At 45.5% G+C, this 42332-nt stretch carries 34 protein-coding genes; 14 read left to right on the top strand and 20 right to left on the bottom strand.

Annotated features, from left to right (window positions below):
• Positions 1-21: 21 nt before the first annotated feature.
• The 6 genes from LSG37_RS18700 to queA form a co-directional block, all read right to left on the bottom strand.
• The gene (locus LSG37_RS18700; RefSeq protein ID WP_233081396.1) at positions 22-1263 is read right to left on the bottom strand and encodes a malic enzyme-like NAD(P)-binding protein; all 1242 of its coding nucleotides are present in this window, start codon (positions 1261-1263) and stop codon (positions 22-24) included.
• A 564-nt stretch (positions 1264-1827) separates the two neighbouring features.
• On the bottom strand, positions 1828-2769 hold the full coding sequence (gene secF, locus LSG37_RS18695) for a protein translocase subunit SecF (protein ID WP_233081395.1): 942 nt from the start codon (positions 2767-2769) through the stop codon (positions 1828-1830).
• A 9-nt stretch (positions 2770-2778) separates the two neighbouring features.
• On the bottom strand, positions 2779-4629 hold the full coding sequence (gene secD, locus LSG37_RS18690) for a protein translocase subunit SecD (RefSeq protein WP_233081394.1): 1851 nt from the start codon (positions 4627-4629) through the stop codon (positions 2779-2781).
• Positions 4630-4641: 12 nt separating this feature from the next.
• Positions 4642-4980, bottom strand: coding sequence for a preprotein translocase subunit YajC (gene yajC / locus LSG37_RS18685; protein ID WP_233081393.1), 339 nt, complete (start codon positions 4978-4980; stop codon positions 4642-4644).
• Between the two features lie 53 nt (positions 4981-5033).
• Positions 5034-6167 (bottom strand): tRNA guanosine(34) transglycosylase Tgt, encoded by a 1134-nt coding sequence (gene tgt, locus LSG37_RS18680; RefSeq protein ID WP_233081392.1) that lies wholly within the window; start codon positions 6165-6167, stop codon positions 5034-5036.
• Positions 6168-6428: 261 nt separating this feature from the next.
• Positions 6429-7463 carry a tRNA preQ1(34) S-adenosylmethionine ribosyltransferase-isomerase QueA gene (queA, locus tag LSG37_RS18675; protein WP_233081391.1) on the bottom strand — a complete coding sequence of 345 codons (1035 nt, stop codon included), beginning with the start codon at positions 7461-7463 and terminating at the stop codon, positions 6429-6431.
• 180 nt (positions 7464-7643) lie between these two features.
• Here queA and LSG37_RS18670 point away from each other — a divergent pair, with 180 nt between their 5' ends.
• Positions 7644-8396, top strand: coding sequence for a substrate-binding periplasmic protein (locus LSG37_RS18670; protein ID WP_233081389.1), 753 nt, complete (start codon positions 7644-7646; stop codon positions 8394-8396).
• A gap of 3 nt (positions 8397-8399) precedes the next feature.
• Here the strand turns inward: LSG37_RS18670 and LSG37_RS18665 are convergent, their stop codons facing one another.
• The 8 genes from LSG37_RS18665 to LSG37_RS18630 form a co-directional block, all read right to left on the bottom strand.
• Positions 8400-9311 (bottom strand): hydrogen peroxide-inducible genes activator, encoded by a 912-nt coding sequence (locus LSG37_RS18665; protein WP_233081387.1) that lies wholly within the window; start codon positions 9309-9311, stop codon positions 8400-8402.
• Between the two features lie 199 nt (positions 9312-9510).
• Positions 9511-10779, bottom strand: coding sequence for an inorganic phosphate transporter (locus LSG37_RS18660; protein ID WP_233081385.1), 1269 nt, complete (start codon positions 10777-10779; stop codon positions 9511-9513).
• 19 nt (positions 10780-10798) lie between these two features.
• A complete protein-coding gene (locus tag LSG37_RS18655) occupies positions 10799-11473 on the bottom strand; it encodes a TIGR00153 family protein (protein WP_233081383.1) in 675 nt (224 codons plus the stop codon).
• Between the two features lie 154 nt (positions 11474-11627).
• The gene (gene phoU / locus LSG37_RS18650; protein WP_233081381.1) at positions 11628-12338 is read right to left on the bottom strand and encodes a phosphate signaling complex protein PhoU; all 711 of its coding nucleotides are present in this window, start codon (positions 12336-12338) and stop codon (positions 11628-11630) included.
• Between the two features lie 27 nt (positions 12339-12365).
• Positions 12366-13178, bottom strand: coding sequence for a phosphate ABC transporter ATP-binding protein PstB (gene pstB / locus LSG37_RS18645; RefSeq protein WP_233081379.1), 813 nt, complete (start codon positions 13176-13178; stop codon positions 12366-12368).
• Between the two features lie 77 nt (positions 13179-13255).
• Positions 13256-14935, bottom strand: coding sequence for a phosphate ABC transporter permease PstA (pstA, locus tag LSG37_RS18640; RefSeq protein ID WP_233081377.1), 1680 nt, complete (start codon positions 14933-14935; stop codon positions 13256-13258).
• 15 nt (positions 14936-14950) lie between these two features.
• A complete protein-coding gene (locus tag LSG37_RS18635) occupies positions 14951-17239 on the bottom strand; it encodes an ABC transporter permease subunit (RefSeq protein ID WP_233081376.1) in 2289 nt (762 codons plus the stop codon).
• Positions 17240-17427: 188 nt separating this feature from the next.
• On the bottom strand, positions 17428-18408 hold the full coding sequence (locus tag LSG37_RS18630) for a PstS family phosphate ABC transporter substrate-binding protein (protein ID WP_233081374.1): 981 nt from the start codon (positions 18406-18408) through the stop codon (positions 17428-17430).
• 273 nt (positions 18409-18681) lie between these two features.
• Between LSG37_RS18630 and LSG37_RS18625 the strand changes: the two genes are divergently transcribed.
• The 8 genes from LSG37_RS18625 (at position 18682) to LSG37_RS18590 (ending at position 28268) form a co-directional block, all read left to right on the top strand.
• Positions 18682-19182 carry a glycine cleavage system transcriptional repressor gene (locus LSG37_RS18625; RefSeq protein ID WP_233081373.1) on the top strand — a complete coding sequence of 167 codons (501 nt, stop codon included), beginning with the start codon at positions 18682-18684 and terminating at the stop codon, positions 19180-19182.
• A 115-nt stretch (positions 19183-19297) separates the two neighbouring features.
• A complete protein-coding gene (ppk1, locus tag LSG37_RS18620) occupies positions 19298-21418 on the top strand; it encodes a polyphosphate kinase 1 (RefSeq protein ID WP_233081372.1) in 2121 nt (706 codons plus the stop codon).
• Positions 21415-22992, top strand: a complete 1578-nt coding sequence (locus tag LSG37_RS18615) for a Ppx/GppA phosphatase family protein (protein ID WP_233081371.1) — start codon at positions 21415-21417, stop codon at positions 22990-22992. The genes ppk1 and LSG37_RS18615 overlap by 4 nt, the downstream gene beginning before the upstream one ends.
• Before the next feature lie 44 nt (positions 22993-23036).
• Positions 23037-24149, top strand: coding sequence for an AI-2E family transporter (locus LSG37_RS18610; protein WP_233081370.1), 1113 nt, complete (start codon positions 23037-23039; stop codon positions 24147-24149).
• Between the two features lie 155 nt (positions 24150-24304).
• Positions 24305-24622 carry a DUF6488 family protein gene (locus tag LSG37_RS18605; RefSeq protein WP_233081369.1) on the top strand — a complete coding sequence of 106 codons (318 nt, stop codon included), beginning with the start codon at positions 24305-24307 and terminating at the stop codon, positions 24620-24622.
• Positions 24623-24648: 26 nt separating this feature from the next.
• Positions 24649-25971, top strand: a complete 1323-nt coding sequence (locus LSG37_RS18600) for a hemolysin family protein (RefSeq protein ID WP_269836665.1) — start codon at positions 24649-24651, stop codon at positions 25969-25971.
• Between the two features lie 98 nt (positions 25972-26069).
• Positions 26070-26870 (top strand): undecaprenyl-diphosphate phosphatase, encoded by an 801-nt coding sequence (locus tag LSG37_RS18595; protein WP_233081367.1) that lies wholly within the window; start codon positions 26070-26072, stop codon positions 26868-26870.
• 87 nt (positions 26871-26957) lie between these two features.
• Entirely contained in the window at positions 26958-28268 is a 1311-nt protein-coding gene (locus LSG37_RS18590; RefSeq protein WP_233081365.1) for an amidohydrolase, read from the top strand.
• Here LSG37_RS18590 and LSG37_RS18585 read toward each other — a convergent pair.
• Entirely contained in the window at positions 28237-29196 is a 960-nt protein-coding gene (locus LSG37_RS18585; protein ID WP_233081363.1) for a YeiH family protein, read from the bottom strand. The two genes, LSG37_RS18590 and LSG37_RS18585, sit on opposite strands and share 32 nt — an antisense overlap.
• A gap of 94 nt (positions 29197-29290) precedes the next feature.
• Between LSG37_RS18585 and LSG37_RS18580 the strand changes: the two genes are divergently transcribed.
• A complete protein-coding gene (locus tag LSG37_RS18580; RefSeq protein ID WP_233081361.1) occupies positions 29291-30163 on the top strand; it encodes a LysR family transcriptional regulator in 873 nt (290 codons plus the stop codon).
• Here LSG37_RS18580 and phoR read toward each other — a convergent pair.
• Both phoR and phoB read right to left on the bottom strand, forming a co-directional pair.
• Entirely contained in the window at positions 30150-31469 is a 1320-nt protein-coding gene (gene phoR / locus LSG37_RS18575) for a phosphate regulon sensor histidine kinase PhoR (protein WP_233081359.1), read from the bottom strand. The genes LSG37_RS18580 and phoR overlap by 14 nt on opposite strands.
• Positions 31470-31505: 36 nt before the next feature.
• The gene (phoB, locus tag LSG37_RS18570; protein WP_233081357.1) at positions 31506-32192 is read right to left on the bottom strand and encodes a phosphate regulon transcriptional regulator PhoB; all 687 of its coding nucleotides are present in this window, start codon (positions 32190-32192) and stop codon (positions 31506-31508) included.
• A 395-nt stretch (positions 32193-32587) separates the two neighbouring features.
• Between phoB and LSG37_RS18565 the strand changes: the two genes are divergently transcribed.
• Together LSG37_RS18565 and LSG37_RS18560 are read left to right on the top strand one after the other, a co-directional pair.
• Positions 32588-35272 carry a beta-helix domain-containing protein gene (locus LSG37_RS18565; RefSeq protein ID WP_233081355.1) on the top strand — a complete coding sequence of 895 codons (2685 nt, stop codon included), beginning with the start codon at positions 32588-32590 and terminating at the stop codon, positions 35270-35272.
• A gap of 112 nt (positions 35273-35384) precedes the next feature.
• Positions 35385-38021: a TonB-dependent receptor domain-containing protein gene (locus LSG37_RS18560; RefSeq protein ID WP_233081354.1), complete on the top strand. Its 2637-nt coding sequence runs from the start codon at positions 35385-35387 to the stop codon at positions 38019-38021.
• A 61-nt stretch (positions 38022-38082) separates the two neighbouring features.
• Here LSG37_RS18560 and LSG37_RS18555 read toward each other — a convergent pair whose 3' ends face one another.
• Positions 38083-39558, bottom strand: a complete 1476-nt coding sequence (locus LSG37_RS18555) for a SulP family inorganic anion transporter (protein ID WP_233081352.1) — start codon at positions 39556-39558, stop codon at positions 38083-38085.
• Between the two features lie 277 nt (positions 39559-39835).
• On the opposite strand from LSG37_RS18555, the gene LSG37_RS18550 reads away from it, so the two are divergent.
• Entirely contained in the window at positions 39836-40543 is a 708-nt protein-coding gene (locus LSG37_RS18550; RefSeq protein ID WP_233081350.1) for a glutathione S-transferase family protein, read from the top strand.
• On the opposite strand, the gene soxR is transcribed toward LSG37_RS18550, so the two are convergent.
• Positions 40504-40986 (bottom strand): redox-sensitive transcriptional activator SoxR, encoded by a 483-nt coding sequence (gene soxR / locus LSG37_RS18545; protein ID WP_233081349.1) that lies wholly within the window; start codon positions 40984-40986, stop codon positions 40504-40506. The two genes, LSG37_RS18550 and soxR, sit on opposite strands and share 40 nt — an antisense overlap.
• A gap of 70 nt (positions 40987-41056) precedes the next feature.
• Here soxR and LSG37_RS18540 point away from each other — a divergent pair, with 70 nt between their 5' ends.
• On the top strand, positions 41057-41467 hold the full coding sequence (locus LSG37_RS18540) for a DUF4440 domain-containing protein (RefSeq protein ID WP_233081347.1): 411 nt from the start codon (positions 41057-41059) through the stop codon (positions 41465-41467).
• On the opposite strand, the gene LSG37_RS18535 is transcribed toward LSG37_RS18540, so the two are convergent.
• Positions 41464-42201 carry a substrate-binding periplasmic protein gene (locus tag LSG37_RS18535; RefSeq protein WP_233081345.1) on the bottom strand — a complete coding sequence of 246 codons (738 nt, stop codon included), beginning with the start codon at positions 42199-42201 and terminating at the stop codon, positions 41464-41466. The two genes, LSG37_RS18540 and LSG37_RS18535, sit on opposite strands and share 4 nt — an antisense overlap.
• Positions 42202-42332 lie beyond the last annotated feature (131 nt).

Raw genomic sequence — 42332 nt, 5'->3', positions numbered from 1 at the left:
GATCTGACCCCATTTTTATATTTACTGCATATAGCTTTCTGGTAATGGCAAACGCGCCACTCCTGATGCCACAGCAGCTTCAGCCACAGCACGGGCGACACGGGACAATAAACGTGGGTCCATTGGCTTTGGAATAATATAGTCCGCACCAAACTCCAGTTTATCCACTTGAGCAGCTGTTAATACAGCCTGAGACACCGGCTCTTTGGCAATAGCACGGATCGCATGCACTGCTGCCAATTTCATTTCATCGTTAATGACCTTAGCGCGCACGTCCAAAGCACCACGGAAAATAAATGGGAAACACAAGACGTTGTTGACCTGGTTCGGGTAATCCGAACGACCTGTTGCCATGATTAAATCACTGCGCTGGGCATGTGCCAGTTCAGGCTTAATTTCCGGATCCGGGTTAGAGCAGGCAAAAATCACAGGTTTATCAGCCATTAACTTTAAAGCTTCGGCTGGCAAAGCATCAGGGCCTGATACGCCAACAAATACATCGGCGCCGTCCATTGCTTCTTCCAGTGTGCGTTTGTCGGTGTTATTGGCAAACAGCTCTTTGTATTTATTCAAATCGTTACGACGGGTGTGGATCACGCCTTTGGTATCGAGCATATAAATATGTTCACGTTTAGCGCCGCATTTGATCAGCAGCTCCATACAGGCAATAGCTGCTGCACCAGCCCCTAAACAAACAATTACCACTTTACTGATGTCTTTGCCCTGAATTTCCAGCGCATTCAGTAAACCTGCAGCTGTCACAATAGCAGTACCGTGCTGATCGTCATGAAACACCGGGATATTACAACGTCTGATCAGCTCTTTTTCAATTTCAAAACATTCAGGCGATTTAATATCTTCAAGGTTAATACCACCAAAGGTATCGGCTATATTGGCTACAGTATCGATAAACTCTTCAGTGGTACGGTGCGTCACTTCGATATCGATGGAATCAAGGCCAGCAAAACGCTTAAACAGCAAAGCTTTGCCTTCCATCACAGGTTTAGACGCCATAGGGCCTAAGTTTCCTAAACCTAAAATAGCAGTACCATTGCTGATCACAGCCACCAGATTGCCTTTGCCAGTGTACTTATAGACATCGTCGATATTGTTGGCGATTTCACGCACAGGCTCAGCCACACCAGGGCTGTATGCCAAAGCGAGATCTTTAACTGTTTCAGCAGGTTTACTGATTTCAATACTGATTTTGCCCGGTTTAGGCTCGGCGTGATACTTCAGCGCCTGTTCTCGAAAATCTGACATAGGTAAGAGGTTCCATGAGTAGGTAAGTATGATGCCCTGTGGGCTATATGTTTTATTTGCCATGAGCTGTGGTGCAACCCAAAAAGGTGGCTCATTCTAAAGAGCAACACGACCCTTTAGAACCACTAATTTTCAGATCGTACCAGTATAAAGCCACAGTACTGCAGAACTCATTCCGATGTTTTCATTGTTCCGTCAGGTATTTTTGTAGGGTATACCTGTCCGGCTCAGACTGCTGAAAACTTCCACAATAGAGCTCTACACGTCTGTTATAACAAGTTTTACGCGGTGCGCCAAGCGCTAAAATTAAACTGATCAGACCAGAAGGGAGTAAAATGATAAAGCATGCAGTTTTATGCCATTTTTAGCCGGATAGTTTTGATAAAAAACTGCTTAACCATGCATTTAAGGATAAAAGGCGTTAAATAAAGTGAATACTATCAAATAGATGATTAAAAAACCGAGCAAATAACAAGCAAATAGTTTATGCAGAATAAATTGTTTTTCTCTTTCAAAAACAAAAGGCCGGAAACCGGCCTTTTGTTAAAACTACCATTCAACCAATTAAAGCGAAGGCGTATTCTCACCTTCTTTTTCAATCACTTCTGGCAACAGATCTTCACGGCTTGCGCCTAGCAGCACAGCAATAGAACTTGCTACGTAAATTGAAGAATAAGTACCAATGGCAATACCAAATAACAAGGCCGCAGCAAACCCATGTAACAGCGGGCCGCCTAAGTAAAACAGCGCCACTAAGGACAAGGCCGTGGTACCTGAAGTAATAGTGGTACGGCTCAGTGTGGAAGTGATTGCATCATCGACAGTCTCTTCGACTGTGGCTTCACGCAGTTTACGAAACATCTCGCGGATACGGTCAAATACCACTATGGTGTCGTTGATTGAGTAACCCACCAGCGCCAGCAAGGCCGCCAAAACAGTTAAATCAAACTCCATACCGGTAATAGAAAACATACCTACAGTAATGATTACGTCGTGAATTAACGCAACCACAGCTCCTACTGAATAACGCCATTCAAAGCGAAACGCCACATACATCATGATGCCGATAAAAGAGGCTAATAAAGCCAGCATACCGTCATCTTTCAGCTCGTCACCTACTGAAGCACTCACCTGTTCAACGCGACGCTTAGTGACTTCGCCTTTTTCCACTTTTTGAATAGACTCAATAATCTGCTCACCCACCACAGCCTGTTCAACATCAGCGCGTGGCGCAATGCGGATCATCACTTCAGTCGAGGTGCCAAAATACTGTACTATCGCATCAGGAAAACCGTCAGCAGCTAAAGCAGTACGAATCTTCGACAAATCAGCCTGTTGTTCAAAACCAGCTTCGACCACTATACCGCCGGTAAAATCCAGACCAAAGTTAATGCCTTTGGTAAAAATGCTGAACAGAGACCCCAGTACCAGCAACAAAGAAAATATGATGGCTGGCGATTTGAAGCGCATAAAATTAAGCGGTTCTTTAAAATCAAGAAACTTCATCATAATTCCTTATATAGGTAATTTTTCAACTTTACGGCCACCCCAGATCAGATTGACAAACAATCTGGATACGGTCACGGCAGTAAAGATAGAGGTGATAATACCTATGGCTAAAGTCACGGCAAAACCTTTGACCGGACCAGAACCTAAACCAAACAGAATCAATGCCACTAAGAAAGTGGTGAAGTTGGAGTCGGTAATGGTAGCAAAAGCTCTGTTATAGCCTTCATGAATAGCTTGCTGTACAGAACGACCGTTGGCCAGTTCTTCGCGAATACGCTCGTTGATCAGTACGTTAGCATCAATAGCCATACCTATGGTTAACAAGATACCCGCCATGCCAGGCAAGGTCAAAGTAGCGCCAGGCACCATAGACAACACACCTATCAACAACACTACGTTGCTGGCCAAAGCCAGGTTGGCCACCATACCTACGCCTTTGTAGTAAACCGCCATAAAGATCACAGTCAGCAACATACCCCACATAATAGCGTTGGTACCCAGCTCAATGTTTTCCTGACCCAGGCTTGGGCCTATAGTGCGTTCTTCCACAATCTGAATAGGTGCAATTAAAGCACCGGCACGTAATAACAACGCCAGATTTTGTGCTTCAGCCGGACTATCTACCCCGGTAATACGGAAGCTGCGACCTAAACGCGCCTGAATAGTAGCCACGTTGATCACTTCTTCTTTTTTCTCAAGGATAGTGCGGCCTTGCGCATCTTTTTTGTCGGTAGGTTTGTACTCAATAAATACAGTGGCCATCGACTTACCAATAGCTTCTTTGGTGGCTTGTGAAAAGGTATTGCCACCTTTGGCATCCAGATCGATATTCACCTGAGGACGGCTGTATTCATCGAAGCTGCTGTTGGCACCAATAATATGGTTACCTGTCAGCATCACACGTTTTTGCAATAACACAGGGCGACCTTCACGGTCGTTATACAACTGCGCATTAGGTGGCACACGGCCTTCTATCGCGCTTTGTAAATCACCTGCTTCGTCTACCATACGGAATTCAAGAGTGGCCGTTGCACCTAAAATTTCTTTAGCGCGGGCCGTGTCCTGCACACCAGGCAATTGAACCACAATACGTTCAGCCCCCTGACGTTGTACCAAAGGTTCAGCCACACCAATAGCATTGACGCGGTTGCGAATGATAGTGATGTTTTGTGCTACAGCATCTTCACGCAACGCTTTAATTTTCTCTTCGCTAAAAGCGGCGGTCAGCGTCAACTCGTCAGTTTCAGTAAAGATCATTTCGCGGTCTTTACCGCTTAACAAGGTTTGAGCTGCGGCTAAATCTTCAGCGGTGCGGAAACTCAGATTCACCTTTAAATTAGGCACATCAGCAGTCACTGCACGGTAACGCACTTTGGCTTCACGCAGATCGCTGCGGTACACCAGTACTAAATCGTTGACGTTTTTTTCCATCGCAGTTTTCATGTCCACTTCCATCAGGAAATGCACACCACCACGTAAGTCCAGACCCAATTTCATTGGAGCCGCACCTATAGCATCCAGCCAGGCTGGTGTAGCAGGAGCCAGATTTAATGCAGTGACGAAGTTATCGCCCAAGGTATCGTTGGCAACTTCACGAGCTTTTAACTGATCTTCAGTGTTTAAAAAGCGAACCAGCACCTGGCCTTTTTCCAATACAGCTGACTTAGGTGTTAACCCTTGTTCAGTAAAAGCTTTTTGCAATTGATCCACGGTTTGCTGAGTCACATCAGCACCACGGCTTGCATTGATTTGTAAGGACGGATCATTGGGATACAAATTCGGCAGGGCGTACAGCATGCTGACGCCCATGACGATGATCACCAATAAGTACCGCCAGATGGAGTTCTGGTTTAACACATTAAAATCCTTTTACAGTGATTTCATCGTGCCTTTCGGCAGTACGGCAGCGATAGCAGATTTCTGCACTGTCACTTCAGTGGTATCGTTTAATGCGATAGCCACAAAGTCTTTATCGTCAGCAATCTTTGCAATGCGGCCTACTAAACCACCTTGAGTTAACACTTCATCGCCTTTGCCTAACGCAGACATCAGGTTTTTATGCTCTTTTACGCGCTTAGCTTGTGGACGGTAGATCAGGAAATAAAAGATCAAACCAAAAGCCACTAGCATAATCAATAAATCCCAGCCACCACCTGCAGGCGCAGCAGCTGGAGCGTTGGCGTATGCATTAGAAATAAATAAACTCATCATATGTCCCCTAAAGTTTTAAATTAAAAGTGTTAAAAATTAAAAATGAAATCTTATTGTTCTGTAAGGCTTGCTTCCAGCGGCGGCACATCCATACCACGTTTCTGGTAAAACTCGACCACAAATTCTTCCAGCTTTTGTTCAGCGATAGCTGCACGCAAACCTTGCATTAACTTCTGATAATGATGCAGGTTGTGGATGGTATTCAAGCGCGCACCCAAAATCTCATTGCATCTGTCCAGATGATGTAGATATGACCGAGAATAATTTTTACAAGTGTAGCAATCACATTCTGCATCTAAAGTGGATGGATCGTCTTTGTGTTTTGCATTGCGGATTTTAATTACACCAGTGCTGACAAACAAATGGCCATTACGGGCATTACGGGTTGGCATCACACAGTCAAACATATCAATACCACGGCGAACCGCTTCTACTATGTCTTCAGGTTTACCCACACCCATTAAATAACGCGGCTTGTGCTGTGGCATCTGACCTGTGGTGTGATTGAGGATTTTAATCATATCCTCTTTCGGTTCGCCCACGGACAAACCACCGATGGCATAACCATCAAAACCAATCTCTTCAAGGCCTTGCAAGGAGATATCGCGCAGCTGTGGGTACATACCGCCCTGGATAATACCAAAGAGCGCTGACGGATTATCGCCGTGTTCATCTTTACTGCGTTTGGCCCAGCGCAGAGACATTTCCATCGACTTTTTCGCTTGCTGCTCTGTCGCAGGATACGGCGTACATTCGTCAAAAATCATCACTATGTCTGAGCCTAAATCACGTTGCACCTGCATAGAACGCTCAGGAGTTAACATGATTTTTTCGCCATTGAGCGGCGAACGGAAAGTCACGCCTTCTTCTTTTATTTTGCGCAGTTCACCCAAACTGAACACCTGAAAACCACCAGAGTCGGTCAAAATAGGTTTGTGCCAATGCATAAAGTCATGCAAATCACCGTGTTTTTTGATGATTTCAGTGCCAGGACGCAGCATTAAATGGAAGGTATTGCCCAAGCAGATTTGTGCACCAGTGGCTTCCAGTTCTTCAGGTGTCATACCTTTGACTGTGCCATAAGTGCCCACTGGCATAAATGCAGGAGTTTCAACAATGCCGCGCTCAAATACAAGACGGCCACGACGAGCTTTACCGTCGGTTTTTAATAATTCAAATTTCACGTTCTACCTCAGTCTCTGCCAGAAAAACAGTCCGGCTTTTTTCGCGCCCGATTGTAGCAGAACAAAAGGCCAAACCCCACCTTTAAGCTTTGTACTTAAGGTGGTATCAAAGCGGGAGCGGTTAAACCGTGCGAGATTGAATTGCAATTTGAGGCAGGAGGGTTTGTCGGGGCCGCGGCTTGTCCAGGCCCGTCGATGGACATCGCGGTATCAATAAACGGGCGGGTACAAGACCCGCCTCTAGAGTTCATTGAGAAAGTTTTACAGAATCAACATCGCATCGCCATAAGAGTAAAAACGATACTCTTGTGCTATGGCAGTTTGATAGGCCTGCATCACATAGTCTTTTTGACTAAAAGCACTGACCAGCATAATCAATGTGGATTCTGGCAAATGGAAGTTGGTGACTAAGCCATCAATCACCTGAAAGCTGTAACCTGGGTAGATAAAAATTTTGGTGTCACCGCTGTACGGTTGTAAGTTTTTGCCTTGCTGCAAAGCAATTTGTGCGGCAGATTCCAGTGAACGCACAGACGTAGTCCCCACAGCCACCACTCTGTTACCGCGAGCTTTACAGGCGTGAATAGCATCAACGACCTGCTGGTCTACCTCGATGTATTCAGCATGCATCTGGTGATCCAGCACATTATCCACCCGCACCGGCTGAAAAGTACCAGCTCCTACGTGCAAAGTGACGTAAGCAAACTCAATACCTTTGGCTTTTAAGGCCGCCAATAAAGGCTCATCAAAATGCAAACCTGCCGTTGGTGCAGCAACAGCTCCGGGTTTCTGGTTATACACAGTCTGATAACGTTGCTTATCTTCGTCGCTGTCTGGTCTGTCTATGTAAGGGGGCAAAGGCATATGCCCCAGCCTGTCTAACATAGTCAATAAAGCTTCTTCGCCTAACAGCTCCAGCTCAAACAAGGTATCGTGGCGCTGCAGCATTTTCAGCTTTGTGTTGTCATCGACCAAAATAATACTTTCTGGTTTTGGCGCTTTACTGGCGCGAACATGAGCTAAAAAACGCTGGCTATCTAATACCCGTTCTACCAGTATTTCGACTTTTCCACCTGACTCTTTTTGACCAAATAAACGCGCTGGTATCACGCGGGTATTGTTAAATACCAATAAATCACCGCTGTTCAGTTCAGCCAATAAATCAGTGAACACCAGATGGGATAACTCACCAGTTTGGCGCTGCATTTTTAATAAACGACTGCTGGAACGTTCAGCTTTAGGAAAACGTGCGATCAGCTGCTCTGGCAGCTCGAAGGAAAAATCTTTTACTTGCATAGGTCTAGTCCGCTTTACCGACAAACTGTATCAAATCGGCATGAATGCCGACACCAAACGCGCATTTACAGCGCGGCGGCAGTCTACAAAGATGTTTTTTTCAATACAAGCTATTTTTCGCCACGACACTAGGGAGCAAAATTTCAGCTAAGCTTTGGAAAAGCTCAAGGACAAAACCGCATGATGTATCGCCTTACTGTGCTTCTGTTTTGCTTTTTCATAGTGCAATCCACTGTGGCTGAGCCAAAAGCACAATCACAACTACAGATCAGTGCGCCTGTCTGGCCGGGTTTTACTAATGCCGATGGCACTGGCGCTTATGCAGATTTATTTCAGCTGATTTATCCAACAGAGCAAGTGCAATTGGTGTGGCATTTCAGCAACTTTAGCCGCGCCATTCACCTGGTGCAGCAAGGTAAACACCATATGGTACCGGGTTTGTCCGCCTATGAGTCGGACAAAGAGCATCAAGCTTTACTGTTGTCTGCTCATCCTTTTGATTTTGATTTAATAGTTGCCATTTACGACCCTGCACATACAGCCCCGCCACAACTGGAACAACTAAAACAACACAAGCTGGCCTGGGACTTAGCTTACGATTTACATCTGGTATTAGGCTTGCCGGAAAAAGGCTATGAGGTACTTAATATCGAGCAAGGACTTGAGCTGGTAAAAAATCGCCGGGTTGATATTTATCTTGCAGAAAAAAGTGAATTGTATCAGTACTTAAAGGGTGAATCTGCAGTACAGCTGGAGCCTCTGCATTATAAAGAATTACTGCGGGACCCAATTTATCTGGCCTTTGCTGACACTGAAACCGGGCGTTCCTTTAAAGAAATGTGGGATCGCCGTTTTATCGATTTATATAAAACAGGTCAGTTGAAACAGTTTTATCGCAACTATCCACAACTGACCTTACCGACTCTGCCTTAGGTTTTAGTCACTGCATTTTTGCTGCAGAACTTCCGTAATTAACTGCGCCATCTGACGATAACTGCGTAACTTGCTGGACGTAGGACGCCATGCTACTCCAATATCACGATACGCCTGGCCAGAGCTTGGTTTCTGAGCCACCAGTTCAGTGCCACGCAACAAACCACTGTTAATCGCCATCTGCGGCATAAAAGTCACACCCAGCTTGTTATTCACCATCTGACTTAAGGTATGCAAACTGGTAGCAAAAAACGGATTTACTTTACGGTTATCATCCAGCTCACAAGCTTTGACGGCATGACCTGTCATGCAGTGCTCACGCTCTAACAGGAAGATACTTTCATCAGGCCACTGGCTGATATCTTGCTGAAAACCACGGTCCAGCCAATCTTTATGCAACACCAGTTTAAACGAATCTTGTGCCAGTACTTCGGTATGCAAAGTGCCAGTATCATAAGGCAGAGCTAACAAGACTAAATCCAGACGGCCTTCAATCAATGACTGCAAGGAATTCTCCGTCGTATCTTCTCGCAGTAATAACTGCAATTCAGGAAAGCGCTCACGGGCCAGTGCCATCACTTCACTTAAAACAAAAGGTGCAATGGTGGGAATACAGCCTAAACGCAGCGGCCCAGCCATCGGCTTGCCCTGACATTTAGCAAATTGTGTTAACTCTTCGCACTGCTCCACTATATAACGAGCCTGACGTACCACGTCTTCACCCAGCGGGGTAAAAATAAAAGTTTTATGATCACGCTCCAGCAACTGCGCGTTCATCGTTTCTTCTAAATTGGCAATTGCAGCGCTTAAAGTAGACTGGCCTATATAACAAGCTTCAGCAGCACGACCAAAATGCTGATGTTCATGCAGGGCCAAAAGGTATTGCAGCTGTTTGATACTAGGCACTCGTTTCATCTTTAATTCCGATGACCAAACTCAGTTAAAACCAATTTAATCGAATAACATCAGAAAGCAAAGCGGCGATAGCTTATTTTGCGACAGAAAGCAGCCAAATCGTTCAGAGCAGACACTCTGCCCTCTCACATCTTAGATTTCAGTAAAAATAAAAAAATCCCGGCAACAGCCGGGATTTTTAATCAAACAACAGCTGGGATCATGCGCTGAAAATCGCTTTGATGATAAAGAAAAACAAAATAGACAAACCAGCACCCACAGGCAAAGTGACAACCCATGATATAAAGATGTTACGTACTACACCTAAATTAAGCGCAGCAATACCTCGAGCTAAACCTACACCCAATACGGCACCAACTAAGGTCTGAGTCGTAGAGATAGGTAAACCAGTACCAGATGCAATCACCACTGTGGTAGCTGCTGACATTTCTGCAGCAAAACCACGACTTGGGGTTAAATGCGTAATAGCTGTACCTATGGTTTTAATCACTTTAGCGCCTAAAGTAGCTAAACCAATCACAATACCCACAGCGCCTAAAGGTAAAATCCACCAATCCAGTTCAGCTCTGCCTGCAACTTCACCACCTGATTGGATCACGCTGACCACAGCGGCCAGAGGACCAATAGCATTCGCCACATCGTTAGAACCGTGAGCAAAAGCCATACAACAGGCCGTGGTGATCATCAGAATACCGAAGATTTTTTCCACGTTGGTAAAATGCATTTCTTTATCAGCCATTGGGTCTATATGCACCCGGCTAATAGCGATTTTACCTACTATGCCCACTACTATGGCTATACTGCCGGCGATCATCAGGTTTTGTTCTGTGCTCAGGTCTAAACCCACATGAGTTAAACCTTTAGTCACAGTGACCAAAGCCATCATCAGCGCTGCAAAAGCCATATAAAAAGGCACATATTTTTTTGCATTGGCCAGTGGATTGTCGGTATCAAAGATTAAACGCTGGGCACTCATAAAAATTAAGTACGCCAGAATACCAGCCAGTACAGGAGTGACCACCCAACTGCCGACTATGCCGCCTACTTTGCCCCATTCCACTGCATCAACACCTACTCCTACAGCAGCAAAACCAATAATGGCGCCAACAATAGAGTGAGTGGTAGATACTGGCCAGCCGTAATAAGATGCAACCAGCAACCAGGTACCGGCAGCCAGTAAGGCGCCAATCATACCAAACACCAACAGCTCAGGCGCTGCGGCGAAATGAATAGGGTCAACAATGCCACTACGAATAGTAGAGGTCACTGAACCACCGGCTAAATAAGCACCAGCGAACTCAAAAATAGCAGCAATAAAAATTGCTTGTTTCACAGTTAAAGCTTTGGATCCTACTGAGGTCCCCATAGCGTTTGCCACATCGTTGGCACCTACACCATAAGCCATAATAAAGCCGAATACAGCGGCTACGATAATCAGCGTATAGCCGTACGTAGTTAAAATATCCATGTTTGAATTACCTTAAGAATTAACGAGCCAACATGATTTCAAGACGCGAACCTACTTTCAGAGCACAGTCAGCTAAATCGCCTACCCACTCCAAAGTGCGGTACAGGAACATCACATCAACCGGATTCATTTCGGCTTCAGCTTTACGAACAAATTTACGTAAATTGATTTGCAACTGGTCAGTGTCGTGTTCGATTTCATCGATACGTTCCACCATTTTGATCACTAAGTCGACTTCACGGCCACGGAAACCAGTTTCCAGCAACTCGTCCAGTTCATTGATCGCTTCGCTGGCTAATTCCACAGCATCAATACAACGCTGTAAATAAGCTTTAAATTCCACCTGAATAGGGGCAGGAATTTCCAGTTCACGACCTAAAACACGGCCAGTGATGTCTTTAGCTTTGTTGGCGATTTTATCCTGCTGTGAAACCAGCTCTAATAAGTCTGTTCTCTCGACAGGTAAAAACAATCCACGTGGTAAATGCACACGGATATCACGTTTTAAATTGTCGGCATCCTTTTCCAACGTCACAATAGATTTGCGAACTTCAGCCGCTTTCTCCCAATCTTTTAAAAATACTGCGTCAAAAAATGGCAGCAGCAACAGGCTGGCATCAAAAACCTTTTTGATATGCTCTTCCAGTGGCTTGATAGGGGATTTTGCGAAAACCGCCAAAAAGTGATTTGGCATAATGAGTGTGCCTCTTGTTGTTGAGTTGACGAAAGTCGGCGCGCATTGTACTGCAATCAAAGTGTAATAAAAACGCCTTAAAAGGCCAGAATATAAAAAGCCTGATAAAACATAGGTTTTATCAGGCTTTTATGACAACTGAATGCTGATTTTTTTAACTGCGTGCGTCTCGCTCTAATTTTTCATCATCACTATGGCGCACATCTTTGCCTTTGACCAGGAAGACTATGTATTCAGCCACGTTTTTACAACGATCGCCAATACGTTCCATAGAACGGGCAGACCACAATACATTCATGATCTTAGGAATAGAACGTGGATCTTCCATCATATAAGTCATCAACTGACGGGTGATGGCTTCGTACTCACGGTCTACTTTTTTGTCTTCACGGTGTACAGCTAATGCAGCTTCGACATCCATACGGGCAAAAGCATCCAGCACATCGTGCAGCATCTGCGCGACATGGCGGCCCATATTATCCAGATTGACCAGCAAATCCTGCTGAGCACTGTTAAAGGACTCCAGAGCTACCTTGGCGATACGCTCGGCTTCATCACCAATACGCTCTAAGTCTGAAATGGTTTTGATAATAGCCATAATCAAACGTAAATCGCTGGCTGCTGGCTGGCGTTTGGCAATGATGCGGGTGCATTCGTGGTCAATTTTAATTTCCCAGTCGTTTACTTTCACATCATTGGCGATCACTTGACGAGCTAACTCAGCATCACTGCTGGCAATAGCATTCAGCGCATCAGCCAGTTGTTGCTCAATTAAACCGCCCATTGCCATCACATGGTTACGAACCTGCTCAATTTCTTCATTAAACTGGCTGGAAATGTGTTTCGTTAAATTCATTTTGTCCATCGCTCTCTCCTCGTGGGGGCTAATCCGTTAACCAAAACGGCCTGTGATGTAATCTTCGGTTTGTTGCTGCGATGGATTGGTGAACATCTTATTGGTGGCATCAAACTCAATTAAATCACCCATATACATAAAGGCAGTATAGTCCGATACACGGGCTGCCTGCTGCATATTGTGGGTAACAATCACGATAGTGTATTTATCTTTGAGCTCATAAATCAGTTCTTCAATTTTCAGCGTGGAAATTGGGTCCAAGGCTGAAGCTGGCTCATCCAGTAATAACACTTCAGGTTCAATCGCAATAGCTCGTGCTATGACTAAACGTTGTTGCTGACCACCAGACAAACCAAAGGCATTGTCATGCAAACGGTCTTTTACTTCATTCCACAAAGCGGCACCCTTTAATGAGGTTTCGACCACTTCATCCAAAATGCGTTTATCTTTTACACCTTGCAGACGCAAGCCATAAGCCACATTTTCGTAAATACTTTTTGGGAATGGATTAGGTTTCTGGAATACCATGCCGACTTGACGGCGTAATTCAGCCACGTCAATTTTCGGGTCATAAATATTCTGACCATCCATTAAAATCTCACCTTCAATACGGCAGATATCCACTAAGTCATTCATCCGGTTAAAACAGCGTAACAAGGTGGATTTACCACAGCCTGAAGGGCCGATAAAAGCAGTAACGCGTTTTTCCGGGATCGTCATATTGACGCTTTTTAATGCCAGCGCATCACCGTAATACAGCTTCAGATCATTGACCTGAAGTTTGATTTTTTCATCCGACAGTTTCAATTCGGCTTCTACTGGTGGAACTGTTAATTTATCTTGATTCATCTTCATTACCATTCTATGAAATTGGTCTGCGAAATTGGGTTCAGCATACAAGGCCTGCCGTGCAGGCCTGCTGAGTTCTAATCTGTATCGCTGCGATATTTCTCACGTAATCTGTTACGCATATAAATAGCCGCCATATTCAGCACCACAATCAATAACACCAGTACCAGTGCTGTGGCATAGAGCAACGGACGCGAGGCTTCAACGTTTGGACTCTGGAAACCCACATCAAACACATGGAAACCTAAGTGCATGATCTTCTGGTCTAAGTGAATAAAGGGGAAATTGCCATCTATAGGTAAAGTAGGAGCTAATTTCACCACACCAACCAGCATCAGCGGAGCTACTTCACCAGCAGCTCTGGCTACAGCCAAAATTAAACCCGTCATCATAGCCGGAGTGGCCAGCGGCACTACCACTTTCCATAAGGTTTCAGACTTGGTTGCACCTAAGGCCAGACTACCCATACGAATAGTACTTGGAATACGGGATAAACCTTCTTCCGTCGATACAATCACCACAGGTAATGTAAGCAAGGCAAGGGTTAACGACGCCCAGAATAAACCTGGAGTACCGAAAGTCGGGCTTGGTAAAGCTTCAGGGTAAAACAGCTGATCGATACTGCCGCCCATAATGTACACAAAGAAACCTAAACCAAACACACCATAAACGATTGAAGGTACACCAGCAAGGTTGTAGACCGAAATCCGGATGATCTTCAGCAGTGGCCCTTGTTTGGCATATTCACGCAGATAAATGGCCGCCAGCACACCAAAAGGTGTCACGATAATAGCCATTAAAATAACCATAGTGACAGTACCAAAAATAGCAGGGAAGATACCGCCTTCGGTATTGGCTTCCCGCGGCTCTTCTGTCAGGAAAGTGCCAATGCCACTGAAGTAATGTCTGGTTTTTTGCCAGACCGACATATCGTTAGGCGCAAAAGCCTTGACGATGTTCGCCAGCGAAATAGTCACTTCACGGCCTTCCGCAGAACGCGCAACTAAGTTATCACGATTGGATTCAGCACGCAGTTGATCCAGTTTTTGTTGGATCACCGCATATTCATCGTTCAGAACTTTGTTTTCTGCTTCCGCCTGAGCTTTGAATTCTGCCATTTCAGCATCAGACACTTTATCCAACACCAGGCGACGTTCGGTTAAACGTAACTTTTCAATCTGGTTATTGATGCGGCTGATGTCATTTTTTTCGATATCTTTCATCTGCTGAAAAATACCGTTGGCACGTTCAACCCGTTTTAACAACTCAGGCCACATGGCGGCACCTTCAGCAATCAGGGTATCGCCTTCGTTCAGCTTTAATGGAAAACCATAAAAATTGCCACGCTCACGACGCTCCAGCGCAATAGCACCTTCTGGCGCTGTCCAGCCGCTAATTTCATAATCCATATACCAGGAGAAATCGCGGCCATACAGATCACGGTTACCTACTTTCACCAAATAACGGGTCACAGCTTCCAACTCTGCCGGCACTGTAGCACCTGACTCACGCAGCATCACAGCAGACACTGTTTCAGCACGAACCAGTTCACCCATAATGACTTTTTTCTGACCGGATTCAGGCGACCATTCTGTCTGCTGTAAATCCGCAGGCCAGAAGTGACTGCCACCACGCACCACAATCAGACCCAACACACCGATCACCATCACCAGACACAAAGCGATAGCACCGGCGTTTAACCAAATCCAGGGAGTCCCTGATCTGAACCAGGCTCTTACGCCAAATAAAGATTTCATCAAAGTGCCCCTTAATTACAGATTGCTGAAGCGTTGACGTAAACGCTGCCGTATCACTTCGGCGAGGGTATTAAATACAAAGGTAAAGACAAACAACACCAGCGCAGCGAGGAACAACACACGGAAGTGGGTGCTGCCAACAGCTGTCTCAGGTAACTCCACCGCTATATTGGCGGATAAAGTACGCATACCTTCGAAGATATTAAAGTTCACTACTGGGCTGTTACCTGTCGCCATCAGTACGATCATGGTTTCACCCACGGCACGGCCAAAACCAACCATCACTGCCGCGAACACACCAGGACTTGCTGTTGGCAATACCACACCCACCATGGTTTGCCATGGTGTGGCACCCAAAGCCAAAGAGCCCTGAGTTAAGTGGCGAGGCACGTTAAAAATCGCATCTTCAGCAATAGAGAAGATATTTGGAATAACAGCAAAGCCCATGGCGATACCCACAATCAGAGCATTACGCTGGTCGTAGTTAATGCCATTGTCGGTAAACCACTGGCGTAAGCTGCCATCAAAAAAGGTGTTGTCGATCACTGGGCTGGCACTTATCGCCAAATAACCAAACAGAATAATCACAGGCACTAAAAACGCTGCTTCCCAACCTAAACCAAAACGGTTGCGGATAGATTCAGGCATAAAGCGCCACAAGTAAGCTGCACCTAACATCATAAATGGCATCAGGATCAGAATGGCGAACACAGCACTTAAATACTCTTCCACAAAAGGAGCCAGCCATAAACCTGCTAAGAAACCAAGAATAACTGTTGGTAAGGCCGCCATAATTTCAATGGTAGGCTTCACTTTGCCACGCAGTACTGGCGTCATAAAGTAAGCGACATAAATGGCGCTCATAATAGCCAGAGGGGTAGCAAACAACATGGCAAAAAATGCGGCTTTTAAAGTCCCTAAAGCTAAAGGCACCATGCTCATTTTGGCTTCAAATTCATCTGAACCGGCAGAAGCTTGCCAAATGTATTTGGCTTCATCACGGCCTTCGTACCAGACTTCATTCCACAGCGCTCTGTAGGACACATCAGGGTGAGCATTATCCAACTCAAACTTATGCATCTGACCTTTGTCATCCAGCAACAGGAAATTGGTATTAATAGGAGAAATAGCAATTTGTTTTGCCATCTGCTCGTCATCAAAGGCATCTAAAAACAAAGTGCGGGCTGAAGTACCGTAATGAATACCCAAATGACCCTTGTCATCTATGGCCATAAAACCTTTACGGGAGTATTCAGCTTCAATCTGAGTAATAGCACCAGGGTGCTGCTCAAAATCACGAATTTGTTTTAAGTCGAAGTTATTGTGCTGGTCACGTACTAAAAACCATTGACTCAATTCACCGGTAGACGAGCCCACAATCAAAGACACAGTACCGACCAGAAACTCAATGGCGGTGATCTGCGCACCAGAACTGACGGCATTGACGCTTTGCACTAAACGCGCCTGCTCCGGGTTATTGATGGCGTAATAATGGATTTGTCCGGCTTTATCCGCAACAAACAGGTTTTGAAAGGTATTGTCGATCAGTATTCTGCTGGCTGAAGCTGGAGCATCTGGCAAAGTATAATCTGTGCGAACTACAGTGGTTTCGCCGGTCAGGAATACAGTTTCGGCCACCATATTTGACAGCACTAAACGACCATCAGCCGTATAAGCACTCAACATCCGGTTTTCGTCTTTTTCCTGTATAGCAATAGCCACTAAAGCCTGACCTTGTGCATCCACCTGCACAGGAGCTTCGCCTAAAGGGTAACTAACCTTAGGATTCACCTGACGTTTATCATTTGGATAACTCAGCAAATATTCGTGCTTGGCAATCAATGCCTGACCGTTAGATAAACCTAAAATGATAGTGCCGGTACGAGGGTCAGCTTTGGCAAAAGTAGTGACTGTGACATCAGCAGGCAAAGCCAACTGCACTTGCTGCTTCAGCTCTCCTGTATCCGCATTAAAAAACTGCAGCTTGGCATCTGCTGTCACTGTTAAGCCTATCTCACCATAACGCTCTATATTGCTATACAGAGGTTTTGCAGCCGGGCTTTGATAGCTGGTTTTCTGATCCACTGAGGCAGAGGAAAACAAGGGCCCTACTTCAGAAAACAGGTAAACAAATATAGTAGCAAAAGCCAGCACCACACTGATGCCGGCAAAGCTGATGCCATATTTGGAGATTTTATCTTTAACAGAGCGCCAGCGCCGTAAACGGGCACGACGTTCACCAGTTGGCAGTAAGGAACGCGGTGCATCACCGGCTGACTGCTGACTTGGATGGGTTGAGTGCATAGTTGCTATACCACCAGTTACTTTTAGATGCTGGCAACTATAGTAGAGTTTTATGACGGAAATATTACAGAGTGGTTTTTTGTCATATAAATGACACAAATCGAGTCAGGCAAGAAAAAATCAAACTATTGTTTTCAATAGAAAAAACACAAGGCACCTTAAAGGTGCCTTGTGTTACTCAATACAACTTATTTAATACCTAAGTCAGCCAGAGCTTTTGCTGCTACTGAAGCTGGTACCGGCACATAGCCATCGTGTGCTACTACGTCCTGGCCGTTTTTCGACATAACAAAACGCACAAACTCACGCTCTAAAGGCAGCATTTCTTTGTTTGGGTGCTTGTTGATGTAAACGTACAGGAAACGTGATAACGGGTATTTACCGTCTAAAGCGTGGTCCGCATTTGGAGCATAAAACGGCTCACCTTCTTTTTTCGCTAACGGCAGAGCTTTTACGCTTGACGTGATATAACCGATACCTGAGTAGCCGATACCGTTGATTGACTCACTGATCCCCTGCACTACTGAGGCAGAACCTGGTTGTTCGTTGATACTGGATTTAAAGTCACCGCCACATAAGGCAACATCTTTAAAGTAACCATAAGTACCAGAAACTGCATTGCGGCTGTACATAGTAAAATCACGATTTGCCCACGCACCTTCCATACCTAACTGGCCCCAGCGTGTTACATCTTCTTTATAACCACATTTGCGGGTTGCAGAAAAAATAGCGTCTACCTGAGCAATAGTCAGACCTTGCAATGGGTTGTCTTTGTTGACATACACAGCCAGTAAGTCGATAGCCACTGGAATAGCCATTGGCTTGTAGCCATACTTGGCTTCAAATTCCTGTACTTCTGATGGCTTCATCGCACGGCTCATAGGGCCGAAGTTGGATGTACCTTCAGTTAAAGCAGTAGGAGCAGTCGAAGAACCGGCACCCTGGATCTGAATATTTACGTTTGGATACTGTTTACGGAATTCTTCAGCCCATTTCGTCATCAGGTTGTTTAACGTATCAGAACCAATGCTGGAAATGTTGCCTGAAACACCAGTAGATTTTACGTAAGCAGGTAATTTCGGGTCTGCTTCGATAATGGCGGCCTGAGCTGTCAAGCCTAAAGTGGCTGCAATCAGACTGAATGAAGTTAATAATTTTGCTACTTTCACGTTGATCTCCTCACAACAGACAAATGCCCGTTCGTGGTTCAGGTTGTTTTCTGGAACTCATCATAAGAAAGAAATATGACACTAATATGACGAAACGAAAGAACATCTTTTGAGCTACATCAGTTTTTTTTGAGATTGTCAGGAAATTTGCGACGACTTGACTGTCAAAAAATAGCCATAGGTCTACAATGGGAAAAGCTAAGGTTAGCTAACTCACTGTTTTTCTGAGTTCTTTTCCATTTTTATCAGATTTGATTTTCCGGGAGATGTAATATGAAGCAGTTGATTTTAACTGTTATAGGTCAGGATAAAGCAGGTTTAGTAGAACAACTCGCCACAGTGATCGCCAGCCATCAGGGCAACTGGATGGCCAGTAACTTAAGCCATTTAGGTGGTTACTTTGCTGGCATATTGCAACTGGAAGTATCTGAAGAGCATGTGTTTGCCTTAACAACAGAGCTTGAACGTATGTCTGACTTGGATATTAAAATTCAGCAGGGCTTACATTCTGAAATCCACCAGGATAAACAACTGCAGTTTGTCATTACCGGTAACGACAGGCCTGGCATAGTGCGTGAATTGTCCAGCGTAATGAAACACAAAGGCGCCAATATTGTGCATTTTGAAAGTTCCAAACAAAGCGCACCCAACTGGGGTGTTCCTTTGTTTCATGCCATAGCCACTGTACAACTGCCGCAAGGCCTGAATAAAACAGAAGTCATTAAAGCTTTGGAAGCTATAGCCTCTGACGTCGTGGTTGATGTTGAACACTGAACTGAATTTTAAGAAAAAAAATATTCCTGTATTAAAGGATCAAGCCCTTGATCCTTTCATCAGTCTGTCATAAAACTGCCATAGAGTAGCTCCGGAACCCGATCAGGAGCGCGTTATGGTCTTTGCAGAGCTAATACATACTGTGAGCGATACGAATTATTTCCCCCGCGAATTAAGCTGGCTGGCCTTTAATGGCCGTGTGCTGCAGGAAGCAGCAGATGAACGTAACCCGTTAATTGAGCGGTTACGTTTTTTAGGTATTTATTCCAACAATATGGATGAATTTTTCCGGGTCCGGGTCGCTGATGTGAAACGTCGTATCCTGCTGAAAAAATACCATGCCAATGAGCAGGAAGATGCGGAGCAGTTACTGCACGATATCCAACATATAGTGCTGAAGCTGGGTGAGCGCTTTAATAAAATTTATGACGATTTACAGCAGGAACTGCGTAAATACAATATTGAGCTAATTGATAACTTTAAGCTGACCGATGCGCAGGCTCAATGGGTTCGCAGCTTCTATCGCAGTGAAATACAGCGGCATTTGTCCCCCATTATTTTGTCCGCTGAAGAAGTGAAGCTGGCGAAGCACTTAGAAGATAACGCCACTTACCTGATGGTAGAAATGACCGGCGCTAATAAAGCCGAATATGCCATAGTGCAGGTGCCTACCGATGTGATGTCTCGTTTTGTTGAACTGCCGCTGCATTTAAACAAAAGCAAAAAGAAAGGTCGCTTCCGCCGGCAAATTATTTTGCTCGATGACATCATAGTGCATTGCCTGAAAGACTTATTTGATGGCTTTTTTGATTTTTGTGAAATACAGGCTTTTTCGCTGAAACTCACCCGTGACGCTGAATACAATATCAGCGATACACTGGATCAGTCGTTAATAGACAAAATGTCGAAAGGCATTAAACAGCGGCTGAAATCAGAGCCTGTGCGAATGGTTTACGATGCACATATGCCTGAGCATATGTTAAAAATGCTGAAAAAATTACTCGGCTACAGCTCTTATGATTCTTTAATACCTGGCGGTAAATACCGCAACTTCAAAGACTTTATTGGTTTTCCTAATATCGGCCATCCGTCGTTAGAATTCCCGGCCATGCCTGTACTGAAAAGCCCTGAATTTGAACGCCATACTACAAGTTTTGAGGCGATCCGCACCTCAGATATTTTGTTGTATTACCCTTACCACAGCTTCAACTACTTTACCGAGTGGGTTCGTCAGGCGTCTTTTGATCCCAAAGTAACCACCATCAAAATGACGATGTACAGGGTGGCAAAAAACTCGCGGGTTATAAACTCGCTGCTTGATGCTGTGCGTAACGGCAAACAAGTCACAGTAGTGGTTGAACTAAAAGCCCGTTTTGATGAAGAAAACAATATCAACTGGGCACGCCGTATGACGGAAGCCGGTATTGAGGTGATCTTTGGTCTGCAGACCCTAAAAATTCACTCCAAGCTGTGTTTGATTACCAGGCAGGAAAAAGGTAAAACCGTAAAGTTTGCTCATATAGGCACAGGCAACTTCAACGAAAAAACCGCCCGCATTTATACCGATATGAGCTTGTTTACCTGTCACAGCGAACTTTGTGATGAAGTGGATCAGGTGTTTGAATTTATTCAGTACAGCTACAAGCCGTTTCAGTTTAACCATCTGATTGTATCTCCAACCTGGAGCCGCCCTAAGCTGTGCGCCTTAATAGAGCGGGAAACCAGTTTTGCTACTTCAGGCAGAAAAGCTGAAATCACGCTTAAAATCAACAACCTGGTAGATGAGCAGATCAATAATTTATTGTACAAAGCCAGTATGGCCGGAGTGAAAATCCGTATTATAGTGCGCGGGATGTGCACGCTGTTGCCTGGTGTCAAAGGCCGTAGCGATAATATTCAGGTGATTAGCGTACTCGACCGGTTTTTAGAACACGCCAGGGTGTATGTGTTTAACAATGGCGGTGACACCGATTTGTATATCTCTTCAGCTGACTGGATGACTCGCAATCTGGATCAACGGGTCGAAGTGGGTGTGCCTATTTATGATGCAGCCATTAAACAGCAAATTATGACGACCCTGGATATTCAGTGGCATGACAATGTCAAAGCCCGGATTATTGATAAAGATCAAAGCAACCACTATGTAAAAAGAGGCAATAAGCGTAGCATTCGCTCCCAACAGGAAATCTATGATTATTTTGCTCAGTTGCAGCAATCCACTCAGGCCGGCACATGACCCACTGGACCAGCACAGATACGACAGATATACAGAAAGCCGCTTACATGGCGGCCGTTGATTTAGGTTCCAACAGCTTTCATATGGTGATAGCTCGTGTAGTAGATGGCGCTTTGCAGCTGTTACACCGCGAAAAACAGAAAGTACAGCTGGCCGAAGGTTTAACAGAAGATTTATTGTTAACCGAAGAAGCCATGTTGCGTGGCTTAGCTGTGCTGAGTCAATTTGCCGATACCTTAAAGCCTGTTCCCACAGATTCGGTGCGGGTCATTGCCACTTACACCTTAAGGCGGGCAAAAAACAGCGCTATGTTTTTACGTCGTGCTCAGGCGGTATTTCCTTTTCCTATTGAAGTAATTTCAGGCCAGGAAGAAGCCCGTTTTATTTATCAGGGTGTGGCCCATTTTGAGCATTATCAGGGCCGTCGGTTGGTGATGGATATAGGCGGCGGCAGTACCGAGTTTGCCATAGGCGAAGGCTTTTTACCGATCAGACTGGCCAGTCGCAATATGGGTTGTGTCAGTTATGCCCAGTTTCATTTTCCCAATGGCCGCATCAGTGCAAAAAAGTTTGAGCGGGCTATTTTACAAGCCGAGCAGGAACTGGAACCTATAGTATCCGCCTACCGCGAAACCGGCTGGCAACAGGCCGTAGGCACGTCAGGCACTATTAAAACCATCCGCGATATTATTGTTGGTTTAGGCTGGCATCCGGCCTGTATTGAGCTGGAGCATTTACTGCAATTAAAAGACTTGCTGATCGCTCAGGAAAACAGTCTGCAATTAGATTTACCCGGTTTAGCAGACGATCGTAAATTACTGATTTGTTCTGGTTTAGCGATTTTAATTGCCGCATTTAATATGCTTAGCATTTCGCAAATGTATTATGTCGACGCTGCTCTTCGTGAAGGGGTGCTCTATGAAATGAGCGACCGGCTGCATCACCATGATATTCGCGAACATACCATTCAAAGTCTGATTAAAAGATACAGCATTGATACCAGTCAGGCTGACAGAGTTCGCAGCACAGCGTTGGAGTTGTTTGCTCAACTGCGCCACAGCTGGCAACTGACTGACGAGCTGGCTGATTTATTAAGCTGGGCAGCCACAGTGTACGAAATAGGCTTGCATATCAATTCCTCCAGCGTACAGCGCCATTCTTCCTATATTTTAAAAAATGCCAACTTACCGGGGTTTAACCAGGAACAGCAGCAGCTCATTGCAACTTTAGTGCGCTCACATCGTCGCAAAATTAAAAGTGAAGACCTGTCGCAGTTTTATCTGTACAGCGCAAGTACAGTAGTGTCTCTACTGGTGTTGTTGCGTCTGGCGGTATTACTAAACCAAAAACGACGTGACGACTTTTTGCCTGAACTCAAAGTCATAGGTAAAAATCAACAACTGACGCTGCAACTACCTAAAGAATGGCTGGAACAGCAGCCCTTATTAGTAGCTGATCTGCAGCAGGAGCAGTTTCACCTGAAAAAGATTGCTTTTGTGCTGGATTGCCCCTATTTGATAGATTGCAGCTTGCAAAGTCCCGGGTTTGATCCATCCAATGCGGATGAAGAATAAGCATTTCATACTCAGGGTCCAGAGACAAAAAGGAAAAGTTACAGATGCCGCAGATTTTTAGTAACGACTCCATCAGCAGAGCTTTATTGCTGGTTATCCTCGGTGCAGGAGTATTCTTTTTTGTCGGTTTTCTGGTCCCTGTGTTGGCGGCACTCATTATCTGTTTTGCCAGTTGGCCTTTGTACCGTCACTTGTTGAACCACTGCCGCAACAATTCCATGCTGGCCGCCAGCGTCGCTATCATTGCCATAGTCTTAGGATTAGTGATCCCGCTGGCTATGGTGTTCAGTTATGCAATGGAAGAAATTCGGGCCTGGATTGAGTGGTTAAAACATGCCAATGAACATGGTGCAGCAGTGCCTGATTGGCTCAAAGCATTACCCGGGGTAGGTGAAACCTTAGCCAGCTATTGGCAAACCTATTTAGCCGAACCTCATCAGTTGGGACAAGTGGTCAGTTTAGTCAGCGGCGAACAAATCAGCGGCATATCCAAATGGGTGCTGAACTTTGGTTGGACTACAGCCGGATTTATGTTGACCTTATTGTTTATGCTGATCACCTTGTTCTTTTTGTATAAAGACGGTGAGCGTATTGCCTGGCAACTGGATACTGTAGGTGAGCGTATTTTGCCTGATCGCTGGAACCGCTTTTCCCGAGTTGTGCCTGCGACCGTTAGCTCAACAGTTATAGGTATGACGATTATCGCTATTGGCGAAGGGGTTGTGTTAGGGGTCGCTTATTGGATAGCAGGTGTGCCCTCTCCTGTCGCTTTTGGGGTGTTAACAGGCTTTATGGCACTTATTCCTGGTGGAGCGCCTTTGTCTTTCACCTTGATTTCAATTTATCTGGTTGGCACAGGCGATTTAACCGCTGGTGTTGGTTTGTTTTTATGGGGCAGTATTGAACTCTTTATTGTTGATAAAACCATCAGACCCACGCTAGTGGGTGGGCCGGTCAAACTACCTTTTTTACCAACATTTTTTGGTTTAATTGGTGGTGTGCAAACTATGGGCATGGTCGGTTTATTTGTTGGCCCAGTGCTGATGGCTCTGCTGGTTGCTATCTGGCGGGAATGGCTCAGGGCACCACAATCTCTGGCTGATGATCCACAACAAAGGACCACAGCCAACAATAGGCCGTCAGAACCAGTTCCATAAGGTAAAACTCCGACCACAAAACACCACAGGTTTTGTGGCAAAAGAAACAAATTACTTTACTAGTCTAAAATGATAGGTAAGATGAATTTTTATTTTTACAGACTAAATACACACACTCTAATATGAAGCCTCTCCGAAGGAGCGCTGTAGTCTTTTTGATTGCAGCGTTGACACAGTTTACAGCACTGGCTGATGCGTCTATGACGCATTCCGAAGCCATTAAACATGCAGAACACTCTATAGTCCAGTTGCAACAGCAGCAGGTTATCGCAGAGCATTGGTCTTCTATATCACCAAAATATGCACAAAAAGCCTCGTCCACCAGCCAGGAAGAGCTTTGGGTGGTGCGTTTTATTGACCCACAAGCCCGAAAATTCAACGAACAAAACTTATATCTGATCTTGTCTGATTCAGGACAGTTGATAGAGTACAGCTATCAGTTACCCACATCTTATTTGTTAGTTCAACCTTAAACTCAACGGAGTCTAAATAACACGCTATGGAAATCTTTATTCTTGTTGGCCTGATCATTTTGAATGGTCTGTTCGCTATGTCAGAAATCGCAATAGTGACAGCGAGAAAGTCGAGATTAACTGCTTTGGCACAAAGCGGCAGCAGCTCCGCCAAAGCAGCATTAAAGCTGTCGGAAGATCCCACTCAGTTTTTATCTACGGTCCAGATAGGTATTACTTCTATAGGTATACTGAACGGTATCTTTGGTGAATCTATTTTGGCAGAACCTTTATCAGTCTGGCTGCAAAGTTTTGGTTTTGCCCCGGAAGTGACCAGCATAGTCTCCACCATACTGGTGGTTATTATCATTACTTACGTGTCGATAGTGGTAGGCGAGCTGGTGCCTAAACGTATTGGTCAGGTCAGCGCTGAACGTATTGCCTGCCTGGTAGCACGGCCTATGGCTTTTCTGGCTATAGCAACCAAACCTTTTGTCTGGATGCTGTCGGGTTCAACCCACGCCATTATGAAGTTTTTAGGTTTTAGCCATATTATTGAAGACAATGTAACTCATGAAGATATCCAGGCCATGCTGCAGGAAGGCTCAACCGCAGGTATCATTGAACATTCTGAACATGCCATGGTGAAAAATGTATTCCGTCTGGATGAACGCAGCATTTCCTCTTTGATGGTGCCACGTTCAGACATCGTATTTTTGGATGTCAACAAACCGATAGAAGACAACCTGAAGCTGGTGATGCAGGCCCCTCATTCGCGTTTTCCGGTATGCCGCAATAGCATTGATGATTTAGTAGGGATAGTTTCAGCAAAACAGCTGTTAGCTCAATCCATAGCAGGCAAAGAAATCCATATCGCCTCGCTGGCCAAAGCCTGTAATTATGTGCCTGATAGTTTATCTGGTATGGAGTTACTGGACCATTTCAGAACTTCAGGTAGCCAGATGGTATTTGTAGTGGACGAATATGGTGATTTAAAAGGCTTAGTCACCTTGCAAGATATGACAGATGCGCTGACCGGCGAATTTGCGCAGGATGATGATGAAGACGATCAGATGATAGTTCGCAGAGAAGATGGCAGTTTATTGATTGATGGCCTGATCCCTATGATCGACTTTAAAGATGCGTTGAATATTCGTGAAATCCCTGATGAAGTCGAAGGCCGCTTCCAGACGCTGAATGGCATGGTGATGTATCAGTTAGGTAAAATACCTAAAACGGCAGACACCATAGATGTTGCAGGCTGGAGACTGGAAATTGTCGATATGGATGGGAAACGTATTGATAAAGTTCTTGCCAGCAAACTTCCAGTTGACGAAGATGAGTCAGACCCTGATCATAAGACAGGTTAACTCTGCCAGTGAAGACTAGCCTCCTTAACACAGGAGGCTTTTTTCATGCGGGGCTATTCAAACAACGTTCAATTTAATCATCTGTACTATGGATTGTTATGACCACACTCGAAATTATTGTATTGGCTCTACTGCAAGGTTTTACCGAGTTTTTACCTATCTCAAGTTCGGCTCATCTGATTTTACCTTCGCAGTTGTTAGGCTGGAGTGATCAGGGGCTGGCTTTTGATGTGGCAGTGCATTTAGGCACACTGGCCGCGGTGCTGCATTACTTCCGTCGTGATGTAGGTCTTATCAGCGTCAGTTGGTTTGGCAGTTTTAGAGGGCAACATGACCAACACAGCCGCATGGGCTGGCTTATTGTATTGGCCACTATACCTGCAGCTCTGTTTGGTTTACTGATCAAAGATTTTATTGAAGTCTATGCCCGCTCAGCTGTAGTGATCGCAAGCACAACCATCATCTTTGGTTTGCTATTATGGTACGCCGATGCAAAAGCCAAACAAATCAAAGAAACGGACCAGCTCACAGTCAAAGATGTGATTATTATTGGTCTGGCTCAGGCTATAGCTCTGATCCCAGGAACCTCACGTTCAGGTATTACCATGACAGCAGGTTTGATGCTGGGATTAACCCGACAAGCGGCAGCCCGTTTCTCCTTTTTGATTTCTATCCCTATTATTCTGCTGGCCGGTGGTTATCAAACGCTGAAATTACTGAAAAGCGAGCAGGCAGTGGACTGGACTGCTTTAGGTTTAGGCACAGTGCTGAGCTTTATCTCAGCTTACGTCTGTATTCATTTTTTCCTTAAAGTGATAGAAAAAATGGGCATGATGCCTTTTGTGATTTACCGTTTGGCTTTAGGTGTATTCCTGCTGGCTTTCGTGTTTTATTTTTAAACTCCGTTTCCGGCAAAGTGTCGCAAGGCACTTTGCTTTTCTAAGCTTGTACCAGTATGGTAGTGCCTTCACCCAGAAGGAACTATCATGTTGAGAACTCTACTTTCTGTGCTGCTGGCCAGCGCTTTTTCGGCACAAGCCAATACAGATTTAAAACCCCAAACTGAAACTGCGATTCAAAACATTCAACCACAAATGCTGCAATGGCGTCGTCATTTCCATCAATACCCTGAACTGTCGAACCGGGAAGTCAATACAGCGAAAAAAGTCGCAGCGCATTTAAAATCTCTTGGTTTAGAAGTACAAACCGGTATAGCTCATCATGGTGTTCTGGGCATATTAAAAGGCGCTAAACCAGGCCCTACTGTGGCCTTACGCGCAGATATGGACGCTTTACCTGTCACAGAGCAGGTGGATTTACCTTTTGCCTCTAAAGTGCGCAGTACATTTAATGGTCAGGAGGTAGGTGTGATGCATGCCTGTGGTCACGATGCCCATACCGCTATGCTGATGGCGACAGCTTCTGTGCTGACAGAACTTAAAGCACAACTTGCCGGAACTATTCTGTTTGTATTTCAGCCAGCCGAAGAAGGTCCACCTGCCGGTGAAGAAGGTGGCGCTAAGCTGATGCTCAAAGAAGGCGTCTTTGCTAAATACAAACCCGATGCAATTTTTGGCCTGCATGTATGGCCAGGTCCTGCTGGTCAGTTACAGGTAAAAAGTGAAGGCATTATGGCGGCGGCTGACAGTTTTAATATCACTGTCAAAGGCAAACAGGTGCATGGTTCCAGCCCATGGCGTGGAGTGGATCCTATAGCTGTGACAGGCCAGTTGATCACTGCCCTGCATCAAATTCCGGCTCGTCAGTTAGATGTGACTCAGGCTCCTGCCGTCTTGTCTGTCGGGCAAGTGCATGGCGGCGTACGCTGGAACATTATTCCGGATGATGTGAAACTCGAAGGCACTATACGCACTTTTGATCCACAAATGCGCGAACAGCTACTGCAAAAAATGCAGCACACTTCAGAACATATAGCGGCGGCCAGTGGTGCCACTGCTGAATTTCATAACCATAGCTTTGCGGCTGTCACCTGGAATGATGCCACTTTGACCGAATGGGCAATGCCTAGTTTGCAGTGGGCGGCTGGCAAAGCCGGGGTTGCGCCAATTAAACCTATTACCGCTTCAGAAGACTTTTCATTTTTCCAGCAAGAAGTACCTGGGGTGTTTTTCTTTTTAGGCATAGCTCCTGAAAATACGCCTGTAGAACAAACGGCTCCTAACCATTCGCCGCTGTTTCAGGTCAATGAACAGGCACTGGAAAATGGCGTTCGGGCTTTAACAGCTCTGGCTTTGGACTATCTGGCTAACCCGGCAAAAACAGATAAGAAAGACTAAATAGTAAGCTCATCACCACAGCGGCAAAAACAAAAACTTTGCCGCTGCATTGCTTCAAATCTTGCCAACAGGTTAAAAGCCCTGTCACCAGCATCGCAAAGATCAGGCAACTTTGCGACAACAGCACTGCGCCCTGGCTGAACCAGGCTGGCACGGAAAAAACCATAGTGACTAACAAGACTGCGATAAAAGCTAAAACAAACCACGGAAACACAAACCCATCTTTCGTTTTACTGTTCAAACTCAGCAACAGCAAAAAAGGCACCAGTAAACAGACCCTGAATAACTTGGCGATCACCGCCTGTGGAGCTGCATCCCCTAACTGACTGCCTGCAGCCACAGCCTGTGATACTTCAGGTGCTGTGCTGCCAATCAGCCAGGCCAGCTGTGTTTCCGGCAACCAGCCAGTTTGCATCAATACAGCGTACATCAACAACGACAGCAACCCCATCAACAGCACCACAGCCAAACTTTGAGTTAAGCTTGCCTGACTACTTTGTCGAACCGACCAGGTGGCAAAAATAGCTGAAGTCCCGCAAAAACTTAAACCGCAACTGATCAAAAGCACCAGATCTGTGGGCAATTTAAACAGCTTGATACCAAGCCAAAACGCAGCAGTCAGTATCAGCAGCACGACAAAAAACAACTGCATTAAAGCCAGTGGCTCGGTTTGCAGCACCAGTTCAGGCTCAACACTAAAGGCAAATAACACAATACCCAAACGTAAGGCTTTTTGCTGCCAGCTGGCGATAGTATTCAACTGAGCAGCCAACAACTGGCGAGGCTGAACGGACAGCAAAGGCAGCACAAAAGCGGCTAGCAAGCCCAGTATCAAAGCGATAAAAACCGGACTGATCAAGTGCTGCAATTCAGGCACAGCCAAATAACATAAATGCAGTAATAAGCTAAGCAGTAACAGCACCAGCATGGGAATTCATCTTCGTTGGAGTGACAGCGCTATTGTACTGAGCTTTAAAAATAAGAATAATGGATTAATCTTATCATTCAGATTAAATAAACAAATGAATTACCCCAGTCCACGCCATTGGTTACTATTGGATGCAATTTGCCGGCAGCATAGCCTGACCAAGGCGGCTGACCAACTGGCATTAAGCCAATCAGCAGCCAGTCAGGCTTTAAAAGAGCTGGAACAACGACTGGGCCATCCGTTATTTCTGCGTCAGGGACGGCAGCTAATCCCAACCCAGCATACGCTGGATCTATTGCCCAAGTTACAGCTGCTACTTGAATTACAACAGGAACTGGTAAACTCAAGCCCGGAAAAAGGCCAGTTGCGGCTGGTCGCCAGTGAAACTGTAGGTTGTTATTTACTGCCCGCTTTATTGGCACAATTTACTGCCTTGCACCCTCAGATTGATTTTAAACTGCGGCTTTGCAACAGCAGTGAGGTACTGCAGCTGATGCACCAGCAGCAAGCACAACTGGGTTTTGTTGAAGGACCGGTGTTAAGTGCAGAGTTTCATATTCAGCACTGGCGACAAGACCTGACAGTGCTCATAGGCAACCCGAAGTTGCATCAGGATTTATCGACAGAACAGCTATTGGCAGAGCGCTGGATAGTGCGGGAACAAGGTTCAGGTACCAGAGCTGTCTTAGAACATGAACTGGCCCGCTTACACTGGGCACCCAACAATCTGTTAGAGCTGGAACGACCTGAAGCTATTAAGCAAGCTGTAAAACAAGGTTTAGGCATAGGTTGCCTGCCTTTGCTGGCGGTGCAGGATGAAATCAAAGCAGGACAGTTGGTGTTACTGCAAAGTCCTTTGCAGCTGCAACGGCATTTCAGATTGGTACAACATAAAAATTATCAGCCCCCCTTGCTGCAAAAGTTTTTGCAATTTTTGCAGCAAGAAGGTCCTGTTAATGGGCTTTAACTGTTTTACGCTTGGGCTGAGATTCAGCAGGTAAACTAAAGGAGAAACTGCTGCCTTTTTTCGGCTCACTGAAAATCATCAGCTTGCTGTTATGGCGTTGCAACACGTGTTTGACTATAGCTAAACCTAAACCTGTGCCGCCTGTAGCGCGTGCTCTGGCCTGGTCAACCCGGTAAAAACGTTCGGTCAGACGTTTCACATGCTGAGGCGCTATACCTTCTCCATTGTCGCTGACACTAAACACAGCTTTTTGATGCTGCCGTACCCAACTGACCTGAATGTCACCGCCATTGGGTGTGTATTTAATTGCATTGGTGATCAGGTTAGAAAAAGCACTACGTAACTCTTCACGAATGCCAGACACCGTTAAACCCGGTTCAATGGAAAAGCTGATCTGATGCTGTTTTTCCCGGTTTAAGGTTTGGGATTCCTGCTCCAGCATCGCCAGCATAGCCGGCACATCAATATGATCTTCAAACTGCACTTTGGCGGCGGCTTCAATACGCGACAAGGTCAACAATTGTTGCACCAGAGCATCCATACGTTTGGTTTGCTCCAGCATCACAGTATGAGCCTTGAGCCAAATGCCCTCATTCGGCAGGTTATCGGCGTCCATCACTTCCAGATAACCTTGCAATACAGTTAAGGGGGTACGTAATTCATGAGAAACGTTAGCCACAAAGTCTTTACGTACCTGCTCCAGCAGTTTTAGTTGGGTGACATCCCGAACTATCAACAAATGCTGATCATCGCCGTACTGCAGCATACGGTATTCCAGTACTAAATCTTCGTTAACCGGAGAAGACAACTCCAGTGGCTGATCAAACTGCTTTTGCTGAATATAAGTTTGAAACTCTGGATTTCGTATCAGGTTATCAATCCGCTGACGTTCATCCTGTGGCCAACGTAACCCGACCAGTTGCTGCGCCAGTTTATTGCACCAGATAATGGTCCAGTCACTGTTCAGCACCACAATGGCATCAGGCAAGGCCTCAGCGCCGTCGCGAAAACGTCTGATCAAGGAGCGTAATTCTTTATTCTTTTTGCGGGCCTTGCGCTGACGATAATAAATACCATCAAACACTTGCTGCCAGCTGCCATCACCTGCTGGTGGCGTCAGTTTTTTATCACGCCATAGCCACTTGTCCAGCAAAAAGATATGCCGGTAATTCCAGCCAAGCAGTACGACAGAGGTTACAAATAAAGCAGGAAACAGCAGGTCAAACAACCAGCCAATTAGCGCAACCACAAAGAACAAGAGAAAGATTTTGCTTAAAATCTTTCTCTTCGACAATAACAAACGCATAGCACCTTCTCATATCGCCAAAGTAAATGGGAATGGTTATTTGGCAGAGAAACGATAACCTGAACCCCTTACAGTTTGCACTAAACGGTCATGCCCAGCCACAGAAATGGCTTTACGTAAACGGCGTATGTGAACGTCTACGGTTCTGTCTTCGACATACACATTAGTACCCCAGACATGATCCAGCAATTGTTCACGGCTATAAACACGCTCTGGGTGTGTCATAAAAAAGTGCAGCAAACGGAATTCTGTCGGCCCCATATCGACAGCCTGTTCGGCTGCAGTGACACGGTGTGATACCGGATCCAGTTTTAAACCCTGCACTTCAATCACATCATCCAGGCTGGTTGGCGCCACACGACGGATCACAGCTTTGATACGTGCCATCAGCTCTTTTGGTGAAAATGGCTTGGTGACATAGTCGTCAGCACCTACTTCCAGCCCACGAACTTTGTCTTCTTCTTCACCGCGAGCCGTGATCATAATGATTGGAATAGTGCGGGTAAGCTCGTGTCCTTTCATTTTTTTTGCAAACTGAATACCGCTGCCACCAGGCAACATCCAGTCCAGCAATACTAAATCAGGGTAAGGTTCTACCAGCATATTGACGGCAGAATCAAAATCTTCCGCTGTGCTGGCCTGATAACCATTTTGTTCAAGCACAAAACACAACATGTCACGGATCGGTGCTTCGTCTTCTACGACCAGGATTTTTCTAGACATAACCCTCTACCAATTCAAGCTAATTTATTGATTGTGACCAGTATGGCGTTAGTTTATGACAGTTTTATGAAAGCAAAACAAGCAATCTGCTCTGTAATGACCAGATAACAGGATCAGGAACACAGCTACAGCAGTATTTTGCCACTTTGACTGACCCGAGATAAAAAACAACCAATTTGCTTACATTTTTCTAACAAATATAAAAGTCTTTCAGATGACACTTTAGTGAAGGTTTTTTGACAGCATCAGCGCTACACCACGTCAGACGCGGCCTGCATTTTTAGTTCAATCTATTCATCCGTCACTGTAATAAAACAGTCATTAAGCCTGAGTATGGTTGGCTCCAGCTTTTTATAACAACAGTATTCCTGTTCGTACTTATTGGAGATTGAGTAATGGCTTTACGTAACTTTTTAAAATTGAGCGCAATTGCCTCAGCTTTAGTGTTAGCTGGTTGTGGCGGTGGAGATATCAACATCGATACAGGTAATGGCGGTAATAATGGCGGTGGTGTTACCCCTCCTCCAACCAGCGCTTGTCCAGCCTTTGCTACTCAGGCCGCCGCTTTAGCTGGCGTTACTACTCCAGTTTGTGAAATTAAAGGCACTATTACCAGCGACACCACATTAACAGCTGATATCGCCTGGGCTTTGGCTGGCAAAGTGACTGTAGGTAACGATAACGCCAACAGCGCTACTTTAACTATTCAGCCAGGTACTAAAATTTTTGGTAAAAGTGGTGCTGACTATTTAGTAGTTGCCCGTGGTTCAAAAATTCAGGCTGTAGGTACAGCCACTAGCCCTATCATCATGACGTCAGTCAACGACATGTTAGGTTTATCTGATAACGAATCTGCAGCTGAATGGGGAGGTTTAGTTTTATTAGGTAAAGCGCCAACCAACAAATGTAATCAGGCTGATTTAGCCAACTGTAAAGTTGAAGCTGAAGGTGAAGCTGGTCCATACGGTGGTTCTAACCCAGACGACAACAGCGGTGCTTTAAAATACGTTCAGGTACGTTACGCTGGTTTTGAAGTTATCCCTGATAACGAGTTAAACGGTATTACTTTTGCTGGCGTAGGCCGTGGCACTACTGTGGAATACATTCAGGTGCATAACAACCTGGATGATGGCGTAGAGTTTTTCGGCGGTACAGTGGATGCTAAATATGTAGTGCTCACTGGAAACCGCGACGACTCTTTAGACTGGGCTGATGGCTGGACTGGTCGTATGCAGCACGTTTTAATTCGCCACAACCCAAACAATACTAAGGCTAACCGCGGTATTGAAGCGGACAACCAATCATCTAACTTCACAGCTACGCCAGTCAGTAAGCCAAAGATTTCTAACCTGACCATTATTGGTAATAACTTTGACGGTGACGAAGACTCAGAGGGTATTTTATTACGCGCTGGTACTTCTGCTGAACTGTATAACGTGATTGTGACTGGCCCGGAAAAAATGGGCGAGTGTTTCGAAGTGAACACCACAGAAACCGCTAACTTTGCCAATAGCGGTGACTTAGTATTCCGTAACTCTATCATCGACTGTGCAGAACCTTTTGCTAACATCAAAGATTCTGCTGGCAACGTGACATTTAATGCAAAGACCTGGTTTGAATCTCAGCCGAACAACCTGGTAGGTGATGCATTGTTGGGTGGTTATATCCCTGCACCTAACTCTCCAGCTTTAGCCAATGGTTACAACGTTTCAAATAACGTCGATGGTTGGTTTGATAATGTGAACTACATTGGTGCCTTTAACGGCACAACAGACTGGACCAAAGGCTGGACTACCTCTTTACATGTTGAAGATGGCGTTAACTTAAAAGCTTGTCCTACAGGTACTACTGAAGTTGCCAGCTTAACAGGGCGTTTAAACTGCCAGTTAACAGGCGATATCACTTCGAACGTCACTTTAGCTGCTGGTGCTGATTACGTATTAAGTGGTCGTGTGCGTATTGGTGTGGACAACACCACCAGCGCCACCTTAACAGTACAACCTGGTGTAACCATTTACGGTAAATCAGGTGCTGACTTCCTGGTGATCACCCGTGGTTCAAAAATCATGGCAGACGGCACTGCGGCAAACCCTATTACTATGACTTCGGTACAAGACGTGATTGGTTCACCTACAGCAGCTGGTCAGTGGGGTGGTTTAGTCTTATTGGGTAAAGCTCCAACCAATAAATGTAACCAGGCTGATTTAGCCAACTGTTTAGTGCAGGCTGAGGGTGATGCAGGCCCATATGGTGGCCCTAACGCAGCTGACAGTAGCGGTAAACTGAACTACGTCGTAGTCAAACATGCTGGTTTTGAAGTTATTCCAGACAACGAATTAAACGGTATTACTTTTGCTGGCGTAGGTTCAGGTACTGAGTGCTCCAATATCCAGGTTCACCAGAACGTCGATGACGGTGTGGAATTCTTCGGTGGTAGCGTGAACTGTAAAAACGTAGTTCTGACTGCAAACGGCGACGACTCTGTCGACTGGGCTGACGGCTGGAACGGCAAAATGCAGTTCGTACTGGTTAAACATGCTGCTGACGGTGCTAAAGCAAACCGTGGTATCGAAGGCGACAACCAATCAGGTAACTTCACTGCCCTGCCAATCTCAAACCCAATCATCGCCAACATGACGATCATAGGTAACACCTTCGATGGTACTGACGATTCTGAAGGCGTATTACTGCGTGCCGGTACTAACGCTCAATTAGCAAACTTCGTTATTACAGGTCCTGCAGGTATGGGCGAATGTCTGGAGATTGAGTCTGCAGAATCTCAGGCAATGGCTGCTGCAGGCACCTTAACCATGACTAACTCTGTCATTGCCTGCCCTACTGAAGCAGTCAAAGGTAACGTGGCTTCTGGTGTGACTACTTCTGCATGGTTCCTTGGCCAAACAGGTAACAAGTTAGCGGCTGATCAGGCAGCAGTGTTAAACGGTATCTTCACCATTGACACAGGTGCTGCAAAAGACATGAAACCAGTGAATGCTTTCTTTGACACTGTAACCTTCACAGGTGCTGTTTCACAAAGCAACAACTGGACTGCTGGTTGGACTGTAGGTCTGAACGACTAAAGCAACCATAAACTGCCGGCTCGCCGGCAGTTTTGAATTCACTTAGTGCCGGGCCTCCCTTGGATAAGCCCGGCACATTGATGTACGAATTAGCTGATAGGACCAAGTTCAAATGAGCAGCAAGCAAAGTTTTAAAATCAGTCAGGTTGGCCGCAGTGTACTGCTGGCTTTAGCCGCAACAGCCAGCATGATGCCTGCATTAGCCCAGGAAACTACGACTGAAGACAGCAAAGAAGTCGAGCGTATTGAAGTCTCTGGCCGCCTGATGAGCTCAGCAGCCTCCGCTGCAGCAGAACGCCGCGAACAGCCTTACGTCGCTGAATTATTAGGCATGGAGCAAATCTCCAGAGCTGGCGACAGTAACGCGGCAACAGCACTGCGCCGTGTGACAGGTTTAACTTTAGTGAAAGACAAATTTATTTATGTGCGTGGTTTAGGGGAACGTTATTCCAGTACCTTATTAAACGGCGCTATGGTACCAAGCCCGGATCCAACCCGGAACGTTATCCCTTTGGATATGTTCCCAGCCGGTATTATTGAAAGTTTAGTGGTACAAAAAGCTTATTCACCTGAACTACCAGCCGCTTTTGGTGGTGGTAGTGTCAATATCCGTACAGCGTCTATTCCATTACAACGCAGCTTTAACCTCTCAGTAGGCACAGGCTACAACAGCCTGAACAGCGACGACGCCTACACATACAACGGCGGTGGTGATGACTGGAAGGGCAGCGACGACGGTACCAGATCCATGTCACCAGAATTGCGTGCTGCCTTGGATCAGTACGGTACTATTAACCAGATTAATATCGCTGAAGCACTGGGTGGTATCAATCAGAGCAACCTGGCTCAGGCTGCCACTATAGTGCGTGAATTAGGTTTAAACTTTAACCGTGATGTTGATGTACAGCGCGAAAATATCAAACCAGATTTTGATGGCAGCGTTTCTTTTGGTGATAAGTTTGATATTGGTTCTTCGGTATTTGGCGTAATGGCCGGTGTCAGCTATGACAGATCCACACAAAATATCGAAGAACAGGAACGTTATTTCTCAGTATCCGGTGACGATTTAGTTCCCCTGAATATCTATGACGATATTAAAGGTACTGAACACCAGGTAAAACTATCCGGTATGTTGAACTTTGGTTTAGAGCTAGATGAAAATCATAGGTTTGAAACTGCGTCTATTTATCTGCGGGATACTAAAGACGAAGTCAAAGTAAAAAATGGCGACAGTATAGAAACAGTCAACGAAGAGGATCGTTTCAACACTGATACCTCTTTACGTTACGAAGAGCGCTCTATGTTCAGCAACCAAATTCGTGGCCGCCATATGTTGCCATGGTTGTATGACATCAGCATCGACTGGCAATATACAGATGCAAAAGCTGAACGTGACGCACCGGGTGAAATCGAATACCGTTATGTCAACGAACGTCAGACTGATGGTTCTTACAGTTCTTTCCTGCGCCGTAACCAGAATGCTGTGAACTACAGCTTCGGCAAAATGGAAGATGATACTGAAAACGGTAGCTGGAATGCCAAACTGCCTTTTACCCTGGGTAAAGCAGAGATGAGCCTGAACGGCGGTTACTCCTATTTTGAGCGGACCCGTGAGTCTGAAACCAACCTGTTTAACTTTAGCACTGTCGGTTATAGTCTGGAGCAGTTGAGTCAGAAGTTTTCAGATATTTTTTCAGATGAAAGCATTCTGAATACAGCCAATGGTTTCCAGATCTCTAACGTCACCACACAAGCCGACGACTACATAGCAGCACAAATGATTGATGCCGCTTATGTTGGCATGGAAATGAACTACGACTATTTGCTACGTTTAAACTTCGGTGTCCGTTATGAAGACTTCCGCCAGATTTCAATTCCGCTTAATGCAGACGGTGAAATCAGCGGCAATATCGATGAATTCCCATTACAGGAAGATGGTTTCTATCCTTCGTTGTCTTTAACCTGGTTTGTCAGTGAAGAGCTGCAAGCCCGTTTTGGTTACAGCAGCACTGTAGTGCGCCCAGACTTACGTGAAGTCACCCCAGTGCTCTTTATCGACCCTTTGACCGACTTTAAAGTCACGGGTTTCTCTGGTCTGCAAAGTACAGATGTCACCAGTTACGATGCTCGTTTAGAGTGGTATTACGACGAAAGTAACTACAGCGTAGGTGTGTTTTATAAAGATCTGGACAAGCCAATTGAATCCATTGAGCTAAGTGGTTCAGACGGTAACTTATTGATGTCGTTCCGTAATGGCGACACAGGCGAAGTTTATGGTTTAGAAGCGGAGTTCCTGCAACAGTTGAATGTGCTGCAAGGCGATAACTGGCTGGATAACTTCTTTGTCGCCGGTAACTTTACCTATAGCGAATCTGAAATTACTATTCAGCCTTTTGCTGGTACTGATCTGACAAATTTAAAGCGTCCTCTAAATGGTCACTCTAAACATGTGGTCAACTTCCAGTTAGGTTTTGACTCAGATAACGACGAACATAATGCGACTCTGACTTACAACGTCTTCGGTAAACGTATTGCCTTTGCTGGTGTAAACGATAAAGACGATGCCTACGAGCAGCCATTTAACTCATTAGATTTTGTCTACTCATACACGCCGTTTGAATCGACTTCAGTCAAGCTGTCGATGAAAAACATACTGGATGAAGATGTTGAAATTATGCAGCAAGGTGAGTTGTTACAACGCCGTGTTGAAGGCCAAAGCTACGGTTTAAGCTTCAGCTACAAATACTAAGTTAGTGTTTTTATACAGAGGGTCAGAACTGAAGTTCTGACCCTTTTTTTATGAACTATGATTAGTGCATCAGCTGCTCTATAGCTTCTGGCTTGTTATGAATGGCAAACTTGTCGACTAAAGTGGCACTGGCCTGATTCAGCCCTATCACTTCTGCTTCTATTCCTGCTTTGCGGAATTTCAGTATCACCTTATCCAGCGAGCTTATGGCTGTGATATCCCAAAAATGTGCATGAGTTAAATCAATCTGCACCACACGAAGTGGCTCTTTAAAATCAAAAGCAGCGACAAAAGGTTCAGCAGAGGTAAAAAATACCTGCCCTGTCACCAGATAACGACGACTGCGGCCATCGGCAGAGAGTTCAGATTGAATTGCCAGTAACTGACCTACTTTATTGGCAAAAAATAACGCACTCATCAGTACACCCACAAAGACGCCGTAAGCCAGATTGTGAGTAAAAACTACCACAAGCACAGTAATAATCATCACCAGGCTGGAGCTTTTAGGATGAGTCGTTAAATCCCGTACTGACTGCCAATTAAAGGTGCCAATGGATACCATAATCATCACCGCAACCAAAGCCGCCATAGGGATCATGCCGACCCATTCACCTAGAAACACAGCAAAAATAAGCAGCAAGATGCCCGCCAATAAGGTAGATAAACGGGTGCGACCACCGGATTTGACGTTAATTACTGACTGGCCAATCATGGCACAACCCGCCATACCGCCTAATAAACCTGAACCTATATTGGCGATACCCTGCCCTATACATTCACGGTTTTTGTTGCTGTTGGTATCTGTCATATCATCGACAATAGTGGCCGTCATTAACGACTCCAGAATACCGACTAAGGCCAGGCCCAACGCATAAGGGAAAATAATTTGCAGAGTGTTCAGGGTAAGAGGCACATCTGGCCATAAGAAGATTGGCAAGCTATCCGGTAATTCGCCCATGTCCGACACAGTACGCACATCAATCTGGAAATACAGTGCTATGGAGGTTAACACCACAATACAGACCAAAGGCGAAGGCACTGTTTTAGTGACATAAGGAAACAAATAAATAATAGCTAAACCCGCAGCTGTCATCGCATAGACATGCCAGGTGACATTAGTTAGTTCAGGCAGCTGCGCCATAAATATCAGAATAGCCAACGCATTAACAAAGCCCGTCACCACGGAACGAGACACAAACCTCATCAGCTCACCGAGTTTGCATAAACCAAACACAATTTGCAGTACACCGGTGAGCAAAGTAGCCAGCAACAAATACTGCAAACCATGTTCTTTCACCAGGGTGATCATCAACAGCGCCATAGCACCAGTGGCAGCAGAAATCATCGCAGGACGACCACCGGCAAAAGCTGTGATCACAGCAATAGCAAAGGATGCATATAAACCGACTTTAGGGTCAACACCAGCGATAATAGAAAAGGCGATGGCTTCTGGAATAAGCGCCAGAGCTACCACTATGGCGGATAACACATCGCCACGAATATTGGACAGCCACTGCTGTCGTATCGATTGAAACATCAGGAATTCCTTTGTGACAGAGTCTTTTTAAACGCATTTTTTCAGGCATAAAAGTTGTAACGCCCCAAATCGCATTTTCACTTTTATAAATGGAAAAAACGGTTTAAACACTACATCGGCGACAAAGTTCCTTGCATCAATGGGAAGAGGTTGGGGCAAAAACGGCGAGCAGTATAACGCAAAAATCTGGCTGAAAAAACCACAGCCATCCTATCCGGTTTCTCTGATACAGTATTTAGGACTTAGATGACTCATTCCCACTGCAGCGGAGGCTTTGATGTACCAGCTTTATATTGCCAATAAAAACTACTCGTCCTGGTCGTTGCGCCCCTGGGTACTCATGCACGCTTTAGCTATACCTTTTGAAGAAAAGCAGGTGCAGTTTCAGTCCAATGACAATAGCGCACAATTTAAAGCTTTTGCGCCCAATGCCAAGGTGCCATGTCTGCATCATGACAATTGGGTGGTCTGGGATTCGCTGGCTATAGTAGAGTATTTAGCTGAGCGTCATAGCGGAGTCTGGCCAACAGATGACAAAGAACGCAGCTGGGCACGTTCTGCTGCCGCTGAAATGCATTCAGGTTTTACAGCGCTTCGCAGCTATTGCCCTTTTCATGCGGCTGGTCGTTTTGATAAAACACCATTACCCGATGCGGTCTTAACTGAGTTACAACGTATTGAACAACTGTGGCAGGAAGGATTGCAAGGTTTTGGCGGCCCTTATCTGGCTGGAAAGCAGTTTACAGCAGTAGATGCATTTTATGCCCCAGTCTTATTTCGCATCCAAAGTTACCAGTTACCTGTCTCAACTGCAGTTTTACCTTACGTCAGGCTGATGATGAAGTTGCCTGCGATGCAACTCTGGTATCAACAGGCGCTCTCAGAACCCTTTTGGGATGACGAACACGAAATCGCAGCTCTGGGTTCAGGCAAACTGATTGCAGATCACCGTTCTGGTTCTTCCAGTTCCTCTGACGTGGGGTAAAAATGTGCACCAGAACCTTGTGCCGCCAGCTTATCCTGTGGGTTGCGCAAGGGGCAGTGCGCCATAGATAAACAACCACAACCTATGCACATGCTCAATTGATCCCGCAAGTCTGTCAGTTGAGCTATACGCGCATCCAACTCAGTTTTCCACTGTTCCGACATCTGCTGCCAGTGCTGCTGATCGGCATTTTGCCCTGGCGGCAATACCGATAAGGCTTTGCCTATTTGTTCCAGCGGAATACCAGTGCGCTGCGCCACTTTAATAATGGCCACCCGCCTTAATACATCCCGCGAATAACGACGCTGATTTCCGGCGTTACGCTGGCTGTGGATCAAGCCCTTTTGCTCATAAAAATGTAAGGTCGCCACAGAAACACCACTACGTTTTGCCACCTCGCCCACCGACAGCACCACTTTTTTTGCATCGCATTTTACAGACATAAAAAACACTTGACCTTAACCTTACTTGAGGTTTTAGCATAACCTTAATTTCATCACCGGAGAAGTTTTTATGCTGGAACATGCGGTATATGCGATAGGTGCGGCGTGCCGTTCAGAACAAGACTGTGCACAGCAATTATTAACCCGGTTGCAGTGCGCTATTAACCAACGCAACTGGGCTTTATTTGGCGAGTGTTTTACAGAGAATGTGCTGTTAGTCAATTTATTAGGTCAACGTCTGTCAGGCCGGGCCGAACTCAAAGTTTATTTACAACAATTACTGGAGTTACATCAGGACAGAGTCTGGGCCTATCAGCTGCTGCATTTGCAGCAACTGGATTTCGATACCTTTTTAATCAACGCCGAGCAGTGCTGGTTGCACAGAGAAAGCCAGCATAAGGTTGGACTGTGCAGCACTCCGCTTTATGTGGTGAAACGCCGGGGCAACCAATGGCAGATCTGTGCGGGCAATATGCTTTAAATCGACCTGTGGGCCCAGCGTTGCAAGGCTTTATCTATCACACCTTGCTGTTGCATCAACACAAAACTTTTTTGGATCTGTTCAACCTGCAGGCGGTGATGCGGATTCAAGGCGCAATAGACCTGGGCTGGTTCAGCCCAAAGTGGATCAACAGCAAGTTTTGAGCTATCAAAATGCCGCTGGTAATGGCCAAAGCTTAAATCAACCGTCATCACCAAATCGACTCTGCCTTGTTGCAATCGTTGAATGTTCTTTTCCAATGACTCGGCGTCATCACGCACTGCGGCATTGGTTTCAAACAAGGGTTGTAGTTCGGGATAAGAAAACCCCCGGGTGGTGCCTATACGTTTATGCAATAGATCTTGATTGGAGCGCACCGGATTATCTGCTATCCGCCGCACTATGTATTGACGGGTATGAAAAAGCACCGGAGTCCAGATTAGTTTGTAGGTCACGGGGATCCATTCTGGATTAAGAAAACAACTGATATCCGCTTTATCTGTGATCAGCCATTCCACGACCCGCCCTTTGGGCAAATCCAGATATTGCACCGGTCTGTTTAATCTGGCGGCGACTGCATCCAGCAAGTCTTTGGCGATGCCATCAACTAAACGCTGCTGCTGATCAAAAATAGCATAAGGTGCTGTGTTGGTTTGACTGACCACAGCACGTAACGGCTCTGCTGCAAAAAGCAGAGTGGGCATCAATAGCAAGGTACAGACAAACTTCAGCATAGGTGCCCACTCAGCTTTCTAAGAGACATTAATTATCATAACCAAGTCATTATAAATTACCAGAGTTAGCAGGTAAGACGTACCTCAGGAAAGTATGAGCGTGATAACGAAAACCATAAAGCCAGCGAAGA

The organism is Rheinheimera soli (assembly GCF_021290985.1).
In the GTDB taxonomy this organism is placed as follows: Bacteria; Pseudomonadota; Gammaproteobacteria; order Enterobacterales; family Alteromonadaceae; genus Pararheinheimera; species Pararheinheimera soli.
The sequence above is the reverse complement of the archived record's forward strand: the minus strand, read 5'-3'. Positions and strand labels throughout refer to the sequence as shown.

Coding starts and splice junctions, on each gene's coding strand:
- LSG37_RS18700 (WP_233081396.1), bottom strand. CDS start 1,263: ATGTCAGATTTTCGAGAACAGGCGCTGAAGTATCACGCCGAGCCTAAA.
- secF (WP_233081395.1), bottom strand. CDS start 2,769: ATGAAGTTTCTTGATTTTAAAGAACCGCTTAATTTTATGCGCTTCAAA.
- yajC (WP_233081393.1), bottom strand. CDS start 4,980: ATGAGTTTATTTATTTCTAATGCATACGCCAACGCTCCAGCTGCTGCG.
- queA (WP_233081391.1), bottom strand. CDS start 7,463: ATGCAAGTAAAAGATTTTTCCTTCGAGCTGCCAGAGCAGCTGATCGCA.
- LSG37_RS18670 (WP_233081389.1), top strand. CDS start 7,644: ATGATGTATCGCCTTACTGTGCTTCTGTTTTGCTTTTTCATAGTGCAA.
- LSG37_RS18665 (WP_233081387.1), bottom strand. CDS start 9,311: ATGAAACGAGTGCCTAGTATCAAACAGCTGCAATACCTTTTGGCCCTG.
- LSG37_RS18660 (WP_233081385.1), bottom strand. CDS start 10,779: ATGGATATTTTAACTACGTACGGCTATACGCTGATTATCGTAGCCGCT.
- LSG37_RS18655 (WP_233081383.1), bottom strand. CDS start 11,473: ATGCCAAATCACTTTTTGGCGGTTTTCGCAAAATCCCCTATCAAGCCA.
- phoU (WP_233081381.1), bottom strand. CDS start 12,338: ATGGACAAAATGAATTTAACGAAACACATTTCCAGCCAGTTTAATGAA.
- pstB (WP_233081379.1), bottom strand. CDS start 13,178: ATGAATCAAGATAAATTAACAGTTCCACCAGTAGAAGCCGAATTGAAA.
- pstA (WP_233081377.1), bottom strand. CDS start 14,935: ATGAAATCTTTATTTGGCGTAAGAGCCTGGTTCAGATCAGGGACTCCC.
- LSG37_RS18635 (WP_233081376.1), bottom strand. CDS start 17,239: ATGCACTCAACCCATCCAAGTCAGCAGTCAGCCGGTGATGCACCGCGT.
- LSG37_RS18625 (WP_233081373.1), top strand. CDS start 18,682: ATGAAGCAGTTGATTTTAACTGTTATAGGTCAGGATAAAGCAGGTTTA.
- ppk1 (WP_233081372.1), top strand. CDS start 19,298: ATGGTCTTTGCAGAGCTAATACATACTGTGAGCGATACGAATTATTTC.
- LSG37_RS18615 (WP_233081371.1), top strand. CDS start 21,415: ATGACCCACTGGACCAGCACAGATACGACAGATATACAGAAAGCCGCT.
- LSG37_RS18610 (WP_233081370.1), top strand. CDS start 23,037: ATGCCGCAGATTTTTAGTAACGACTCCATCAGCAGAGCTTTATTGCTG.
- LSG37_RS18600 (WP_269836665.1), top strand. CDS start 24,649: ATGGAAATCTTTATTCTTGTTGGCCTGATCATTTTGAATGGTCTGTTC.
- LSG37_RS18595 (WP_233081367.1), top strand. CDS start 26,070: ATGACCACACTCGAAATTATTGTATTGGCTCTACTGCAAGGTTTTACC.
- LSG37_RS18590 (WP_233081365.1), top strand. CDS start 26,958: ATGTTGAGAACTCTACTTTCTGTGCTGCTGGCCAGCGCTTTTTCGGCA.
- LSG37_RS18585 (WP_233081363.1), bottom strand. CDS start 29,196: ATGCTGGTGCTGTTACTGCTTAGCTTATTACTGCATTTATGTTATTTG.
- LSG37_RS18580 (WP_233081361.1), top strand. CDS start 29,291: ATGAATTACCCCAGTCCACGCCATTGGTTACTATTGGATGCAATTTGC.
- phoR (WP_233081359.1), bottom strand. CDS start 31,469: ATGCGTTTGTTATTGTCGAAGAGAAAGATTTTAAGCAAAATCTTTCTC.
- phoB (WP_233081357.1), bottom strand. CDS start 32,192: ATGTCTAGAAAAATCCTGGTCGTAGAAGACGAAGCACCGATCCGTGAC.
- LSG37_RS18565 (WP_233081355.1), top strand. CDS start 32,588: ATGGCTTTACGTAACTTTTTAAAATTGAGCGCAATTGCCTCAGCTTTA.
- LSG37_RS18560 (WP_233081354.1), top strand. CDS start 35,385: ATGAGCAGCAAGCAAAGTTTTAAAATCAGTCAGGTTGGCCGCAGTGTA.
- LSG37_RS18555 (WP_233081352.1), bottom strand. CDS start 39,558: ATGTTTCAATCGATACGACAGCAGTGGCTGTCCAATATTCGTGGCGAT.
- LSG37_RS18550 (WP_233081350.1), top strand. CDS start 39,836: ATGTACCAGCTTTATATTGCCAATAAAAACTACTCGTCCTGGTCGTTG.
- soxR (WP_233081349.1), bottom strand. CDS start 40,986: ATGTCTGTAAAATGCGATGCAAAAAAAGTGGTGCTGTCGGTGGGCGAG.
- LSG37_RS18540 (WP_233081347.1), top strand. CDS start 41,057: ATGCTGGAACATGCGGTATATGCGATAGGTGCGGCGTGCCGTTCAGAA.
- LSG37_RS18535 (WP_233081345.1), bottom strand. CDS start 42,201: ATGCTGAAGTTTGTCTGTACCTTGCTATTGATGCCCACTCTGCTTTTT.